This is a genomic window from Oceanobacillus sp. CAU 1775, from assembly GCF_054482815.1.
This window is the reverse complement of the sequence record NZ_JBTLRO010000007.1, coordinates 57,280-114,573: the sequence shown is the minus strand read 5'-3', so window position 1 is coordinate 114,573 and position 57,294 is coordinate 57,280. Positions and strand designations below refer to the sequence as shown.

At 35.4% G+C, this 57,294-nt stretch carries 62 protein-coding genes, 1 pseudogene and 1 other annotated feature (1 of these 64 only partly in view); of the genes and pseudogenes, 15 read left to right on the top strand and 48 right to left on the bottom strand.

Going from position 1 to position 57,294, the window contains the following annotated elements:
• From ACXYMZ_RS12925 to ACXYMZ_RS12915, 3 genes are all read right to left on the bottom strand, one after another.
• Positions 1-1,232: the 5' portion of a uracil/xanthine transporter gene (locus tag ACXYMZ_RS12925; protein WP_458948821.1), read on the bottom strand. The gene continues 121 nt to the left of window position 1, outside the view; 1,232 of the gene's 1,353 nt are visible here — the first part of the coding sequence; it begins with the start codon at positions 1,230-1,232; its stop codon lies off the left edge, out of view.
• 483 nt (positions 1,233-1,715) lie between these two features.
• Positions 1,716-2,237 (bottom strand): GNAT family N-acetyltransferase, encoded by a 522-nt coding sequence (locus tag ACXYMZ_RS12920; RefSeq protein ID WP_458948820.1) that lies wholly within the window; start codon positions 2,235-2,237, stop codon positions 1,716-1,718.
• 547 nt (positions 2,238-2,784) lie between these two features.
• Positions 2,785-3,087: a rhodanese-like domain-containing protein gene (locus ACXYMZ_RS12915; protein ID WP_458948819.1), complete on the bottom strand. Its 303-nt coding sequence runs from the start codon at positions 3,085-3,087 to the stop codon at positions 2,785-2,787.
• A 218-nt stretch (positions 3,088-3,305) separates the two neighbouring features.
• Here ACXYMZ_RS12915 and chrA point away from each other — a divergent pair, with 218 nt between their 5' ends.
• Positions 3,306-4,490: a chromate efflux transporter gene (gene chrA / locus ACXYMZ_RS12910; protein WP_458948818.1), complete on the top strand. Its 1,185-nt coding sequence runs from the start codon at positions 3,306-3,308 to the stop codon at positions 4,488-4,490.
• 78 nt (positions 4,491-4,568) lie between these two features.
• Here chrA and ACXYMZ_RS12905 read toward each other — a convergent pair whose 3' ends face one another.
• From ACXYMZ_RS12905 to ACXYMZ_RS12890, 4 genes are all read right to left on the bottom strand, one after another.
• Entirely contained in the window at positions 4,569-4,889 is a 321-nt protein-coding gene (locus tag ACXYMZ_RS12905) for a cupin domain-containing protein (RefSeq protein ID WP_458948817.1), read from the bottom strand.
• Between the two features lie 30 nt (positions 4,890-4,919).
• The gene (locus ACXYMZ_RS12900) at positions 4,920-5,288 is read right to left on the bottom strand and encodes an iron chaperone (protein ID WP_458948816.1); all 369 of its coding nucleotides are present in this window, start codon (positions 5,286-5,288) and stop codon (positions 4,920-4,922) included.
• A 143-nt stretch (positions 5,289-5,431) separates the two neighbouring features.
• Positions 5,432-6,283 (bottom strand): MBL fold metallo-hydrolase, encoded by an 852-nt coding sequence (locus ACXYMZ_RS12895; RefSeq protein WP_458948876.1) that lies wholly within the window; start codon positions 6,281-6,283, stop codon positions 5,432-5,434.
• Between the two features lie 148 nt (positions 6,284-6,431).
• Positions 6,432-7,295 carry a putative RNA methyltransferase gene (locus tag ACXYMZ_RS12890; RefSeq protein WP_458948815.1) on the bottom strand — a complete coding sequence of 288 codons (864 nt, stop codon included), beginning with the start codon at positions 7,293-7,295 and terminating at the stop codon, positions 6,432-6,434.
• A 156-nt stretch (positions 7,296-7,451) separates the two neighbouring features.
• Here ACXYMZ_RS12890 and ACXYMZ_RS12885 point away from each other — a divergent pair, with 156 nt between their 5' ends.
• Positions 7,452-7,901, top strand: a complete 450-nt coding sequence (locus ACXYMZ_RS12885; RefSeq protein ID WP_458948814.1) for an IclR family transcriptional regulator domain-containing protein — start codon at positions 7,452-7,454, stop codon at positions 7,899-7,901.
• A gap of 54 nt (positions 7,902-7,955) precedes the next feature.
• Here the strand turns inward: ACXYMZ_RS12885 and ACXYMZ_RS12880 are convergent, their stop codons facing one another.
• From ACXYMZ_RS12880 to ACXYMZ_RS12845, 8 genes are all read right to left on the bottom strand, one after another.
• Positions 7,956-8,600 carry a DsbA family oxidoreductase gene (locus ACXYMZ_RS12880; RefSeq protein ID WP_458948813.1) on the bottom strand — a complete coding sequence of 215 codons (645 nt, stop codon included), beginning with the start codon at positions 8,598-8,600 and terminating at the stop codon, positions 7,956-7,958.
• Entirely contained in the window at positions 8,600-8,767 is a 168-nt protein-coding gene (locus tag ACXYMZ_RS12875; protein ID WP_458948812.1) for a hypothetical protein, read from the bottom strand. The genes ACXYMZ_RS12880 and ACXYMZ_RS12875 overlap by 1 nt, the downstream gene beginning before the upstream one ends.
• A 164-nt stretch (positions 8,768-8,931) precedes the next feature.
• The gene (gene metG, locus ACXYMZ_RS12870) at positions 8,932-10,566 is read right to left on the bottom strand and encodes a methionine--tRNA ligase (protein WP_458948811.1); all 1,635 of its coding nucleotides are present in this window, start codon (positions 10,564-10,566) and stop codon (positions 8,932-8,934) included.
• A 46-nt stretch (positions 10,567-10,612) separates the two neighbouring features.
• Positions 10,613-10,853: a binding site (T-box leader), on the bottom strand.
• A gap of 47 nt (positions 10,854-10,900) precedes the next feature.
• Positions 10,901-11,398, bottom strand: coding sequence for a GNAT family N-acetyltransferase (locus ACXYMZ_RS12865; protein WP_458948810.1), 498 nt, complete (start codon positions 11,396-11,398; stop codon positions 10,901-10,903).
• Between the two features lie 26 nt (positions 11,399-11,424).
• The gene (locus ACXYMZ_RS12860) at positions 11,425-11,937 is read right to left on the bottom strand and encodes a GrpB family protein (RefSeq protein ID WP_458948809.1); all 513 of its coding nucleotides are present in this window, start codon (positions 11,935-11,937) and stop codon (positions 11,425-11,427) included.
• Positions 11,938-12,006: 69 nt separating this feature from the next.
• A complete protein-coding gene (locus tag ACXYMZ_RS12855) occupies positions 12,007-12,540 on the bottom strand; it encodes a GNAT family N-acetyltransferase (protein ID WP_458948808.1) in 534 nt (177 codons plus the stop codon).
• Positions 12,541-12,719: 179 nt separating this feature from the next.
• On the bottom strand, positions 12,720-12,923 hold the full coding sequence (locus ACXYMZ_RS12850; RefSeq protein ID WP_458948807.1) for a hypothetical protein: 204 nt from the start codon (positions 12,921-12,923) through the stop codon (positions 12,720-12,722).
• Positions 12,924-13,083: 160 nt separating this feature from the next.
• Positions 13,084-13,752 carry a hypothetical protein gene (locus ACXYMZ_RS12845; RefSeq protein ID WP_458948806.1) on the bottom strand — a complete coding sequence of 223 codons (669 nt, stop codon included), beginning with the start codon at positions 13,750-13,752 and terminating at the stop codon, positions 13,084-13,086.
• 158 nt (positions 13,753-13,910) lie between these two features.
• Here ACXYMZ_RS12845 and ACXYMZ_RS12840 point away from each other — a divergent pair, with 158 nt between their 5' ends.
• From ACXYMZ_RS12840 to ACXYMZ_RS12830, 3 genes are all read left to right on the top strand, one after another.
• The gene (locus ACXYMZ_RS12840; RefSeq protein WP_458948805.1) at positions 13,911-14,417 is read left to right on the top strand and encodes a hypothetical protein; all 507 of its coding nucleotides are present in this window, start codon (positions 13,911-13,913) and stop codon (positions 14,415-14,417) included.
• A gap of 574 nt (positions 14,418-14,991) precedes the next feature.
• On the top strand, positions 14,992-15,912 hold the full coding sequence (locus tag ACXYMZ_RS12835) for an ABC transporter ATP-binding protein (RefSeq protein ID WP_458948804.1): 921 nt from the start codon (positions 14,992-14,994) through the stop codon (positions 15,910-15,912).
• Positions 15,905-16,855 carry an ABC transporter permease gene (locus ACXYMZ_RS12830; RefSeq protein WP_458948803.1) on the top strand — a complete coding sequence of 317 codons (951 nt, stop codon included), beginning with the start codon at positions 15,905-15,907 and terminating at the stop codon, positions 16,853-16,855. The genes ACXYMZ_RS12835 and ACXYMZ_RS12830 overlap by 8 nt, the downstream gene beginning before the upstream one ends.
• Positions 16,856-16,938: 83 nt before the next feature.
• Here ACXYMZ_RS12830 and ACXYMZ_RS12825 read toward each other — a convergent pair whose 3' ends face one another.
• Together ACXYMZ_RS12825 and ACXYMZ_RS12820 are read right to left on the bottom strand one after the other, a co-directional pair.
• Positions 16,939-17,265 carry a nucleotidyltransferase domain-containing protein gene (locus tag ACXYMZ_RS12825; protein ID WP_458948802.1) on the bottom strand — a complete coding sequence of 109 codons (327 nt, stop codon included), beginning with the start codon at positions 17,263-17,265 and terminating at the stop codon, positions 16,939-16,941.
• A 78-nt stretch (positions 17,266-17,343) separates the two neighbouring features.
• A complete protein-coding gene (locus tag ACXYMZ_RS12820) occupies positions 17,344-17,841 on the bottom strand; it encodes a signal peptidase II (protein WP_458948801.1) in 498 nt (165 codons plus the stop codon).
• Between the two features lie 228 nt (positions 17,842-18,069).
• Between ACXYMZ_RS12820 and ACXYMZ_RS12815 the strand changes: the two genes are divergently transcribed.
• Entirely contained in the window at positions 18,070-19,278 is a 1,209-nt protein-coding gene (locus ACXYMZ_RS12815) for an MFS transporter (protein ID WP_458948800.1), read from the top strand.
• A gap of 23 nt (positions 19,279-19,301) precedes the next feature.
• On the opposite strand, the gene ACXYMZ_RS12810 is transcribed toward ACXYMZ_RS12815, so the two are convergent.
• The 3 genes from ACXYMZ_RS12810 to ACXYMZ_RS12800 form a co-directional block, all read right to left on the bottom strand.
• Positions 19,302-19,766: a hypothetical protein gene (locus ACXYMZ_RS12810; RefSeq protein ID WP_458948799.1), complete on the bottom strand. Its 465-nt coding sequence runs from the start codon at positions 19,764-19,766 to the stop codon at positions 19,302-19,304.
• Positions 19,767-19,814: 48 nt separating this feature from the next.
• Positions 19,815-20,375: a GNAT family N-acetyltransferase gene (locus ACXYMZ_RS12805; RefSeq protein ID WP_458948798.1), complete on the bottom strand. Its 561-nt coding sequence runs from the start codon at positions 20,373-20,375 to the stop codon at positions 19,815-19,817.
• Between the two features lie 83 nt (positions 20,376-20,458).
• Positions 20,459-20,950, bottom strand: coding sequence for a GbsR/MarR family transcriptional regulator (locus ACXYMZ_RS12800; protein WP_458948797.1), 492 nt, complete (start codon positions 20,948-20,950; stop codon positions 20,459-20,461).
• A gap of 305 nt (positions 20,951-21,255) precedes the next feature.
• Between ACXYMZ_RS12800 and ACXYMZ_RS12795 the strand changes: the two genes are divergently transcribed.
• From ACXYMZ_RS12795 to dacB, 5 genes are all read left to right on the top strand, one after another.
• Positions 21,256-22,455 carry a quaternary amine ABC transporter ATP-binding protein gene (locus tag ACXYMZ_RS12795; RefSeq protein WP_458948796.1) on the top strand — a complete coding sequence of 400 codons (1,200 nt, stop codon included), beginning with the start codon at positions 21,256-21,258 and terminating at the stop codon, positions 22,453-22,455.
• The gene (locus ACXYMZ_RS12790; RefSeq protein WP_458948795.1) at positions 22,448-23,308 is read left to right on the top strand and encodes an ABC transporter permease; all 861 of its coding nucleotides are present in this window, start codon (positions 22,448-22,450) and stop codon (positions 23,306-23,308) included. The genes ACXYMZ_RS12795 and ACXYMZ_RS12790 overlap by 8 nt, the downstream gene beginning before the upstream one ends.
• Before the next feature lie 73 nt (positions 23,309-23,381).
• Positions 23,382-24,275 carry a glycine betaine ABC transporter substrate-binding protein gene (locus ACXYMZ_RS12785; RefSeq protein WP_458948794.1) on the top strand — a complete coding sequence of 298 codons (894 nt, stop codon included), beginning with the start codon at positions 23,382-23,384 and terminating at the stop codon, positions 24,273-24,275.
• A 535-nt stretch (positions 24,276-24,810) separates the two neighbouring features.
• Positions 24,811-26,652, top strand: a complete 1,842-nt coding sequence (locus ACXYMZ_RS12780; protein WP_458948793.1) for a monovalent cation:proton antiporter family protein — start codon at positions 24,811-24,813, stop codon at positions 26,650-26,652.
• A gap of 126 nt (positions 26,653-26,778) precedes the next feature.
• The gene (gene dacB, locus ACXYMZ_RS12775) at positions 26,779-28,311 is read left to right on the top strand and encodes a D-alanyl-D-alanine carboxypeptidase/D-alanyl-D-alanine endopeptidase (RefSeq protein ID WP_458948792.1); all 1,533 of its coding nucleotides are present in this window, start codon (positions 26,779-26,781) and stop codon (positions 28,309-28,311) included.
• Between the two features lie 36 nt (positions 28,312-28,347).
• Here the strand turns inward: dacB and ACXYMZ_RS12770 are convergent, their stop codons facing one another.
• The 6 genes from ACXYMZ_RS12770 to ACXYMZ_RS12745 form a co-directional block, all read right to left on the bottom strand.
• On the bottom strand, positions 28,348-28,857 hold the full coding sequence (locus ACXYMZ_RS12770) for a YfiT family bacillithiol transferase (protein WP_458948791.1): 510 nt from the start codon (positions 28,855-28,857) through the stop codon (positions 28,348-28,350).
• A gap of 147 nt (positions 28,858-29,004) precedes the next feature.
• Positions 29,005-29,577, bottom strand: coding sequence for a hypothetical protein (locus ACXYMZ_RS12765; RefSeq protein ID WP_458948790.1), 573 nt, complete (start codon positions 29,575-29,577; stop codon positions 29,005-29,007).
• Positions 29,578-29,754: 177 nt separating this feature from the next.
• Positions 29,755-30,195: a DUF3887 domain-containing protein gene (locus ACXYMZ_RS12760; RefSeq protein WP_458948789.1), complete on the bottom strand. Its 441-nt coding sequence runs from the start codon at positions 30,193-30,195 to the stop codon at positions 29,755-29,757.
• A 16-nt stretch (positions 30,196-30,211) separates the two neighbouring features.
• Positions 30,212-31,561 carry an alpha/beta hydrolase gene (locus ACXYMZ_RS12755; protein WP_458948788.1) on the bottom strand — a complete coding sequence of 450 codons (1,350 nt, stop codon included), beginning with the start codon at positions 31,559-31,561 and terminating at the stop codon, positions 30,212-30,214.
• Between the two features lie 146 nt (positions 31,562-31,707).
• On the bottom strand, positions 31,708-32,367 hold the full coding sequence (locus ACXYMZ_RS12750) for a hypothetical protein (RefSeq protein WP_458948787.1): 660 nt from the start codon (positions 32,365-32,367) through the stop codon (positions 31,708-31,710).
• Between the two features lie 160 nt (positions 32,368-32,527).
• Positions 32,528-32,935, bottom strand: coding sequence for a hypothetical protein (locus ACXYMZ_RS12745; RefSeq protein WP_458948786.1), 408 nt, complete (start codon positions 32,933-32,935; stop codon positions 32,528-32,530).
• A gap of 324 nt (positions 32,936-33,259) precedes the next feature.
• On the opposite strand from ACXYMZ_RS12745, the gene ACXYMZ_RS12740 reads away from it, so the two are divergent.
• Positions 33,260-34,150 carry a DMT family transporter gene (locus ACXYMZ_RS12740; protein ID WP_458948785.1) on the top strand — a complete coding sequence of 297 codons (891 nt, stop codon included), beginning with the start codon at positions 33,260-33,262 and terminating at the stop codon, positions 34,148-34,150.
• Positions 34,151-34,216: 66 nt separating this feature from the next.
• Here ACXYMZ_RS12740 and ACXYMZ_RS12735 read toward each other — a convergent pair whose 3' ends face one another.
• The 19 genes from ACXYMZ_RS12735 to ACXYMZ_RS12645 all read right to left on the bottom strand — a co-directional run bounded on the left by ACXYMZ_RS12735 (position 34,217) and on the right by ACXYMZ_RS12645 (position 53,521).
• On the bottom strand, positions 34,217-35,266 hold the full coding sequence (locus ACXYMZ_RS12735; protein ID WP_458948784.1) for a GntG family PLP-dependent aldolase: 1,050 nt from the start codon (positions 35,264-35,266) through the stop codon (positions 34,217-34,219).
• Positions 35,259-36,170: a methylisocitrate lyase gene (gene prpB / locus ACXYMZ_RS12730; protein WP_458948783.1), complete on the bottom strand. Its 912-nt coding sequence runs from the start codon at positions 36,168-36,170 to the stop codon at positions 35,259-35,261. Before prpB ends, ACXYMZ_RS12735 begins: the two co-directional genes overlap by 8 nt.
• 14 nt (positions 36,171-36,184) lie before the next feature.
• Positions 36,185-37,606, bottom strand: a complete 1,422-nt coding sequence (locus tag ACXYMZ_RS12725) for a bifunctional 2-methylcitrate dehydratase/aconitate hydratase (RefSeq protein ID WP_458948782.1) — start codon at positions 37,604-37,606, stop codon at positions 36,185-36,187.
• Between the two features lie 14 nt (positions 37,607-37,620).
• Positions 37,621-39,036: an SLC13 family permease gene (locus ACXYMZ_RS12720; RefSeq protein WP_458948781.1), complete on the bottom strand. Its 1,416-nt coding sequence runs from the start codon at positions 39,034-39,036 to the stop codon at positions 37,621-37,623.
• 5 nt (positions 39,037-39,041) lie between these two features.
• A complete protein-coding gene (locus ACXYMZ_RS12715; protein WP_458948780.1) occupies positions 39,042-40,529 on the bottom strand; it encodes a tripartite tricarboxylate transporter permease in 1,488 nt (495 codons plus the stop codon).
• A 12-nt stretch (positions 40,530-40,541) separates the two neighbouring features.
• Positions 40,542-41,000, bottom strand: coding sequence for a tripartite tricarboxylate transporter TctB family protein (locus tag ACXYMZ_RS12710; RefSeq protein WP_458948779.1), 459 nt, complete (start codon positions 40,998-41,000; stop codon positions 40,542-40,544).
• Positions 41,001-41,096: 96 nt separating this feature from the next.
• Complete coding sequence (locus tag ACXYMZ_RS12705; RefSeq protein WP_458948778.1) at positions 41,097-42,140, bottom strand: Bug family tripartite tricarboxylate transporter substrate binding protein; 1,044 nt, start codon at positions 42,138-42,140, stop codon at positions 41,097-41,099.
• 238 nt (positions 42,141-42,378) lie between these two features.
• Complete coding sequence (locus ACXYMZ_RS12700; protein WP_458948777.1) at positions 42,379-43,065, bottom strand: response regulator; 687 nt, start codon at positions 43,063-43,065, stop codon at positions 42,379-42,381.
• On the bottom strand, positions 43,062-44,669 hold the full coding sequence (locus ACXYMZ_RS12695) for an ATP-binding protein (RefSeq protein ID WP_458948776.1): 1,608 nt from the start codon (positions 44,667-44,669) through the stop codon (positions 43,062-43,064). Before ACXYMZ_RS12695 ends, ACXYMZ_RS12700 begins: the two co-directional genes overlap by 4 nt.
• Before the next feature lie 231 nt (positions 44,670-44,900).
• Entirely contained in the window at positions 44,901-45,623 is a 723-nt protein-coding gene (locus ACXYMZ_RS12690) for a plasmid pRiA4b ORF-3 family protein (protein ID WP_458948775.1), read from the bottom strand.
• 21 nt (positions 45,624-45,644) lie between these two features.
• Positions 45,645-45,890, bottom strand: a complete 246-nt coding sequence (locus ACXYMZ_RS12685; RefSeq protein ID WP_458948774.1) for a glutaredoxin family protein — start codon at positions 45,888-45,890, stop codon at positions 45,645-45,647.
• A 109-nt stretch (positions 45,891-45,999) separates the two neighbouring features.
• Positions 46,000-49,092, bottom strand: a complete 3,093-nt coding sequence (locus ACXYMZ_RS12680; protein ID WP_458948773.1) for a GNAT family N-acetyltransferase — start codon at positions 49,090-49,092, stop codon at positions 46,000-46,002.
• A 438-nt stretch (positions 49,093-49,530) separates the two neighbouring features.
• Complete coding sequence (locus tag ACXYMZ_RS12675) at positions 49,531-50,412, bottom strand: aminoglycoside 6-adenylyltransferase (RefSeq protein WP_458948772.1); 882 nt, start codon at positions 50,410-50,412, stop codon at positions 49,531-49,533.
• 64 nt (positions 50,413-50,476) lie between these two features.
• Entirely contained in the window at positions 50,477-50,824 is a 348-nt protein-coding gene (locus ACXYMZ_RS12670) for a TIGR04104 family putative zinc finger protein (protein ID WP_458948771.1), read from the bottom strand.
• Between the two features lie 228 nt (positions 50,825-51,052).
• On the bottom strand, positions 51,053-51,451 hold the full coding sequence (locus tag ACXYMZ_RS12665; protein ID WP_458948770.1) for a cytidine deaminase: 399 nt from the start codon (positions 51,449-51,451) through the stop codon (positions 51,053-51,055).
• A gap of 154 nt (positions 51,452-51,605) precedes the next feature.
• Entirely contained in the window at positions 51,606-52,031 is a 426-nt protein-coding gene (locus ACXYMZ_RS12660) for a GNAT family N-acetyltransferase (protein WP_458948769.1), read from the bottom strand.
• A 47-nt stretch (positions 52,032-52,078) separates the two neighbouring features.
• Entirely contained in the window at positions 52,079-52,519 is a 441-nt protein-coding gene (locus ACXYMZ_RS12655) for an ASCH domain-containing protein (RefSeq protein ID WP_458948768.1), read from the bottom strand.
• Between the two features lie 38 nt (positions 52,520-52,557).
• Positions 52,558-53,100 carry a GNAT family N-acetyltransferase gene (locus ACXYMZ_RS12650; RefSeq protein ID WP_458948767.1) on the bottom strand — a complete coding sequence of 181 codons (543 nt, stop codon included), beginning with the start codon at positions 53,098-53,100 and terminating at the stop codon, positions 52,558-52,560.
• A gap of 67 nt (positions 53,101-53,167) precedes the next feature.
• Entirely contained in the window at positions 53,168-53,521 is a 354-nt protein-coding gene (locus ACXYMZ_RS12645; RefSeq protein ID WP_458948766.1) for a DUF6054 family protein, read from the bottom strand.
• Positions 53,522-53,753: 232 nt separating this feature from the next.
• On the opposite strand from ACXYMZ_RS12645, the gene ACXYMZ_RS12640 reads away from it, so the two are divergent.
• The gene (locus tag ACXYMZ_RS12640; protein WP_458948765.1) at positions 53,754-54,266 is read left to right on the top strand and encodes an RNA polymerase sigma factor; all 513 of its coding nucleotides are present in this window, start codon (positions 53,754-53,756) and stop codon (positions 54,264-54,266) included.
• Entirely contained in the window at positions 54,247-55,005 is a 759-nt protein-coding gene (gene lepB / locus ACXYMZ_RS12635; protein WP_458948764.1) for a signal peptidase I, read from the top strand. Before ACXYMZ_RS12640 ends, lepB begins: the two co-directional genes overlap by 20 nt.
• A gap of 89 nt (positions 55,006-55,094) precedes the next feature.
• On the opposite strand, the gene ACXYMZ_RS12630 is transcribed toward lepB, so the two are convergent.
• From ACXYMZ_RS12630 to ACXYMZ_RS12620, 3 genes and pseudogenes are all read right to left on the bottom strand, one after another.
• Positions 55,095-55,634, bottom strand: a complete 540-nt coding sequence (locus ACXYMZ_RS12630; protein ID WP_458948763.1) for a histidine phosphatase family protein — start codon at positions 55,632-55,634, stop codon at positions 55,095-55,097.
• Positions 55,635-55,715: 81 nt separating this feature from the next.
• Positions 55,716-55,982, bottom strand: a pseudogene (locus tag ACXYMZ_RS12625) (DnaJ family domain-containing protein); the annotation flags it as partial.
• 112 nt (positions 55,983-56,094) lie between these two features.
• Positions 56,095-56,916 carry a DUF2268 domain-containing putative Zn-dependent protease gene (locus tag ACXYMZ_RS12620; protein ID WP_458948762.1) on the bottom strand — a complete coding sequence of 274 codons (822 nt, stop codon included), beginning with the start codon at positions 56,914-56,916 and terminating at the stop codon, positions 56,095-56,097.
• Positions 56,917-57,077: 161 nt separating this feature from the next.
• Between ACXYMZ_RS12620 and ACXYMZ_RS12615 the strand changes: the two genes are divergently transcribed.
• Positions 57,078-57,293, top strand: a complete 216-nt coding sequence (locus tag ACXYMZ_RS12615) for a hypothetical protein (RefSeq protein ID WP_458948761.1) — start codon at positions 57,078-57,080, stop codon at positions 57,291-57,293.
• Position 57,294 lies beyond the last annotated feature (1 nt).

Here is a 57,294-nt window from a genome sequence, read left to right as displayed (position 1 = left end):
AATGGTTGTAAATAACTTGGGAGACTTGCGAATGATTCTGGTGGTAATGCCATCAATACTAGTCCAATAAATGCTGGCATTGCTGCGCGGTAAATATTTGTATTGTTGAACTTCGTTGCGCCAAACCAATCCCAAGCAGAACCGAATAGTGCTACATAAGATACAAATAGTACAGCACACCCGATGCTTAATGGTAATAGTGTAAAGAAATATCCAACTTGTGGAATAATACCTAGAATAAAGAACATTACCGAACCGAATATGAACGGCATACGCGAATAAATCTTAGTTTGTTGAATAAATCCAATCGATGATACGAATGGTGAATATGGGACAAGACTTAACAATCCCGATAGAATCGTCATTACACCAGTAATACTAAAAGAGTTGCGATAATGCTTACTAGTTGACGGTGTATCTGTATAAATAATATCCGTTCCTTTGATCGAACCGTATTGTTTCGATAAGTTAAGGATACCTGTAACTATAATTGTAAGGATAATACCAATGTTCCAAGCAGGCGCTCCAGCTGGGAAAAAGAATATATTCAGTGATGTTGAAACACCGCCGCCTAATTGACTTTCAGAGTCGAACAGAAGTGCAAATAGTGGCCAGCCTATAACAATACCAATCAACATGGCATATTGCGCAACTTTATTGGAAGCTTTAACTGTAAGAATTAAAACGAGTAGAGCTATTGAAATTGCTAAGATACTTGGACCAATCGCAATCGTTACATCTCCACTTTGTCCTCCAAATGGAATTCCAAGCATACCCTTCATAAAGTTGATACATAGTGAAACTCCAAATAAAAGCATGAATACACCCATTACGCTCGGGTTAAATAATTTTTCTAAGTAATAACCAAAACCAGTAACACCAACAAGGATTGTAAGAACTCCTGTAATCAGAACCCCTACTGCAATACTTCCCCCTACTTCAGCAAGTGGAATACCTTGTGCTGCTGCCATAGATGATAGTGCAATAATTACTCCCCACCATAATCCTGATGGACCATCCATAATCGGGCGTCCATGTCCTACAAAAACCTGGAGTAAACAGGCAATCCCACCTAGTATGAAGGAGAACTGCATCGTACTAACGATTTCAGCTTGCGAAAGATCATACGCCGCACCTATTGTGATTGGTACAACAACGGTGTTTACAAAGATATACATTAACCATTGCAGGCCACCGAGCCAATTATCCATGTTTTTAATTTCATTTTTCATTTAATCACTTCTTCCTTCTGCAATCGCCATAGTTTAATCATCTTTCAATAAATTAATAAAACTTGCATATTTACATAACATCTTACCATCATGGGAGTTTAAACAGAGGATGTTACAATGTTTTTGTGAATGTCCGAACATTAATAAACAAAATATAAATACTTAAAAAGCAAACCCAGTATTCTGTTTTTAGAAAACTTCATATATTGATTCTATTACCCAGCTCCCAATAAGTTAAACGTTCATAAGTAAATATTAGGATTTATTCCTTAATGGTGTTGTGCTTACTTAACTACTTTTCATTTTAAAGTAATAAGTAATCTTTGTCATTATCAATAAACGATAAAAAACAGTCATATTTTTATCCATTTTGATAGATTGTGCTAAGTTTTTCAAAAGAACAATACAATCTTTATCTATTTTTCCTATAATCAATCAAAGTATGCATCTTATTAAGTAATAGAAAGACAGAAGTGCTAGGATTCACTTCTGTATGGATAAATCTTTTTCATATAAAGAAAACGCATGATTAACGCCTATTTTAATAAAATTATTTTTAGTATAGAACGTATTTAAATTTTTATTATTTGCGATACAGTCTAATCTTAACTTCTTACTTCCATGCTTGTATAAGTGGTCTTCTATCCATTTCAACACTTCAGATCCGAAGCCACCGCCTATTTTGGTTGGATGTATCGCTAATTTATGTAAGTATACAGCTTCATCAGAGTTTTCTCCCCATAACCAAATATCCCAAGTGCTTTGCGACTTGAGAAGATTAAATGTAGCAATTAGTTGATTTTCATTAAGAATAATATACGTGTTACCTTTAGCTATTTCTTCACGAATTTCATCATCTTCTTCTTTCGTACTAATCGTTTCCCACTGTTTTTCTCCTTTAGAATGAAGCCATGAAGCTACCTTTCTTAACAATTGAAGAATATTATCCGCATCTTTTAATGTAGCTACTTCTACTTTATAATCTCGAATCGTTGATTGGTTCAATAGAGTCATCCTTTCTTTAGGCTTTCTTAATTATAGGTTTTGATTGAATTTCATTATAGTTAATTTGTGGAGAGACTCGCTTCGGAAATATACTTTCTAACCGTAATGGATGATGTTTAATTAAAAACTTTAACAGCACATTCATCAAAAAAGATTGACTTAAACTTTAATATGGTGTATAGTTAATCGAATGCAAGAAATACGAATCGCTTTTCTATCTCCTTGTGGTTTCATATATGGGGGATTTTTTATTTGAAATAGTAAAATAACTTAAACGACAACAAGTGAGAGTAAAGGAGCGGATATCTGAAAGGAAGTGAATTATATATATGTGTAACGATTTCAAGAAACATATTCATGTGTCTCATAAAAATGCAAATGTTTCATACAGTACAACTTGTCCAGATTGCTTTGGCAAAATCCTGAACCATCCTGAAATTTTAGATCAACTAAATTCTAAGAAATAAGGTGTATAGACAATGTCCGTATTCAACAGTTTAAAAGAAAGAGAGGTTCTAAATTGACCTCTCTTTTTTTGTTTTCTAAATTAATCCCTTACTTCTACTTCACCTTCCCAAGCTAACATACCACCTGTTACATTCGTTGTGTCATAGCCAAGTTCAGATAGGTAATCGCAAGCCTTTCCACTTCTACCACCCGAGCGACAAACAATATAATAATGCTCGTTTTTATCTAATTCTTCTAATCGAGTTGAAATCTCACCAAGTGGGATATGATCTGCTTCAGGAATAATTCCCTTCGCCACTTCATCATCTTCTCTAACATCTATAATATGTACTTTTTCTGTCGTTAACTTCTCTTCTAAATCTTTAGCTGTAATCTCGTTCATCATTTACCCTCCATAACTATTAATAAGCTGATTGTATTTTGTCTCTATACATAGTTATACCATCAATTTATTCAATGATACAAATTCCCAAGCTGTAGAAGATGAATTTATCCTTTATTATTAAGATACTGTTAAGTTAAACATTATAAATTGCATTAGGGATATCTTTCTTGTTATTGTTGCATATAGAAATAAATTATAGATAAAGGATGCCAACAATGAAAAGAAATTCGTTTAGAAATTGGTTAGAAATTTTCTTGGTCTCAAGTAGACTGGGATTAACCTCTTTTGGAGGTCCTGTTGCCCATTTAGGATATTTCCATGAAGAATACGTCCGAAGAAAAAAATGGATGGATGAGAAAAGTTATGGAGACTTAGTTGCCCTCGCTCAATTCCTACCTGGACCTGCGAGTAGTCAGGTTGGAATCGGAATTGGTATCGTCAGGGGCGGTGTAATCGGGGGAATTATTTCATTCCTTGGATTTACCATGCCCTCAGTTATCGCTCTTATTCTTTTTGCTTCTTTGTTTTCTACATTTGGATTGGAAGGCGCAGGTTGGATCCATGGTCTAAAAATTGTTGCTGTTGTTATTGTCGCCCACGCTATTCTAGGAATGGCAAAAAACTTTACACCTGATTTACAGCGAAAAGTTATTGCCTTATTTGCTTTAGTTGTTACGCTACTATTTCAAACTGCATTCACACAAATTGCCGCTATTCTAATAGCTGCGGTTGCAGGATTTCTTCTTTTCCGTAAACAACCAGCAAATGAAGAAAAACTTACAACTACTTTCCCACTTTCAAAGCGTTTTGGTTATATATGTCTAGCTATATTTTTTGGGTTTCTCATAGCCCTTCCAATTCTAAATGGCTTTACAACAAACCATTGGTTAGCATTATTCGATAGCTTTTATCGTGCAGGATCACTTGTATTCGGAGGCGGACACGTTGTCTTACCACTATTAGAACAAGAATTTGTCCCTACTGGATTTATCTCGGAGCAAGATTTCCTTGCGGGGTATGGAGCCGCACAAGCAGTTCCTGGTCCTTTATTCACGTTTGCAGCATATCTAGGAACGGTAATGAATGGTTGGCAAGGCGGGCTATTTGCTACATTTGCTATATTTCTCCCTGCTTTTCTACTAATTCTAGGAGCACTTCCATTTTGGGATGCGTTGCGAAGTAATCCAAAACTTAATGGAGCTTTACTTGGAGTTAACGCATCAGTTGTAGGAATTTTAATATCTGCCTTATACACACCAATTTGGACAAGTTCCATTCAGGTATCTGTAGACTTTGCACTTGCAGCAGTATTATTTAGTATGTTGGTTTATTTAAAACTGCCACCTTGGGTAATTGTTCTTTCTGGTGCAATTGGCGGTACAATTATTTCATATTTATAAAGAAGTTCACAATACAAAAGGCTATTCCAACAAGATGGAATAGCCTTTTGTATTAAATCAAATATTTGTTTTCTTATATTAATCTGTCATTTTAGTCATGGTTGCATAAATAGAGACATTTGCTTCACTCGTATTTGTAAAACCAATCTGCTCTTCTTCTCCGCAATAAATAACATCGCCTTTTTGAACAGGTAGCTCTTCCCCATCAATTAAAAATACACCATTTCCTTCAATAACATGCAAATACAATTCTCTTTCAGGATGATTATGTGATTTCATTACTTGGCCTGGTAGGAAATTGAGTAGAAATGCAGTACTTCTTTTATTACGAATAATATTTACTTTGGTAAAGCGTTCCTCGGAAAATTGTTGCGCATCAGAAATTAAGTATTTTTCCATTTCAATTCTCTCCCATCAATTTGCAATTTTTTATCTCCAAAAAGTTTGGCAATCTGCTTTATCCTGAATATTATATGTGATCATTTTATCAAGCAAAGAAAAATCCACTGGTTGACTCCACTTCATACGAACTAATTCCTTTGTATAATCGAAACCCGCTTCTTCAATCTCAGTAGAAAATCGATTAATTCCTGCTTGTTCAGGAGCAACTGCTAGATGCTGCTTAGAAACGCTAAAGCCAATAATATAAGTATCATGATCAGTAAACATTGGTTGATTCCATTTGATGACAGGTTCAAGTTCAGGGAATTTTTCCATCACCCAAAATAAAACCTCTTCGGTTCTCGTGCGATGCTCTGGGTGTTCAATTTTTGATAAGAAATCCGCAAAAACTTCCATAGTTATTCCTCCCGAAGTTAATTTTACTTAAATATATATTTATTATAACTATATATCAACGATTGGCTAAAACAAATAGAAACAGGCACTTCCTTGATTTAGGAAATACCTGTTTTACTTTCTTTTTCCGGGAATTTTATTGGTTAATGTTCACCATCTACAAAACGGCCATAATCTGGAATTGCTACTCGTTCAAAATCCATAGCTAATTGTTCTAAACCGTCGGAAAGCATTTCTGCTTGTAGTGGTTGGCCATGACCAGTAACGGCAACTCTTGGGTTTAATGCTGCTAATTTTTTTACCGAATCCCATGCTGCTTTCCAATCTGTAGTTAAATATCTTGGCGGTCCATTTATTTCTATTTGTTGTGTCATCACTTTATAGAGTGATTCCTGTTTTACTGTCACAAAAGCATCTCCTGCAATTAAAGTGCGATCCTTTTCTCTAAATAAAGATACATGGCCTGGAGAGTGTCCTGGGGTGTGGAGCCATTTCCATTCCGGCAGATGTGGAATACTTCCGTCGCTTGGCAACGCTTCAACATTACTTCCTAAATCTACAGGTTCATTTGGGAAGATTGGTGACATTTTCGCAACAAGTCCACCTTCTACTGAACCGTCTGGCTTAGGATAACTTTGTTTTCCTGTTAAGAATGGTAACTCCGCTTCGTGGGCATATACTTTTACGCCCCATTTCTTAACTAATTCAACGACAGATCCAACATGATCAAAGTGTCCATGCGTTAGAATAATCGCCTTTGGTTTACTGTTTTCACCAAATCGTTCCTCTACAGCCTTTAAAATTTCTTCGGCTGATTCAGGCATTCCAGCATCTATTAATACCCAATCATCCGCTTTATCTCCCACAACACAAATATTTACAATTTGGTTTGTGTAACAGTATAAATCTGGAAGCACCTCTAAGCCCATACCACTATTAACAGAGAACATCGGTAAAAATTCATTCTCCATCGAATCATCCATCTCATTCTCAATATCTTTCCTCACAATAAATCCCTCCTAACTATTCCAAAATGTTCCCACCACATTATTATCCGAAACATATAGAAATATATACGCAAAGTGAAACATGGGGACGGTTCTCGTGTTGCACCGAGTGCAACACGAGAACCGTCCCCATGTTTCATTTCATTCCAATTAAAATATCTAGGTCGATTGTGATTTCAAATTTATCTCGGTTTAATAATTCTTCAATAACCTCTTGTTTAGCGTTCCAGCCGAGAGGTGACATATGTACTAAATTTTTTAGTTCGTTTTTTGTTAGTTGCCTCTTGTCATTTACTTTTTCAATATGGACGGTTTGAAAATGAGTTTTAAAAAGTGAAATGATTTCTTCATTTCCATAAGATTCATTCTCCGTATTATCAAAAATTGCTTGCCTGAATTCCTTTAGATAATTTGTTCCAGGAACAACTTTGATCATCAAACCGTCACTATCTAAAACCCTTTTAAATTCTTGATAATTAGCTGGGGATAAAATATTTAAAATAACTTGAATCGCCTCATCTGCTACTGGTATGTTCGCTAAATCACCTACAAACCAAATTGCATCCTTATATTTGCTTGCAGCCATACGAATTCCCTCTTTGGAAATATCGATGCCTATACCTGTTAATCGTTCTGACCCATTTTTCTGTAAGATTCTGTTGAGGTGTGAACCTTCGCCAGACCCTGCGTCGAGTACCAACGCACGCTCTTGTATATTTAATTTCTTTTTCATGACTTCAGAAATTCGCTCATGTAATACGTCATATAAATTACTCTCTATAATTATGTCATGTCTTGCTGTAAACAGTTCTTTATTATATTGCGTATTTCCCGCGCGATTTAACATATTTACATATCCCTGTTTCGCAAAGTCAAAAGTATGATTCTTTGTACACACCATACTCTTATCACTATTTATCCTTATTTCACTTTCACAAAGTGGGCATCTAAAACTTCCTTCAAATGTTCGTACGAGCTCTGTAGGTTTTTTCTTATTCATTTATTCAACCGTCCCTTCCTACTTCTTCATTGATTATACTCTATTTTTAATCCGAGTTTTTGAGCCTTTTCCTAAAATTGTTTCATCTAATGAAACTTTATCTTTATATTTTGTAGAGAATGGGTATAACACATATACTACAACAGAGGTGATCACGTGGCACAAAATCAAGTCTCAACGTTACGCAAAGGCCTACTTGTATTAAAGTTGGTGAAAAATTCGCAGAGAATTACTTTGACAGAATTAACGAAATACTTCTTTAATCGACATATTCTTCAGACTGTTTCCGACAAAACTTCTGGTAATGGCTGGGTATCTCTACATTCTTTATATCAGATTGCACAGGATATACAAATGAGCACTTATCTAGGAAAAATAGATGATACTGATCTTGTCATGACTCAAGTTTTACACGCTCCTTTTAAAGAATCTGCAAAAGATGAAATAGGAAATCGCTCTAAGGTACACCTCTCTGCATTAGGTAAAGTAATTTTAGCTCATTTAAATAAGAAAAACTTAAATATGCTTTTAGAGAGGCGGTTATGCTTTCCCTGTCAAAAGGAGATATCTACAAAGTTCAAATCTTATAGTCTCCTATGCAATTAAAAAATGGTTTCGAACAACTTTTATAGTCGTTCGAAACCATTTTTTTTTACTAAATTAACTACCTACTTCTTCTTCCCTTACTTGCTTAAGAACTTGTTTAAACTGCTCCACTGGCTGTGCACCTGAAACAGCATATTTATTGTTAAATACATAGAAAGGTACGCCTTGAACACCAACTTGACCAGCTTCTTGGATATCCGTGTTTACCTTATCCGTAAAGGACTGATTTTGTGTACTTTGAAGAACTGCTTCCTTATCAAGACCGATTTCTTCAGACAAACGGCCGATTGTTTCCGGATCACTTAACAATTCACCTTCTGAGAAATGTGCTTTATAAAATTTCTCAAAGAACTCATTGCCCTTCCCTTGCTCTTTTGCATATTGGAAAGCATGGTGTGCTGGAATTGTGCTTGAGAACTTAGCTTTGTCATAATCAATAACTAAGCCAGTGTTCTTTGCCATGTTTACAACGTTATCAAACATACCGTCAACTTGCTCTTTCGGAATACCTTTTAGTTCAGCAAACGTTTCATAATAGTTTTTTTCTGGATCATGCTGAGCATCTGGTGAAAGTAGGAAACTCTTATATTCAATTTCTACCTCATCCGCATGTTCAAACTCAGCTAAAGCTTTATCTAAATGTGCTTCACCAATATAGCAGAATGGGCACATAAAATCAGACCAAATTGTAATTTTCATTATTTTTTCTCCTTCTCATTGTTTGCTAGGCCACATATTCCTGTTTCCATATCACAGACCATTGCATCCGATTCCGCAAAATCAAAACCTTTTAGTTCTTGAAGTGGTTTTAATTCGAAAAGCGGTTTTTCTTTTGTTGTTTTCTCATTCACTACTTGTTTAGTCATTAATACACAGCCTCCTTATTTGTCATTAAACATCTACGACCACTTGATATACATCTACTTAAGAGTAATACCTGATTCATTCTATTTCTATTATACGGGAAGACCCCTGCTTATTAACAGTAATGCGCTCACAGGATTTACGTCTCATTTAAAGCTTCGAGTTATTAGTGATCTTGATTTAACTTTTCTATCTCCTCGTCGATTTGCTTTACATCAATTCGCTCATATAGTGGCTCAATATTTGAAATAAATGTAGGTAGTGTAACCACTGGATTCCAGTCATTTAATTCGTGATGAAGCATTGCTGCAACTTTTTCAGTAGCAAAAGGCAGAAATGGTCGCAAAAGCTGCGCTACATTTAAAATGATATATACAGCATTCGTTAGGGTTTCTTTTGCATGCGGTAGGTCTTCCTTTACATAAAGCCAAGGCTTTCGTTCGTCAAAATATCGATTTGCCTCGCGTATAAACTCAAAAACAATTTCTAATGCTCTCTTGATATTCCCTTCTTCAATTTGCTGGCCAACTTTATGATATAAATCTTGAACAGTGCGTCCGATACCTTCATCAATGGGAAGCTCTTCTACCTTTCCTTCAAAAGATTTCTCGATGAATTTTAATGTTCGATTCACAAAGTTTGCGTAAGCGCCAAGTAACTCACCGTTATGACTATAAATAAATTCCCTCCATGAAAAATCTGCATCCCGATTTTCTGGAGCATTCATGATAAGAAAATAACGAATCGAATCTGGATGATATGTTTCTAATAAATCTGGCGCCCAAACTGCCCAGTTCTCTCTCGTTGAAATTTTCCTTTTTTCTAATGTCATATATTCATTAGATACGATATGTTTTGGCAATCCATCAATTTCTAATCCCATTAATATTGCTGGCCAAATAACAGTATGAAATGGAATATTATCTTTTCCATGGATATAGTAAGGAATGGCGTCACTATTCCACCATGGGCCGATATCCTTTTTGTTAATTTTTCCCCATTCCTTACTAGCCGTATAGTATCCTGCGACAGCTTCAATCCACACGTATATCTTTTTGCCTTCAAACCCTGCAACTGGCACCTCTATGCCATTTGGTAAATCACGTGTAACTGCTCTATCTTGAATTCCTTCTTCTATATACCTTTTCGTTAATTGAATTGCATTATCTCTCCAACGTTTATCTTCATCAGCTGATGCTACATAACTTTCCAATTTACTTTGAAAAGCACTAAAAGAAAAATAAAAATGCTCCGTTTCGCGGATTACTGGTTCTTCCCCACAAATCTTACATTTCTTCTCTAACAAGTCTAGTGGATCTAGAATTTTAGAACAATGATCACATTGATCTCCACGAGCCTTCAACCCACAATTTGGGCATGCTCCTTCAACAAAGCGATCTGGTAAAAATTGTTCATCCTTCAAACAGTATGCTTGTTCAATATTTTTCTTATATAAATATCCGTTCTCAAGCAATTGTAAAAATATCTTTTGCACCGTTTCGTGATGATGGTTTGCATCTGTTCTTGTATAAAAATCATAAGAGAATCCTAACTTTGTAAAGGTGTCTACAAATTCTTCGTGATATTTATCTGCTATAGCCTTCACTGTTGTATTTTCTTGATTTGCGCGAATTGAAATTGGCGTTCCATTACTATCGCTACCAGAAACATATAGAACTTCTTCTCCTTTTTGGCGATAATACCTTGCAATCACATCTCCAGGTAATAATGCTGCTAGATGCCCTACATGAAGGGATCCATTTGCATATGGCCATGCTCCACCTATAAAAATATTACTCATTTGACATTCCTCCTAAAATAAAAAAAACGCCCTAATCGAATGAATCGATTAGGACGAGTATTGTCGTGTTACCACCTAAGTTTACAAATAGCTCACACTATCTGCCTCTGCCAGTACGTGTTCATACTGTCGCTGTTGTAACGAGTGCACATCTCGTCGTAGCCTACTATTAGTTCGGTACGAAAGCTCTTTAGGCCATTTTCGAATAAGGTTCATTTGCTTCATTTCCACCATCAGAAGCTCTCTATCAAATTAGACTTATCTACTTTCCTCTTCAACGCTTATTATGAAATTTAATTTATACTATCATCTATTTATACTATATGCAATTAAATCAGATTAGTTTGCTCATGTAATACTCATCTACATACTTATCATCAATATATAATGATTTCCTTTTTGTTCCTTCAACTTCATAGCCTACTTTTTTGTATAAATTAATTCCTGCTTCATTTTCAATAATCACTGTGAGCTCTAAACGATGAATATCATGATTAGAAGCCCATTCTTCTAATTTTTGAAATAAAGCTGTTCCAATACCTTTTCCTCGATGTTCATCAGAAATTCCTATCACAATATATACGTTATGTTTATTCCTTCTAGCTTTTCCACCGATGGCAAATAAATAGCCAACTAATTCATTCTTATTTTCTGCGACAAATATATTGGAGTTCGCTTCTCTCTGCAGGCTTTCAATCATCTTTAATTGTTTTTCAGGAGACAACTCTCTTTCTCCTGCTTCCCAGAGCATATATTGGGAACTTGCATCGACATGTTGGATAAGGTTAGCTAGTTTATCTGCATCGCTGTTTTTTGCTTCTCGAATAATCATTTTGTATTCCCTCGTTTATTCATGTTTTAATTACTGAACCACTCTATAGCTTCTCTCTCGATTTCTTGAACTAATGCATCCTTCCCGTTGATATACGAAGCCATATCATTTGGAAATTGGGTTGCTAGCTTTACCTTGAGCTCCCCATAACTATTACGCACATTTGGGTGAGCACGTAAATAGTCACGAAAAGCTAGGTGTCTTAAAATATTATAACTACCGTATTGAAAAACATGGACATGATGCGTACGTTCCTCTTTCCCCTTACGGAAATATTTCCGACCAGTAATTCCATACTCACCCATTGGTTCATAATCGATTATCTGCATTTGTTCATTAAATTGATCTACTTTACTAATATCATTAACAACTGGCATTATATCAATGATAGGCTTTGCTTGTAGTCCTGACACAGATGTACTTCCGATATGATGAATAGCGATTAAATTTTCTTTGAAAATCTCTCTTAATATAGCTGCTTCTTCTTCAAACTGGGAAGGCCACTCACTATTATAGGAGGTTACTTTTACTATCCTCAATTAAACACCTACTTTTATGAAATTGTACGAATCGATTTTAAATCTTTAAAGCTCCGATACTAAAAATATTTACTTTCTATTTTTTAGTTTGTTATAGGTACCCGCTACATCATCCCAGACATAAATAAGTTCATTCAATACTTCTCCACCTATCTTAATTTGAACTTCTTCAACTAAAGTAGCGCCATAATACTCGTAAAAATGCTTCGTTTTGTTATCGTCGAGTACTTCTACAAATACTTTTTCGCAGCCTAGATGTACGAAATGACGGAATAGTTCTGCTAACAGCTGTCTACCTATCCCTTTCCCCTGATACTCTTCAAGGAGGTAGATTGAAGTGAGATCACTTGAGTTTTCTATTTTGTTTTCCTGTCTCTTCGCTGCCGTTCCAAATCCTATAATTTGCCCTTCAGTATTCTCGGCAACCAGAATATACTGTTCTTTATCAGCAAGATTTTTTTGCCATAATTTTTCTCGTTGTTCATAGCTAAGGTTGTCTAAGAAAGACTGGGGAATAATCCCTTTATATGTAGTTCGCCAGCTGTCTACATGAACTTTTGCAATAGCCTTCGCATCATTTATTGTTGGTTTTCTGATTTTCAAATCAACACCTCCAAAGTCTATAATTTTTAGCTATTATACATGTAAACCTATTACCTTCTCAATGAGAGAATGAATATCTCCCAATATTTTTCATAATAGCGCTTTCATCATAACCAAAAAAACCTGCCTAGAGAAATTCTTCTCAAAGCAAGTTTTCATTTTATTATAAAAGTTTTAAATTAGTATCCATAATTCCAGTCAATTGTATCGTCACACCATACTACTTTAATGATAGAACCAAACTGTACGACTTTCTCATCAATTTTACATTCTGCTTGAGTTGTATTTAATTGAGTAGCTAGTTCTTCATAAGTGTCATGTGTTACATTTTCCAAAACTCTGACGGTACGGTCCTTGTTAATTAATAGCGCTGTTCCTGTCATTATTAGCACCTTCCTAGAGGGAGTATTTTCTTCTTACTTTGATTATAAGCCTTAACAGGGATAAAGGAAGGTTTTTGTGATATGTTTCACAAATCGTTCAAAGTTTTGTCTATAAATCTGTAACAATTAACAGGATGTCTAATGACTTTTAAAAATTTTCTTATCCAATACTATCCCACCAAGTCGTCTCCATATCAATCAACCAGTGATTTCTAAGCGTCAGAGCGCGCTCCAATGCCGCTATTATCCCTGCTGTAAATAGTGTTGAGTTCAACCAATTTGGTAAAGAGATAGGAGATTCAAAGGTTCCAATATTTTCGTAGATAATTGGGAAGCTCGTAATGACTTCTAATAATTGTGGCAGACCAACTACAATGGAAGTAAGCAATATAATCACTGCTAGTAATCCAATAAATCTGCTTATATTCGGATATTTTGCATCAAACCTCATACGAAGTCCTTCTGTAGATGCACTGTCAGGATATAGCTGATGCTCTGTTTTTTCATTCGTCACGTAATGCATCCGTGTTAACCCGAAAGTACTTACTCCTACTTCTATAACCCCATCTGGAACAGGGAAAATTGCAGGAAGCTTTGAAGTAGCTGCATGCTTCCCATCACGATACAAATCAGCTTTTGATTCCTCACTGAAGTAATTTACATCCACAGCATATGTATGAATTTCTCCATCCTCTTCTCGTAATCTAGCATAAAATAGGGAACGAGAAAGCAGATGATAAAAGCGATATTCTTTTAGAGCGTGACCATCTCCAGCCTTAACTTTATTAATAGTTCGTTGACGCTTCCAACGGCGAAAAAATCCTAACATGGCGTTCACCTACTTCTATTAAAGTTCTTTCCTACTTTACGAGTGAAGAGTTGAAATGGTTTCATTAATATAATTCATCATGAATGACAGTGAATTTTTAAATCACCACTACATTTAAAATACATATTGTAATACTAAAAGCAGGAGGAGACACTGAAATGAGTAAAATAAATTTCCATTCCTTTCGTGGTCGAATCACACAAATAGAAGATATGATAGGCGATCCAAATGATACACAATTTGGTTGCTTAAAGTTTATTACCGTTGAAAATAATGAAGGTTTGATCGTAAACTTTATTGCCGGACCAGATACTTACTTTTACAATCACGAAATAGTTTCTATTGGTGACTGGATCACAGGGTATTATGATGGCGATGTGCCAGTCATTCTTATTTATCCGCCACAATATAAAGCTCTAGTTATTGTAAAGGAAAGTCCTTATGAAAATGCGAAGGTAGATTATTTTGATGAACAATTACTTAGTAGCGACGGTAGCTTACGTTTAAATATTTCTTCTCAGACCCCGATTTACCTTACAAATGCCCAACCGTTTACTGCGTCTCTATCAAATCGTAATTTAATCGTCAGTTACGGACCTACTACAAAAAGCATTCCAGCACAAACTACCCCATATGAAGTCATCGTGTTCTGTCGCGAGACATAATCTTTTAAAGTCTTTTACGATCTTTTTGTTTCTTTTTTGATGTGTGTAATAAGCTTTTAAAGAATATATTATTCAGATCCGTATGCATTCAGTTTCTATCGGCTGATAAAAACTGCTTCTGGAGTTTTATCGGCCGATAAAAGCATTCTATCAGTCGATAAAAATTGTTTCCCGAAGTTTGGTGACCGATAAAAGCGTTCTATCGGTCAATAAAAATTGCTTCCCGAAATTTGGTGACCGATAAAAGCGTTCTATCGGTCAATAAAAATTGTTTCCTGAAGTTTGGTGGCCGATAAAGGCATTCTATCGGTCACTCAAAATTGTTTCCCGAAGTTTGGTGGCCGATAGATAGGCTCTATCGGTCAACAAAAACCATCTCGAGACTTTTACTGGCCGATAGTAAAGCTCCATTAAGATCCCTTTTAATCAATGAAAAGTCAATCAAATAACTATACAAAATCCTCCTGATATACCACATAACTCGTGAGGATAATTATTCAATTTCCCAAAAATATGAAACTTCTTCCAAAGGTTTCTCGTATGTACAAGACAGAAAGATTTAGGAGGGAAATGAATGACAGAAGCTGCCATGCAATTAAAGAATGTGAGCAAACGTATTGGCAAGAAAGAAATCATTAAAGATTTGTCTTTCACGATCAATAAAGGGGAAGTATTTGGACTTATTGGGCCTAATGGCGCCGGGAAAACAACTACCATTCGAATGATGGTTGGACTTATGAGTATTACTGAAGGTGACGTACATATTCTCGGTAATAGTATAAAATCTAATTTTAAAGAAGCAGTTCGTGAAGTCGGAGCGATTGTAGAAAATCCTGAACTCTACCCATTTTTAACAGGAGCCCAGAACTTGCAACAGTATGCAAGGATGATTCCTGGAATTACGCAAGCAGACATTGATGAAGCGGTAAGTCTAGTTGGTCTTGAAAAAGCATTGAAGGAAAAGGTTGGACGCTATTCACTTGGAATGCGCCAAAGAATTGGAATTGCACAAGCGTTGTTACATAAACCATCAGTTCTAATCCTTGATGAACCAACAAATGGACTTGATCCTGCTGGCATTAGAGAAATCAGGCAATATATTCGTAGATTAGCAACAGAACAAGGTGTTGCTGTAATTATCTCTAGCCATCTTTTAGCGGAAATTGAATTAATGTGTGACCGAATTGGCGTTATTAAAAATGGTGAACTCGTAGCGATTCAAGATGTAAAAGATAATGTTACTGCTGGAGAAACTGCGCTCGTTCAGGTAGAAATGGAAGCAACACCAGTGGATAAAGCATTGGAAATCGTGCAAACGAAGACTCCTGCCACTGTTGTAAATGAGAAGCTGAGTTTCCAAATTGAAAAAGAAAATATCCCAGTTTTGATTCAATCACTAGTTGAACAAAACATTCTAATTTATAGCGTTAGTGCTACGAAAGCAACGCTCGAGGATAAATTCTTTGATTTGATTGGAGAGAATGTCATTGAATAATTTTATAAAACTCATTCAAAACGAACTCATTAAAATATATCGTCTAAAATCAACTATCGCTATGTACGTACTCTTAACCGTCATTATTCTAGGAGCAGCAATTATTGTAAAAACTTATGGAGAATTTACAACCTATGAAGAAGATACTTGGAGACAAACTCTTGAAGAGGAAAATGCTGTTTTAATAGAAGAAAACATTGAAATGCCTGGATTTGAAGCTTATAATTCAGAAATAATCGAAAGAAATAATTATTACCTTGAAAACGATATTAAACCCGTAAGCTATGGTGCTTGGCAATTTGTGATGGAAAATCAAATGTTACTTTCACTTGTTAGCCTATTCACCATTATTGTTGCGGCTGGTATTATCGCGAATGAATTTCGCTGGGGTACAATTAAGTTACTACTTATTCGACCAATATCACGCACAAAAATATTAGCAGCTAAATACTGTTCCGTACTCATTTTTTCATTCGTAACAGCGTTTGTTGTCTTGGCATTGTCTTGGTTAATCGGCGGACTATTACTCGGATTTGATGGTATGAATCCTCATCTTGCACTTTACAAAGAAAGTGGGATTGAATACGTTTCTATTATCGGTGAAATTATGACTGGTTATGGATTTAGTCTCGTAAACTTGCTCATGATGGCTACCTTCGCCTTTATGATTTCAGCAGCATTCAGAAACAGCGCACTTGCAATTGGGTTAGCTATCTTCCTTATGTTTGCTGGAAACCAAATTGTCTTTTTCTTCATGGAACGTGATTGGGCAAAATATATCTTATTTGCTAACACAGACCTATCACAATACTTTAACGGTAACACACCAATGATTGAAGGAATGACACTTGGATTTTCTGTCACCATGTTGCTTGTTTATTATGTAATATTTATGGCATTAGCTTGGGCTTTCTTCACAAAACGTGATGTAGCTGGGCAATAAAAAAGACGAAAAGGGTTTCGCTTTATGTGAAATCCTTTTCGTCTTATTATTTATCCAGTTTAATTCTAGTTTTATTACAAACTTCAATCCCATCGTAAAGCCTCTTTTTGCTCATACAAAGTGACCCCATCTTTTTTTATATTTTTTATCATTTCCTTCTTCAATCGTCTATCCATAAATACAACATCAACTTTTAGGTATGTGGGGATTTCTTGAATCGTATTTTCTATTAAGTTTTGTTCACTATGCGAAAGAGGAACTGTATAGATGGCTAAATCAATATCGGAATTTATTTTAAAGTCACCTCGAGCCCGAGATCCATATAAAATCACTTTTTCAATATCCGAATTAGTGGGACAATAACTTAACAAGCTTTTCAAGAATCGGTGAGGTAGATTAATATCCGCCATTTAGAAACCTCCTCGTGTACGTTCCAATGTAATATTTATTGCTCAATGTTTTGAGTATAAAATAGACTTGTCATCTCGTCACTTACCCTCTTCTATATCATATTCGTTTTCCTCTATTGGCGGCCCATCCTTAGATTTCGATCTTTTACTTCTCACCCACTCAATAAGCAAATAAACCAACAATATTAATATCCCGAGTTCTAACGCATGGTCCGCAATATTAAGAATTCCTCCAGAACGTACAATAAAATCAGTCACTTCTCCAAAAATCATTCGGTCGACCCCATTACCAATTGCTCCCCCTACAAGAAGTCCTAATCCAATGTCCATGAATCCACCGCGCCATTCGTCAGATTTTCGGATGTAAAAGACAAATATAACAAAGAAAATAGCGACTACCCCAAAGACTCTTGCATAACCTGGGAAAAATCCTCCAGCCATTCCACTATTCTCAATATAAGTAAATTCCATTCCAAGCCATGTAAATCTTTCATACATTTCAACGTTCGTCCGAATATATATTTTAGTTACTTGGTCTATGATTATCGTTACGATTGCAATTATATAAAATAACATGTAATCCAACTTTCCCTACATTTTTCACTCGATATTATTATTCTATCATCTTTCAAAATCTATAGGTATTTGTAAGTCGTTAGAAGCTTATTCATCACTATAAATGTCTATTTTGTTAACAAAGTATTTATATTTTCGTTTTGAGACGATTTGATATTGCAAGTACGTGAAAAAAGGAGTAAAATTCTCTTGTTCTAATGGTACGTTGAAGTATAGGAGAAATGAAAAATGAAAAAGAAAAAAGATAGGATGCTCGCCATCTTATTAGCAAATATATTCTTTGTGTTTTTGGGGATTGGTTTAGTTATCCCTGTATTACCAACGATTATGAATGAACTTGATGTTAGTGGGACGGTTGTTGGTTATCTAACAGCAGCATTCGCATTAGCACAATTAATCTTTTCACCGTTTGCTGGAAAAGCAGTTGATAAATATGGTCGTAAAATCATGATCGTGATTGGACTATTTATCTTCAGTTTTTCCGAATTTTTATTTGGTTTGGGAAACACAATTGAAGTATTATTTATCTCTAGAATCCTTGGAGGGGTGAGTGGCGCATTCATTATGCCTGCTGTAACTGCATTTATTGCTGATATTACAACATTAAAAGAGCGACCAAAAGCGCTAGGCTATATGTCTGCAACTATTAGTACCGGTTTCATTATTGGACCTGGAATTGGTGGTTTCTTAGCAGAAATCGGCACGAGAGTCCCTTTTTTCTCAGCTGCAGCTTGTGGATTGATTGTAGCTGTCCTTTCAATTATTACATTAAAGGAACCAAAAGTTAAAAAAGATGATATGCCAGATCTTGCAGAAGAAATCGGAAAAAGCGGAATTAGAAAAGTTTTTGTACCCATGTTCTTTATTGCTTTTGTGGTGATTTTCATTTCATCATTTGGGCTCGCTGCATTTGATTCCTTTTTTAGCCTGTTTACGAATCATAAATTCGGATTTACACCTTCAGATATAGCGATTGCGATTACTGGAGGAGCAATTATTGGGGCTATTTTCCAAGTTTTATTATTTGACCCTTTAACAAGATGGATGGGTGAAATCAATATTATTCGCTGGTCCCTAGTTGTATCAGCTATATTGGTCTTCGCTATGACACTAGCTAATTCCTATTGGACAGTAATGGCAGTAACTTTTACCGTTTTCATTGGATTTGATTTAATTCGCCCAGCCGTCACAACCTATTTATCAAAAATTGCTGGAAAAGATCAGGGGTTTGTTGGCGGAATGAACTCGTTCTTTACTTCTTTAGCCAACGTATTCGGACCCGTTCTTGGTGGAATTCTTTATGATGTCGATATTAATTACCCATTTTATTTTAGTGCCGTTGTAATAGCTATTTGTCTTGCTTTTACTATGTATTGGAAAATGCCCAAGTTTGGTGAGGAAGTTGTTTATCCGATTAAAGAAACCAGTGGAATTTAAACTCCACTGGTTTTTTCTTCTTTTTATATTACATTTCCTTTTTTCATTTCTTCCTTATCTTTCCCCATACCTATCGCCATCCCTATAACCATTCCAAGCGGCAGGCCAATTGCAACATTATCAAAAAAGATTAGCCCAACTAATAGACCAAAACTGATTCCAAGCGACATATAAACTCCCATATGATAACCCTTAGGGATTAACTTATGTTCTTTTTGCAAATGGGAGGAAATTTCCTCCGTTATTTTAAAATGTTCTTTTATATCTTGTTTTGTCAACGAATCGATTTTTTCATGGATTGAGGTTAATTGTTTTTCCATCTTGTCGGTTAATTCCTGACATCGATGACAATCTTCCGAGAATTTTTCCAATCTAATGACGAACCTTGAATACCTATCAAGTTCCAATTTGGCAACCGTCTTTTCATCCGTAGCATCCCTGATTTCTTCAATGATTTGCTCTAGCCTTTCGAAACGATTTGTTTCCATGGCGTTTCCTCCCCTTATTGGAGTCTAAATTTGAAATCAATCAAAGATTTATTTTGTTTTAGCATAGACGCAAGTATTAATAATTGCTTTCTTATCAGGAGACAATGCGTTATTTTTCAATATTCCTTCAAGCTTAAAGTTCAATCTTTCTGGTACTGCTCTACTTTTTATATTTCTCTCATCACATCTAATTTCTATTCTATTCGCATCTAGTACATCAAATGCGAAATTTGTAATCCCTTCAACAGCTTCAGTCACATACCCTTTACCACTATAGCGGCTATCAATCCAATAACCAATCTCAAATCTACGTACATTCCAGTCCATTCGATGTAGCCCAGAGGTAAGAATATATACACCTGTTTCTCGGTCATAACAATGCAATCTCAAGTTTTCTCTTTTTAGAAAAGCAATAGCTGCATTGCGGACATTAATTTCAGTCTCTTCTAAAGTTTGTTCGCTTTGTGCAAATGCCATCCAAGGCTTTAATTCCTTGATAGAAGCCATCATTGCTTCATGGATTGCTTTTCCGTCACCAGGCTTAGGCGCACGAATGATTAGTCTTTCAGTTGTAAATTCTTCTGGAAATTCAATGAGTAACGGGTTCATTTCGTTCGGCTTCCCTTCAAGTGTTTATTAAAATAATATCATAAAATTCACCGAATGAAAGAAAGATTTAGAAAAATTATTGCCTATTTCACTTCTTGTTTTACGCGATTAAATGCTGATTCCAATTCTTCATGAAAATGAATGATCTGCTCTAGTTTACTAAAGTACTGCAGACGTTCTTCATTATCCTTCTTCTCGTCCCAATTTTGTCCAGCCTCATCTTTAAGTTGTTCTAATAATTCTCTTTGTCGACTCGTCATACTTACCCATTTATGAAAGTAGAAGTCAAAAAATGATTTTAAAAGTTGGGTGTTCGCAATATATAAATCTTTTCGCTCCCCTTTTCTCCAAACCTGAGAAACGAGATTCAATTCGGATAAACTTCTAATATTTGTGCTCATTGCCGTTTTACTTTTTCCAAGGGCTTGACTCATCTCATCTAATGTCAGTGGCTTATCTTCTAAATACATATATGCAAATAACCGTGATTCTAATGTAGATAAACCAAACATTTCAACGGTCTTCGAAAATACCGTAACAATCGCTTCACTATTCGTTTCATGATTAATATTCATAAAAACCTCCTAAAATGCCTTATATTAAGGATATACTATAACCAAAAAAATAAAAACCTTCTCTTTCCAAGCATTTGGAAGGAAATCCGAGGAATCTTCTAAGAATAACGAATGAACTCCGTAAAGTATAAACTTTTTATACAATATGAACAGAATGAGCAGTTTTTGCCGTTTGAGTCAAAAAATTTAAAGTTATATACTGAGATGGTGATTGTTTTAATTCAGGTAAAAAATATTACCGAAGATTAAAATGAGTTTGAGCGGACAAACTAGTAACAAGGAAATCGAAGTGAAGAGGTGTAAGAATGCCAATTATTGAGGCAAAGAATTTAACGAAAATTTTCGGTAAAAATGTAAAGCAAGGACAAAGTCTTTTAAATGAAGGACTTGGTAAGGAAGAAATATTAAGAAAAACTGGTACAACCGTTGGGGTAAACCGGGCAAGCTTTTCTGTTGAGGAAGGCGAGATTTTTGTAATCATGGGACTCTCAGGTAGTGGTAAATCGACTTTGGTCCGATTAATTAACCGCTTGATTGAACCGACGGAAGGTAATATCTTCATTGATGGGGAAGACCTCGCAACAATGAATAAAGAGAACCTAAGAGAAGTTCGACGTAAAAAACTTAGTATGGTTTTCCAAAACTTCGGCTTATTTCCACACCGTACCGTTCTTGAAAATGCAGCGTTCGGTTTAGAAATCCAAAAAATAGACAAAGCAGAAAGAGAAAAACGTGCAACAGAAGCTCTTGAACTTGTTGGTTTAGGTGATTACCTACAACAGCGTCCCGGCCAATTATCTGGTGGAATGCAGCAAAGAGTTGGGTTAGCACGCGCACTTACAAATGATCCAAAAGTGCTTCTCATGGATGAAGCGTTCTCTGCACTTGATCCCCTTATTCGTAAAGAAATGCAAGATGAACTTATCGAACTTCAAGGGAAGATGAAGAAAACAATCCTATTCATTACACATGATTTAGATGAAGCATTACGTCTTGGAGATAGAATTGCTTTAATGAAAGATGGAAACATCGTTCAAATAGGTACACCTGAAGAAATTCTTGTAAATCCTGCGAATGATTATGTAGAAAGATTCGTTGAAGATGTTGATAAATCGAAAGTTCTAACTGCTGAACACATTATGAAACGTCCAGAAACGGTTCAAATCGAGAACCATGGTCCACGTGTTGCTTTAGAAAGAATGCGTGAAGAAGGTCTCTCAAGTATTCTGGTAACGGATAAAAATAGACAATTACAAGGCTATGTTTTTGCAGATGATTTACTAACGGCTAGAAAAGAAGATATTAGTGATCTAAAACAAATTCTTAGAACTGATATCCCAACTGTTGAGAGAGATACTGCTCTACAAGATATCTTCTCCATTATTTATGATTCTCAAACACCTGTTGCAGTTGTTGAGGAAGGTAGATTGGTCGGGATCATTGTTCGTGGAGCCGTAATTGCTGCACTTGCAGGGGAAGCAGAGGTGACACAGAATAATGCTTAATTCAATTTTAGATGTTGTTCCTGAAATCCCAGTAGCACAATGGACAAGAGATGGTGTCAGTTGGATTACCGATACATTTTCCATTCTTTTTGATCCAATCAAAGAACATTTCGGAAATTTCATGGATTTTGTTTCCGAAGATATTTTAATGAATATTCCACCACTCATTACGATTCTCGCAGTAGCTCTTATTGCTTTCTTTATCACTGGTAAAAAGTTAGGACTCGCGGTCTTTTCTATTGTAGGACTATGGTTTATCTATAACCAGGGTTATTGGGATCATTTAATGAACACAGTAACACTCGTACTTGTCGCAAGTTTACTATCTATTATCATTGGAGTTCCAATTGGAATTCTCATGTCGAAGAGTAAAGTTGCTGAAGTAATAATTACACCAGTCCTAGACTTTATGCAGACAATGCCAGCATTCGTATACTTAATACCTGCTGTTGCATTCTTTGGAATTGGAATGGTTCCTGGGGTGTTTGCTTCTATTATTTTTGCAACACCACCTACCGTACGTTTTACAAACTTAGGTATACGCCAGGTATCAAGAGAGCTCGTTGAGGCTTCTGATGCATTTGGTAGTACTGGTTCACAAAAATTATTTAAAGTCGAATTACCAATGGCAAGACCAACGATTATGGCAGGGATTAACCAAACGGTAATGCTTGCACTATCAATGGTAGTAATTGCTTCAATGATTGGTGCACGTGGACTTGGTAGAGAAGTTCTTTCTGCCCTTCAACGTTCAGAAGTTGGGCTAGGTTTTGTTTCTGGTGTAGCAATTGTAATCTTAGCTATCATCATTGACAGAATGACACAAAACTTAAGTAAAGAAAAAACTAATTAATTAGTTGGTATCTTTTCAATATGAAAAGTTTCCATATATAGCAACAAAATAAGTAAAAAGGGAGTTTTTTAGTATGAAGTTTAATTTAAAACGTCTAGGCCTTATTTCAGGTTTATCGTTAGCATTATTTGCAGCAGGTTGTGGCGCAGCAGATGAGGACACTGGTACAGAATCTGGTGACACATCTACTGAAGCTGGAGCAATTGAATTATCTTACGTTCAGTGGGATACAGAAGTAGCTTCAACACATGTTATTGGTAAAGTGTTTGAAGACTTAGGATACGATGTAACTTTAACACCACTAGATAACGCAATCATGTGGGAGGCAGTAGCAACAAGTGAAGTAGATGGAATGGTTGCTGCTTGGTTACCTGGAACACACGGTGCACAATTTGATGAGTACGGTGATCAAATGATCGATTTAGGACCTAACTTAGAAGGTGCTAAAATTGGTTTAGTTGTTCCATCTTATATGGATGTTAACTCGATTGCTGATTTAACAGATGAAGCTGACCAAACAATTACAGGTATCGAACCTGGTGCTGGTGTTGTAGCTGCTTCAGAACGTACATTAGATGAGTACGACAACATGGCTGACTGGGAAGTTCAAACTTCTTCAAGTGGTGCAATGACAACAGAACTTGGTTCAGCTATTGACAGTGAAGAAGACATTATTGTAACTGGTTGGACTCCACACTGGAAGTTCCAAGAGTATGACCTGAAATATTTAGAAGATCCTGAAGGTACATTCGGTGATGCAGAAACAATCAACACAATGGTTCGTGAAGGCTTAGAAGAAGACGATCCTGTTGCATACCAACTTCTTGATAACTTCAACTGGACAACAGATGATATCGAAGCGGTAATGCTTGATATTACAGAAGGAGCTTCACCAGAAGAAGCTGCCGCTAATTGGGTTGAAGCAAACCAAGATAGAGTTGACGAGTGGACAGAAGGACTAGAATAAGTAGATATTTTAAAAAGAGCTGATGCCTTGTAGGTGTTGGCTCTTTTTTTGTGCGGTTTTGCAGCTGGCTCTTGTGATGGTTTCGTGAATTTGTGAACTTGGGCTAGTTAATTGTGAACATTGGATAACTCTATTATGAACTTCGGCGACTTCCGTGTGAACATGGGCGACTTCCCAGTGAACTTGGGCGTTTCACCAAAATAACTCCCATAAAACACATCAACGCCTACCGCTAGCTTAGTTTTGAGAGGAGAAGTCAGAGTAATGGTGCGGTGAATTGTGAACTTCGGGATTTTTTGTGACAACTTCGGGAAATTCTGTGTCTACTTCGGGATTTTGTATGGCGACTTCGGGATATTATGTGTCCACTTCGGGATTTCCGCTAAAATGAGCTTTTACAGTATGAAATCTAAACTTCTAAATTTTAATATTTAACCCCTAGACAAAAGCCTTAATCTATTGTTTAATAGTGCTTTACAACTTTAAGACAGATGAAGTTAATTTAACAGAAATTTTGAAGATGGGAAGGGTAAATATGGATCATGGAGCAACTTCAATCATTTCCTTAATGATTGTCACAGGTGTAGCATTTTTTATTCCGATTTTATTGCAGCGATTAAAATTGAAAATTATTCCAATAGTTGTAGCAGAAATTATTGCTGGGATTATTATTGGGAAGAGTGGCTTAGACCTCATTGACGTCGATAATGCCTGGCTTGCATTACTATCCAGTCTTGGACTTATCTATTTAATGTTCTTGAGTGGATTGGAAATTGATTTCAACTCCTTTCGTGTCAAGAAACGAAATAACGCTGGAAAAACAAAAGAAGTAAATCCATTCGTCATCTCGACTATTATTTTTACTTTTATGTTGGCTCTTGCGTATGCATTATCCTTAGTTCTCGTAAACTTTGGAATGATAGATGATCCATATTTCATGACAATTATCTTATCAACGATTTCTTTAGGTGTAGTCGTCCCAGTATTAAAAGAAAGAAAAGTGCTAAATACGAAATTAGGACAGACAGTATTACTTATCGCAGTTATTTCAGACTTTGTTACAATGATACTATTTGCGTATTATCTTGCATTTAAAAATGGAGATACTACGATTGTTTGGTGGATTGCATTATTACTCTTACTCGTATTTCTTCTATATATATTGCTTAATTTTTACCGAAAAAAGAGCAATCTTGCACTTGATGCATTGAAAAAAGGAACAGCACAAATCGGTACACGTGGTATTTTTGCATTGATTTTGTTATTCGTTGCTCTGTCAGAAACGATGGGTGTTGAAAACATTCTTGGTGCATTCTTAGCTGGGGTCGTTGTATCACTCCTATCACCTGACCGAGAATTTGTCCGTCAACTAGATAGTTTTGGTTATGGTTTTTTAATTCCGATTTTCTTTGTTATGGTCGGGGTCGAATTTGACTTTGCTTCCTTGCTTGAGAATCGCAGTATATTACTGTTAATACCAATCGTATTAATTTTTCTCTTTATCACTCGTAATGTTCCCACACTACTTCTTAAGCGCTGGTTTTCTTGGGATGAAGTATTAAGTTCAGGGATGTTACTTACATCAACGTTAAGCCTTGCGATTGTTGCGGCAACTGTTTCTCTACAAATGGGAATTATCTCAGAGGGAATGAATAGTGCCATCGTTCTAGTCGCGATTTTGACTTGTTTTACTTCACCGATATTATATGCAAGAATTGCTCCGAAAGCTGTGGAACGTGAAAAACGACTTGCGATTATTGGTGCTAATCGCGCTGCACTTCGGGCAAGTCTTAACTTCCAAAAGAGTAATTATCAGGTTAGTATTTATTCGGAAAAGCAAGGTAAGATTGAAATCGAACCAGGCAATGAATTTCCAATTATAGAGCTACATTCGTTAACATTGGAGACATTAATTGAAAAAGATATTTTCCAATCCTTTGATGAAATAATCGTCGTAACGAGTAACGATGCATTTAATGCTGAAATTGCAGACTACGCAGCGGACATAGGTTTTGAAAATATAATCGTAAGAATTGAAGACCCGAAACTAAACAAAGCTTATAGTGATAAGGGAATAGTGGTATATTCAAATTCCTTTGCTGGTGAAATGATTTTGAAGGCTTTAGTCCACAGTCCAAGTCTTGTTAGGTTATTAACTGATAATGATGAAATTATCCGTGAGTTTGTTTTAGATGGAATGAAGTATGATAATCTTCCATTGCGAAAACTTCCTTTCTTAGGCGACACACTTATTTTGTCAATTTATAGAGGGGAACGTGCAATTACTCCTAATGGGGATACAATCCTACAAAGTGGAGATCGCTTGGTCATTAGCGGCAGTGAAGAATCAATGGAAATAGTTGGAGAGTATTTGTAATAAAGAATCTGAGGGTGAAGAAAAGCTATATTTCTTCACCCTCTTTTTAATGGAAAGTTATTATAATTCGCTGGTCTCAAGGATATAATTCTATAATGGCTATTTTTATCATGAGGATGTGAATGGATGAATTCAAAAACTGCTATTAGACTACTTATTCTTTTCCTTTTAATTGGATTTGTGATGTTTTTTACTTCTTTCGTAGAAGATGAGCCACTAGTATTGGAAGCTTCCAATGAGAAAGATCCAAATAGTATCACCGAAAATACATCTTCTCTAGAGGATAAAATTTATACTATTTTAGAAAAAGAAGAACTTAACGGCGCCATTGTTGGTATAACTGTGAAAGATGCTCAACATGGTGAGTTAATATTTTCTCATAATAATGATATCCGACTTCACCCTGCTTCCAACATGAAGTTACTAACTGGGATTGCTGCTTTAGAAACTCTAGGACCTGAATATCGTTTTCGGACGGAGATTTTAACAGATGGAAAGGTAGTTGGGAATACGTTAAGTGGAAATCTTTATATAAAAGGAAAAGGTGATCCAACACTTTTAAAAACTGCCTTGAAAAAAATAGCTAGTGACCTGAAAGCTCAAGGCATTCAAGTCATCCAAGGTAATTTAATTGCTGATGATGAATGGTATGATGATGTCCGTCTTTCTCAAGATTTGAACTGGTCTGACGAATCCTTTTATACTGGAGCACAAATTACTGCACTGACACTTTCTCCAAATGAAGATTATGATGCTGGAACGGTGATTGTTGAAGTCGCACCAACTGACTCTACCAATGGAAAAGCCCATATTCGAACAATACCTAAAACGGATTATGTCACAATAATTAATCGTACAGAGCTTGTAGGTATTGGGGAGGCGAAGGATATTTCTATTGAACGTGAGCATGGGACAAATAACATCATTGTTGAAGGTCAGATGCCAAAAGACGGTTCATTGTCGCGATCTTTGGTTTCCGTTTGGGAGCCTACAGGATATGCACTTTCGGTTTTTAGGGATGCTTTGACTGAAGAGGGAATTCAATTTACTGCAGATTCACAAGATGTTTTTCATACCACTCCAAAAACAGCTGAGCTACTTGCTATAAGAGAATCTGCTCCACTGTCTGATTTACTCCTACCATTTATGAAGTTAAGTAACAATGGAATTGGAGAAGTTTTGACAAAAGAAATGGGAAAACAAATAAATATGGAAGGTTCTTGGGAACAAGGGTTATTGGTTATAGAGGATGTCTTAGCAGAACTAGGAGTTAGGCGAGAAGATATTCTGCTCCGTGATGGTTCTGGAATGTCACATAAAACATTGATTTCCACAGATAATATCGCAGAGTTATTATTTCAAGTGCAGGAGAAAGATTGGTTCGATGTATTTAAAACTTCACTACCTGTTGCAGGTGAAGAGGAAAGATTAATTGGCGGGACCTTGCGCCATCGATTAACTACACCTCCAACACAAGGAAACGCATTTGCAAAAACGGGTATGATTACGGGCGTCTCTACTTTATCAGGATATTTGAATACGAAGAATGGAGAAGAACTTATATTTTCTGTTTTGATAAATAATCATTTAGAATCTAGCAATCGAATGCAAGAAATGATAGATGAACTTGTGATAGTTCTTGTTGAGAACGACAAATAGATAGTGGCTTATCATTTTTCGATAAGCCACTTTTCATTACTTATTTAGTGCAATTTTAATATGTGCCAAATGATGTTCTTGATGCCATGATAACTTGGCAACCTTTTTCGCAACTTTGATTTCACCATTTATTTCATGTGTGAACTTCCGATCCAGCTGCTCTTCTGTCAATGTTTTTCCTAAAGCTACAATTCGCTCGTTAATTCCTTCTAGAATTTTAATCGAACTTTCAACAGGTAGCTCTGTATCAGGCTCTGTCGCCCATTTATCTTGAATAAAATTAGGTGCAGTAGGATTTTCATCTGTTAAAGCAAGCTTCAGTCGTTGGAACATGTTGATTTGAGAATCTGCAATATGATGCACTAGTTGGCGTACATTCCAGCTTCCCTCACGATATGTTTTGTTTAATTGTTCGTCCGTTAAAGAATCGACTGTTTCTCTTAATCGTGTTGAATATGTTTTAATTTTATCAAGATACCCTTGAATATCATTTAATGTTACAATTTCAGGAACTTGTATATCCCCTATTGGAAACTTAACATCCATTTCACATGACACTCCTTATTATTGATTTACTTCTAGTCTACCATAGAAAATTAGTTAAGGATTAGCCATTGCTCGTTTGAAAGCTTTGTGAACTTCAGGATTATTTGTGTCTACTTCAGCATTTTCTGTTACAGCTTCAGCATTCGCTCAAAAAGACGCCATTCCTGTTAGCTCTCCAACCAAATTCCTGCCGGTAGAATCATTATAATCTCTCATTTTCCCTTGATAGACTAACTCCATTCCTTCTATATTCCGAAAATCATCAGGTGTAACTAACGACAGTGGCATATCTAGGTGAATCCTGCCACTTTGATTCAGCACAGATGCAACAAACTGAGAGCAGAAAAACGCATTTTTTCTATCTAACTCCCAATTAATCATTATCGCAAATAATCCGATCAAGTTATAACGGTACTTATCTTTTTCAGCTTCAATTTTTTTAATATATTGCTTCATTGTATTGTATTCATCTGGTGAAATTGTCATTCGTAAAATTGCACAGCTCGCATTTTGAAAAATCCAATCACTTGTATCTTCTCGCACAAAACCTCCAACAAAAGGATTACAAGGATCCTTTCTCCCGAAACTGTATACCTCTCGAAGGTCTTCGTCAAAGGCGATTGATGCATGATTGTATGGTTTTTTTGTATATGCTTTAATTGTTTTTGTAAATAACGTTCCTGTGTCAGTTAATAAGATAAATACTTTTTTGTTCGACATCATCCATCTCCCCTTAGCTACTATTTATCATAAAGAATTGTAGCTGGGTTGATAATGAGCCCAAGTATTATTTCTATATAAGACCGGAGATGTATTAAGCCATTTAAAAATGCCTAAATGAGATTATCTCACTTAGGCACTTCGTCTATTCACTAAAATCCTCTTACTTTGTCAAAATCAAATCACATAAAATCCTGCGATCTGCTGCTCGTCATCAAAAGATATTTGAAAAGTGACGTCAGCATCGTTGAAGATTCCTGTGATCAGAATAACGTCATACTCTTCCACTTCTTCCACCCGATTAAATTCCTTGTCTATAAAACCACCAAGCTGTTCATTTAGAGAAATCCAAGTTTCCTCTAATTCAGATGCAGAAAACTGCTCAGACATTGTTTCGTCAAATTTAGCTGTAGCTTCCTGATATTCTCCAGCATTTAATTGTTCAATGAACGCCTCCGCAAGTTGAATGATCTCTTCATTTTCAGCGGTTTCTTCTCCTGATGACTCCTCGATTGTAGTTTCATCCACATCTTCGCTAGTTTCATCCGTTTGATTACATCCAGCTAAAATTAGGAATGAACTTATTATAAGTAGTATAAAAATATTCATCTTTTTCATTTTTAAATCCCCCAAACTATCTTTGATTTAAAATCCATAAGCCGATATCTTCAATAACATTAGCTTCAACTTGAGCAGGTATCTCATATTCTCCAACTGTTCCCTTATTTGGCCCTTCATAATCAACAAAAAAGTGATTTAATCCTGGATAGCTTCTAAGTGTTGCTTGCTCATGGTCCAGCAAAAGCTCCTCCCATAGGAGATAATCCTTTTCAAAATATACTTGAAAATCATCCTCACCTTGTAAAATGAATATAGGTTTATCAATTTCTGAAAGGAGTGTTTCCACTGGATACTCATCCATCTCTTTTAGATAATAGCCGTCGATACCGAACACCGTCATTTCCTTTGCTTCTTCATCTGTAATACCTTGTAATTGCCGGGCTTTTTCAACCTCTGCTTCGACAAATGCCAACTGTCTTTCTTTTTCCGATTCATCTCGCACAAAAGCTTCAATTGCTTGTAGGTTCTGATCATAAACAACTTCCCATAGTGGTCTTGGAGTGCCTGCTAGAATAATTAATCCTGCATAGTTACCACCTTGAAGGTCAATCCGTGGTGCAAGCATTCCACCTAAACTATGCCCAATGATAAATACATTCTCATCATCAATGCGAGCATCCTCTTTCAACAACTCTGTAGCAATAATCGTATCCTCAATCGTTTCTTCATAAACCGTCAAATCATTTGAAGCTCGGCTCATTTTCTCTCCATAAATAAAAGTTCTCTTATCATATCGGATCGAAGCAATCCCTTGTTCAGCTAATCCCCAAGCAATATCACGAAAGGCTTTATAACTAAATACTGACTCATCTCTATCACTTGGCCCAGAGCCATGAACAAGTACAACTGCTGGAAGGTTTTCTTGATTCTCCTTCGGCAGCGTCATTACACCCTCCAATTCATATTCTGTTCCTTCTCCTACTAAAATTTCCTCTTCCATAATTGAATCTGGCATTGGAAAATTGACTTCAGCGTCTGATAAATGTAAACCAACTAACCTCTGATCCTCATTAAAAATCATACGTATTTTCACGTTCGTGTTAGTGAAATTAAGATAGCCTTCGACAACCTCTAGATTATCACCACGTCTTGAAATTTCTAGTGTGTCAGTCCCTTGAAACTCACCTACAACTTCCTTATGTCTTTCCCAAGTATCCTCAAGTTCACTTAATGGTAATGTTGTTTGTAATTCATCCTCAAACCAATCTCCATAAACAACTTCATATTCACCAGCTACTAAGGAGTCTATTACTTCATGCGCAGCTTCTTCAGTAGTAGCTATCGGATCGTCAGTTGAACAACCAACCACAAAAATGAAAATGCCGAAAAACATGAAAATCTTTATTGCCTGCTTCCTATTCATAAAGAATCCTCCAACTCAGTAAATAGTCTATATTCCATACGATTTATCCTTGGAGAAGTTTCAGACTAATTTAAGTAAAAAACAAAGACCCCATCCATAGAAAGATGAGATCAATTAATTTTTACTTATTAAAAAGAATCATAAATTTATTCCTCTGTAATTTGAATTTCCCCATTTTTATCAATCGACACATGTTGTCCATCAGTTAATGTAAATTCAAGTGGATGCGCTTCTGACTTTTTACTAGAAAATTCCCACTCCCATGCAGGCGGTACAAGAACGACGAAGTGATCGTCTCTGCCAATATAATTCAAGCTTTCAACATCAACTTCTGCTCCTTGCTGCAATGGAAGACCAAGATCCTGTAGTTCATCGCCAACCTCTTCCATATGAGAAGTCGTAATGCCAATCTCACTTACATCATAAAAAGCTTCCTTTGTTAAATCGCCCAGTAAATCTCGATTTCTACGACCAATCAGCTCTACTAAATTACCAGCTGGATCTTCAAAATACATGGAATCTGCTGCAAGATTCCTATGAAATACTTCTGTTTTCCCTCTAAACGTAAGAAGTTTCGTTCTTTCTTGAATCCAGTGCTTCATAATAGAAAATTGGTTTCCTGGGATATTAATAGCATAGTGATAGGAAGCTGCTTCCTCTGACGCTTTAAACATAAGGTTGGTGTCACCAATTTTTACTGTGAATTTTTCATCTGTTGCTTCTATGATGTCTAACCCTAATACATTAGCATAAAATCTTCGCATTGCTTTTAACTTATTTGTGTAAAAAACAACTGACTTGAACATAAATTCACCTCATACAAATTTAACTAATTCGGCTTAAAGCCTCCACTTCTAATTATAGCATGTTTATTAGAAGGTACGATGCTTTATACGTCTAATCAATAGAAATCAAAAAACGAAGCCCATTAGTGAGGTCTTCGTTCAATAAAATAAAGAAACGCTATTATTTCGTACTGAAATAATTAACAAGTGAAATATAAAAAGGGTAAATAATTAGAGTACCTATTAATGCCCAGCTAATTATTGAATTAGTTGGCATGACTCCAGCGATTGTCGGGAATGCCTTTGTAAACACATAAACAAATAAAGCAAAATAAGGAACCCAAAGAATTGTTGTCCAACGTTTAATTTTTTTATCGCCAAACCATTTCTTTGTCGGAAAAAGCATGGTAATTCCTGCACCTAAAACAATCACTAGAAACGTAATGATTGTCATCGTGTTAACAATCGTTGCTTGTTCATCCGTTAAGTTTCCAATGCTTGATACATTCAGCATAAACTCAATAGGAACGAATAATATTAATGCATACATGATGCTAATAAAGTTTAACTTCAAAAAATCCACTTTCAAAATGCCCCTTCCTACAGACACATGACACCCAATATATACTTTACCTTCTATTATTACATGAAAAGCTAGTTTTTTTAAGCAATAAAGGCACTCTATTTTATACTCTTTTATTAAGTTACCTATTTAGACACATTAAGACATTCCTACATTCACAATCAAAGTGGTAAGAGAAGAGGAACTCACCGATCATTTCTTTATCAAAGAATAACGAAAAGAAATACCATCACTATTCTTTTTACTAACTTTGTTCTATAATCATACGTATTGTAAATCATGATTTTACGAGATGTTGTTTTCGAGAGATACATAGTAGGAGAGACATAAATGAAACAATATATTGGAGATGGATTGCTACTTATTACAGCAATTGTCTGGGGTAGTGGGTTTGTCGTGACAGCTATTGCTTTAGAATATTTAACAGCTTATCAAGTAATGGCGGGGAGATTTATTTTAGCTGCAATTATTCTTTCACTTTTATTTAGAAAAAGATTTAGAACATTTACTAATTCTGTCGTTTGGAAAGGCGCAATTCTCGGGACAATTCTATATATCGGGTTTGCCCTTCAAACGGTAGGATTAGAATACACCACACCTTCAAAGAATGCCTTTCTAACAGCTGTTAATGTTATTATTGTACCTATTATCGCTTACCTTGTTTATAAAAGAAAAGTTAATCGATTTGAAGTAATGGGATCTATTATCGCCATCATTGGTATTGGTTTTCTCTCATTAGAGGGGTCCATGACAATAAATATCGGGGATTTGCTTACACTAGCCTGCGCTGTTGCTTTTGCATTTGATATCTTCTATACAAATCATTTTGTAAAAAAGGAGGATGCCATCTCCTTAACTATCGTGCAATTTCTTACAGCAGCGGTGATCGGAGTCGGAGCGATTTTTGTTCGAGGTGACTTTGTTTCCATTACAACATTGAATTCTGAAGCAATATACGCGATTATCTACTTGGCAGTATTTTCTACAGCGATTGCCTATGTATGCCAAAACATTGCTTTCGTCTATACGACTGCAACGAAAGGTGCAATTATCCTTTCCTTAGAAGCATTTTTCGGTATGATTCTATCTGTACTCATCCTACATGAAGTACTTACTGGCCGGATGATTGTCGGTGCGGTACTGATTATGGTAGCTATTTTGGTAACTGTGTTAAAGCCTACATGGAAAAGAGTAAAGATAGAAGAAAGATACGTGGAATGAAGCTAATTTTAAAGCCTCATGATATTAGAAATTAATATTCTAATTCATGAGGCTAATATATTCTCTCTAAGCGGGGCTAATCTCATTAATGTATTCATTAAAGATCGTGGCCGCTTTACGGATTTGCAACTCATTGATTCCACGATAAACAGTCATTCGTAAGATATTATTATCTATAGCTTTGACTCTAAGCCCACGCTCAGCTAAATCTTTTTCTATTGATTGGGCTGAATATTGTTCTTTCGTAATGAGGATTTTTACTATATTCGTTTGAACAGATTCATGATCAACCGATATAAATGAATTTGATTTTATTTTCTTAGCAAGCTGTTGGGCATTTTGATGGTCTTTAAGAATATCTGTTTCAGGATTTTGTAATGCAACAATTCCTGCTGCAGCTATAATACCAGCTTGTCTCATCGCCCCACCCAATAACTTCCTTGTACTCCTAGCCTTTTTGATAAACTCCGTGCTACCACAAAGCACTGACCCAACAGGAGCACCTAATCCTTTCGACAAACAAAACATCATTGCATCCACTGGCGAGCATAAGTCCTTCACAGGTAAATCCAATGCGACTGAAGCATTAAAAATTCGAGCACCATCTAAATAAATTGGTACGGTGCTTTTCTTCGCGACTGCATAAATTTTATTAACACACACCTCTGATAAACAAGTTCCACCGTGGAAGTTATTTGTATTTTCTATGCAAATTACTTTGATATCCTCGGTTTCGAGTATTTTTTCAATACTATTAGCATTAGGATTTCCGTAGCTATCTTCTTCATAAAATACTGGTACCAGTCCATATAAGTCTTCTATAAATAATGCTAATTCACTACGAAAGATATGACTATTCTTACTGAGAAGAATTTTATCTTCCCTTTTACACATTGTCACTAAACCAATATAATTGGCCATTGTACCACTATTACAAAAGAGGGCATCTTCTTTTCCTGTATATTTGCTGGCTAATTCTTCTAAAGCACGAACGGTCGGATCCTCTCCTTGAGAATTATTGTTCGTTCGTGCATCATCACCAACTTCTGCTCTGTACATTGCTTTGCGCATTTCTTCAGTTGGCTGTGTCAATGTATCACTTCTTAAATCAATCATAATAATCTTTAACAGCCGTTTTTGCGATGTTATTATCCAAGTTTTCATAGTCATAATAATGAATCGTTTCATATAGTTCTTTTCGAGATTGCATATCTTGCAAAGATTCTTTTTGTGTACCTTTATTCATTATTTCGCTAAATACACGTTCATATGCTTTTGCAGCGACGCGTAGTGAAGTAACAGGATAAATAACCATACTGTAACCAAATTTTTCAAATTCTTCTGCTGTATAATATGGGGTTTTTCCAAACTCAGTCATATTTGCTAGTAATGGAGCATTTACTTCCTTTTTAAACGCTAAAAACTCATCCTCTTTCGTTAATGCTTCTGAAAAAATAATATCCGCACCAGCCTCAACATAACTTTTAGCACGTTTAATTGCTGATTCAATTCCTTCTACACTTAATGCATCTGTTCTAGCTACAACAACTAACGTCGGTGAAGTTTTCTTTATTGCAATGATTTTTTGTACCATTTCTTCAGTAGATACTAATTGCTTACCATCTAAATGACCACATTTTTTGGGAAGCTTTTGGTCTTCAATTTGCACTGCCGCAACGTTATTTTCATACATCTCAAGTGCTGTTCGGACAGTATTTAAAACGCCGCCGTAACCAGTGTCTATATCTACTAAAACAGGAAGATTTGTAGCACGGATTAGTTCTTGTGCTCTATCCGCTATTTCGTTGGAATATATTACACCTAAGTCAGGTAGTCCTTTACTCGCTGTATATGCTGCTCCCGATAAGTATAATGCCTTAAATCCTACTTGCTTTGCAACAAGTGCAGCCATTCCATCATGTGCACCAGGCATTTTTAATATATCATCAGCTTTTACCATATCCAAAAATCTTTTTGCAAGCTCTTCTTGTGAATCATGTTGTTGTATAAACCAGCTCATTGTCCTTCACCTCACTAAATAATCATTTTTTCCATAAATGCACTAACGCTTAGTGCTTTCAGCTTATCTAAATCGATTGAAGCATTATATATTTCTTCTGCTTGCTTGGAAGGGAAGCGCGTTTTTAAGTTCTCTTTAAATTTATTTTCCAATTTCGGAATACCTTCCTCACGACGAAAACGGTGGCCAAGTGGATATTGCCTTTCAATTACTTCCGTTTTTGTTCCATCATCAAAGAAAACTTGAATCGCATTGGCAATCGAACGTTTTTCAGGATCTAAATAGTCCTCGGAATACTGTTTATTTTCCACGACTTCCATCTTATCTCTTAATAAGTCGATGAGTGGGTTTGCAGCTACCTCATCTTCATAATGATCAGCGACAATATCACCAAATAATAAACCAACTGCTGTAATATATTGAAGACTGTGGTCCCTATCTGCTGGGTTATGCAATGGTCCCTTTTTATCAATGATACGAATTGCAGACTCATGTGTTGTGATTAGTATTTTATCAATGGAATTTATTTTATCCTTTACTTCATCATGTAAAATCACTGCACATTCGGCAGCTGTTTGTCCATGAAATTCTGCTGGGTATGAGATTTTAAATAATATATTTTCCATCACATAAGAATTAAGTGGCTGTGCTAATGTTAGTTCCTTTCCACCAAATAAAACATCTTGAAATCCATAAGTAGGTGCTGATAGTGCAGTTGCATAGCCCATCTCGCCTTTTATCGCCATAAATGCCAAACGAACAGCTCTACTTGTTGCATCCCCTGCAGCCCAAGACTTTCTTGAACCTGTGTTTGGAAATTGTCTATATGTACGGAGACTCGAGTTATCAATCCAAGCATTAGAAAGTGCATTAATAATTTCCTGCTTTGACCCACCCAACATATGTGTAACGACTGCTGTTGTCGCAATCTTTACGAACAGTACATGATCAAGTCCTTCGCGATTTAAACTGTTTTCTAACGCTAATACTCCTTGAATTTCATGCGCCTTAACCATTGCTACTAATACATCCTCCATAAGTAGAGGCTCTTTACCTCCCGAAATATTTTTACGACTAACATAATCAGCAACTGCTAAAATTCCACCTAAATTATCAGAAGGATGTCCCCATTCCGCCGCCAACCACGTGTCATTGAAATCTAACCAACGAATTACTGTACCAATGTTAAATGCAGCCTGTACTGGATCTAATTCATATTGCGTCCCTGGTACTCTACTTCCGTTAGGTACATAAGTTCCTGGAACAATCGGGCCTAAATGCTTGGTACAGTCAGGGTAACGCATTGCTAGAAAACCACAACCCAATGTATCTATCAAAACGTTCTTGGACGTTTCCATCGCTTCCTGACTCTCTATTTTCCCTTCTACTACATAGTCTGCAATTTCTACTAATAATGAGTCTGTTTTTTGTGCCATGTTTAAATTCTCCTCTACCAATAATATAATGCTGACAAAATAGCAATAACCATAAATACAAAACTAAATAATATCCCGATAATATATTGTTCCTTTTTAGATAAAACACCTGTTTCATATGCTAGATACGTAGTTGTTGTATGAATAGGAAGCACCATCATACTCCCGACAATTAAAATTATTAAGAATGCTAATTGGATGGTTGGTAGACCTATTAATTCTGAGTAGGAAATTACTATTGGAAAAATAACTACTAGAGCTGCAGAAGGTACGATAAAACAAAATCTCAGAATAAATGTAATCCCCGCGATAATTACTACTTTATAAATACTTCCAGCATCTTCTGGAATAAATGTAATTAATAAATTTGCAATCGCTTCAGCAGTCCCATTTTTCATTAACAACATTCCTAAAGAAAAGGAAGCTCCTAGCATTAAGAAATTTTCCCAGTCATAACTTCGAACGACTTTATTTGTAATTAAGCCCATTTTAGGAAGTGAATATATTACCAGTAAAAGCATAGGTGGTAAAATGAGTGGAACTTTATTTTCATCAACTACAATCCAAACAACAATCATCATTAAAAAGCTAAGCAAAGTTATCCAAAATTTAAGCGTAAGTTTCTTTTCATTAATTTCAATTTTATTCGCATTTATGTTTACGACTTCACTAAAAGTAGTACTTGGATGTATAAACTTCAAATACCTCCAAATAAAAAATACTATTAATATAGAACCTAGCCACAATGGTGGTGCAAGCATTATTATCCATTCTAACCAACTTAAGTGTGCCACTTGATAATCTTTTAATAGTTGGTGTGCTAGAATCGGAAATCCACCACCTGTAAATATAACTAGAGTAGCATTTTGATTCACCATACCGATTAGAAATATACTATACTTATGAAAAATACTTTTCTCTTCATAACCATAAAATTGGTTTAAGCGTTGTACTAGAGGTTGCATCATTTTAAATCTCGCAACTGCGGAAGGTAACAAAATTGGCATGATTAATATTAAAATAGGTAACCCAATTATGATATAAAAAGGGCCACCTCTACTCACTTTAATAAGAAGTCTCGCAAAAACTTGATCTACTTCTACCTCAACCAATGCCTTGCTTATCAACGATAAAACAAGGATAAAATATAGTGCTGGAGTTAAAAAGCCTGTGAATGCTTCTTCAACCGATTCCGCAAGTCCAAACAAAATCATTAAGGAAATAATTAAGATACTACTTGCAGCGGTTGGTATTGGTCCAACAATCCATAGATAAACAGCTATAAACAATAACAATAATGTTAGCTGTTGTTCTACCGTAAATTGATCAAGAAAAGGCACTCTTACTATCACTGTGATAATGATGAGAATTACCAAAAAGGAAATAATGTTGTAACGTAATAATGTTTTACCTTTTAGCTGCTTCAACACTTTTATTATCCTTTTCTCTTACGCAATAGCCCTAAGAGTGGGAAGACAAATGATAGTAGAGCAACAATGAGTAACGATAGTGAAATTGGGTTTGTTACAAATATCATTAAATCACCATTTGAAATTGTTAAAGATTGTCTAAACGATTGCTCCAACATTCCTCCAAGAATAAAAGCTAAAATAAATGGCGGTGCGGGAAAAGCAAATAGTCTCATAATAAATCCAATGGCACCAAATAGCAGTAACATATACAAATCGAATGTATTAAAACTAACCGCATAAACACCAATCATACTAAATACAATCACGAGTGATATTAGCAATGGTCTAGGAATCTTTAATATTTTTGCGAAGTAAGGAATTAACGGTAAGTTTAAAATAAGTAAGAAGATATTACCGATATACATACTTGCGATAACTCCCCAGAAAATTTCAGGTCGTTCTGTCATTAACATTGGACCTGGTTGAACACCCATAACCAAAAATGCACCTAGCATAACAGCCGTTGTACCTGATCCTGGTATACCTAGACTTAATAATGGAACAAAGGCACCGCTTGTTGCAGCATTATTTGCAGTTTCTGGACCAGTTAATCCTTTTATCGAACCCTTTCCAAACTCTTCCGGGTTCTTCGAAATTTTCTTCTCTGTGATATAAGCGATAAATGAAGCAATTGTAGCTCCAGCTCCAGGTAATACCCCTATAATGAAACCAAGAATTGATTGTCTAGACATTGGCCCAGTCATCTCTTTAAAATCTTGCTTTGTAAGCTTTAGACTACCAATATCATGTGTTTTTCCAATTGATGGGTCCTTACGTTTTAATACCAATGCACATACTTCCGCAATGGCGAATAACCCTAACGCTATTACTAAAAAGTCCAATCCACCAAGAAGGTTCATACTACCAAATGTATATCTCGGTGTACCTGTCTGCGCATCGATACCAATAGTAACTACCATGAATCCAACTACTGCTGATATTAACGCTTTAATTGTTGATCCTTCAGATAAACTTGCTATTGCCGTTAAACCTAAAAACATTAAAGCAAAATAGGCTGGTGGTCCAAATGAGATTGCTACACTTGAAAGTGCAGGAGCTAACAACATTAATAAAATTACACTGACCGTTCCACCAATAAACGAAGCAATCGCTGCGATCGCAAGTGCTTTTCCCGCTTTCCCCTGCTGTGCCATGGGGTAACCATCAAATGCAGTTGCTACTGTACCTGAAACACCTGGTGCATTAAGTAAAATCGATGATGTAGAACCACCAAAGATTGCCCCGTAGTATACTCCAGCCATCATAATTAATGCGATACTTGGTTCCATTCCGAAAGTCATCGGAATCATAACTGCTATAGCACTAATTGGTCCCAGACCAGGCAACATTCCAATTATAGTTCCAACAAAAACACCTATCATTACAAATAGAATTGCTTCAAAACTAAGCGCTGTCTGAAATCCTGTAATTATTCCATCTAGTGACCCCATCGATTCCCCTCCTTAAAAAGGCAAGATTCCACTCGGTAAGCTCATCTGTAATAACTCAGAGAGCATTAAGTATAAAAGTACTGGAAACATAATAGATACAATTCCATTTGTTACATGCTTTTTATATCCTAAAAACCACGAACAAAAATAGACAAATATAGCTGTTACTATGACAAAACCAAGTATTTCCAATAGCATGATGTAAAATAGAATAAACAATGCCACACCGAGTAACATGCCAACTTCTTTCTTAGGAATATCTCGTTTTTCTTTTTGCTCTTTCGTTTCGGAATCCTTTGAGAAGAATAATAGAATAGATAGAAAGATTAATAGATAACCAAGACCTTTAGGTATAACGTCTGCATCTATTTGCGTATATGGGTACGAAGGTATTTGAAAAGCTAATACTAAATAAATTGCACCTATTGCTAACAGTACAAGACTGACTTTCTGGTTTACAGTTTTAAACATATGCTCCCTCCTTTATTTACAGATCGGAAAGTTATTAAATGGTTATGTAGTAATTGAAGTCAATGACAATTGTCATTGACTTCAAAAAGATATGTTTTAGTTTCCTAGTCCCAGTTCGTCGAGAATGCTTCCAAGAACTTCTTTTTGTTCATCTAAGAATGTACTATATTCTTCGCTATTCATGTACATTTCGTCCCAGCCGAATTGATTACGAATTTCTCCAAAAGCATCGGAATCACTTAACTCTTTAAATTTCGCTTCGTAGTATGCAAGAGCTTCAGGCTCCATATTAGGTGGTCCGAAGAAGCCTCTCCAGTTAATAAATGTTTCGTCGATTCCCTGCTCAATCATCGTTGGGAAATCTTCTAACACTTCTCCTTCCAATCTCTCCTCTGAAGTTACGCCTAACACTTTGATATTACCCGCTCTTACCTGTTCTACTGTTTCAGCTACACCCGTTGAGTAGACATCTACACTACCATTTAATAATTGTGTTAATCCCCCACCATCTTGAGCAGAAACATATTTAATTTTTGTGATATCAACACCTGCTTTTTGAGCAAAAATAACAAACTGCATGTGATCCATACTTCCTGGAGATGAAGCTCCAACTACAGTAATACTATCTGGATCTTCTTTCATTGCATCAAATAAATCATTCATTGAATCCCATTCTGCATCCGCACTCACCGCAAAGGCTGCGTAATCTGCAATAACGTTAGCTATAGGAGTAAAATCTTCGTGCCCATGTTCAGATTGACCATTCAATGGAATAAAAAGAATTGGTGAAGATGAAACAAACAGTTTATATGGATTACCTTCAAACCCGGCTATATAATTCCATGCCACCGCTCCTCCTCCACCTTCTTGGTTTACAACACCAATATTTTGATCAATAATTCCTTCTTCTGTGAAGACTTGTGCAGCCATTCTAGCTGTTGTATCCCAACCGCCGCCTGCTCCCGCTGGTGCGACTATTTCAATTGCTTCTTCAGGTTCCCAGTCTTCTGCAGATGCAGAGACTTCTTCTGCTGGTTCAGAGCCTCCATCATCTGTTTCTTCAGATGTATCATCATCTGACCCACAAGCGACTACGAACAACAACATTCCCAAAATAATAAATAATAGAAATTTCTTCATGTTTCTCCCCCTCATTAAATTTTTATTAGATACAAGATGTATATTGTTTTCAATATAATCTAACTCTTCTGTCGTGTAAACGTTTGCAATATAATGAGCAATAAATTTCTTTTAACCATTTTGGTCATATTGTTCACAGAATTATTAAACTAGTTAAAAAGGTACATATTGATTAGATATGTATGAAGGAATTAATTTATAACAAGCAAAAAGACCATCTAATGAAAGATGATCTCCTTTATTTTCTATTATTTTTAACATATATTCTTTCTGGTCTACCAATCGTCCCATATTCCAAATCGGCAATTATTTCCCCCTGTGCAATTAGAAATTCTAGATATCTTCTTGCAGTTGTTCTTGAAGCACCTATCTTTTCACCTAATTGTTCGGCCGTTACTCCTTCATGAATTTCTTGCATCATTTCATTTACTTTTTCTAAAGTTAGAGGGTCGATTCCCTTTGGAGTTGGCTTTAGAACTTTATCCGCCTTCTCACTTGCAACACCAAAATAATTGTCTAACACCTGCTGTTCTATATTACTTTTATTAATGAATTTACTCTGTAAATCCCTGTAACGCAAAACAGTTTCTACTAGCCTTTCTTTTATAACTGGCTTTATGATATAGTCAAAAACTCCGCTACGAATAACTTTACCTACAATGTCACTTTCTGAAGCTGCCGAAATGACAATAAAATCTATATTCGGTTGCTTAATTCTCATTTTATTTATAATCTCAACACCTAACATATCTGGTAGATATAAATCAAGTAGAACGAGATCAACTTTATTGTTTTCGACTAGTTCTAGTGCATCTTTTCCCGTTAAAGCTTTTCCTACAAAATTCACATAATCTAAATCAGTTAGAAATCTTTGATGAATATCTGCTAACCGGTAATCATCTTCAACAATAAGAATTTGAATCACAGGTCGTTCACACCCTTCCATTCAGATGATTTATATTTAGGTATATAAACAGAAAATACGACACCACCAGTTGAAAGATTTTGTATAGTAATTTGTCCATTTAAATCTTCCAGTGTATCTTTCACAATGGATAAACCATATCCTCTTTCTCTATGGCCTTTCGTTGAAAAGCCTCTACGAAAAATTTGTTTAACTCTTTCTTTTGGAATACTTTGACCGTTATTCGAGATTTCAATTATAATATCATTTCCTAAATCAGTTGCAGAGAATATAACATTCCCTTCGCTTTGTCCTTGAACAGCTTCAATTGCATTATCTAATAAGTTTCCGATAATCGTGATTAATTGTGTAGGTTGGATATGCTCAGGTACTTTATCCAAATAACAGTTTGGCTCTATCAATAAATCAATTTTATTCTCTGATGCGAATCCAATTTTCCCTAATAGAATTGCTTGTACGGTTAAGTCTTTAATTTGATTAAAAAGAATTCTATTTTGATTCTTTGTAATTTCTGATTCTGTTTGAATTAATTCAATCGCTTCATGGAAGTTACCCAGTTGTAGCAAACCAGAGATTACGTATAGTTTATTCGTATATTCATGTGTCTGTGCTCGTAAATCCTCTGAATACTTTCTAACCTCTGATAGAGTGTTAACAAGTTCCTTTAATTCAGTTTTGTCTCGAAAACTAACAACGACGCCAATTATTTCGTTGCCTCTCATCATCGTTGTTGAATTTAAAATTACATCTCTATTATTAACAACTGTTTCTATATTTTTTAAACTATCGGGCTCATCTAAAATTCTCTTACTATCCATTTCTGAAAACACATGATTAATATATAAGTTCTCTTCATCGGTGATATTCGCTAACTTTTTTGCTGCATTATTTATTAAGGAAACCTCTCCATCCGTATTTACAGCGATAATTCCTTCATGTACAGATGAGAGAATTGCGTTACGTTCTCTATAAAGATTCGCAATCTCATATGGTTCGAGCCCCATTGTGTCTTTTCTTATATTACGTGATAACATTACACCAACAAGTGTCCCAATAATTAAAACAATTAATGAAGTTTCCGTAATCTTTAATAGTCGGCTGTATATCATTGACTGGATGTCATCCATCATAAACCCTACAGAAACTATCCCTAATATTTCTCCATCAACTCCAAAGATTGGAGCTTTCCCTCTTAATGATGGACCTAGACTACCCACCGCCTCTGAAATATAAGATTGGCCATGAATAAGTGCTTGGTCATTATCTCCTCCAACCATTTTCTCGCCAATCTTACTTGGGTCGGGGTGGGAATAACGAATGCTATTTTTATTACCTACCACAATAAATTCCGCGCCTGAAAACCGTTTAATTTCCTCAACCAATGGTTGAATAACTAACTCAGGTCGTTCTGAATAAAATGCATTTATTACTGTCGGCAGCCTAGCAACTATTTTTGCCGTTTCTAATGCTTTCCCACCAATTTCATTTTTTGTATCACTAAATTCATAATATGAGAATACACTTCCTAACATGACTGTTATAGTCACTACCAACCCAGTAATTAATGCTAGGATTTTCGTTTGTAAGGGGACTCTTCCTTTCATTTAACCAAGCCCTTTCAGAGCATCCTATAAAATTGCTAGATGCATGGATGATAATTATAATAATCAAGTTATATTTATTAATCATACCACGTTTTCTGTTTTTTGTGATTATTTTAAATTGAAGTTCCAATGTATTTTTTGTTAAAGGTGGTAAGTGACAATCCAGTGTTAGGAATATTTAAATAAAAAAACAGATTAGGCAAAGTGTCGCTTCGCTCTAATCTGTCCTCTTTATTTAACATACTTATCTTCTATCACAGCATAGTTTTTATGGTTTATTTTATCCCACTGTGTTTTTTTATATTGGTTATGCTTTAATATCTTGTTAATAAATTCAAAATCATATGCTTGATAGCGCTGCTCCTCTGCCCATGCAACTGTAGATTTATGGTCTGGGTGATTTTTGTCTTTATATACCTTCAAGAATTCATTATATCCATGCATTCCACCAACATCTTCTGGTGGAGCGTCTCCTCCACCATCCAATAATCTTGGATAACCAAAATAATAATCTTCTACAATATCTTCAAGGGTTATTTCGATCTCCCAATCATCCCCATAATCATAGCGATAATTAAGCTTTTTATACTTTTCCAGGTATTTATCAATCTTTATCGTTTGAGGTTGTCTCACCTTTATTTTAAGACGTTCAATTCTTTTTTCGCCAAACTTTTTAAATTCTGCTGGCATGGTTTCTAAGTCTTTTTCTAGTAATGATATATCTGTATTTTTATATTCATAAAAAGCTTGCTCATCATTTGTGACGGATAAATTTTCAGTCTCGCTTAAATCAAACTCATACAAATGAACATCAGAAATACTACTACGGAAATTCGTTACAATTTGAATGGTTTGATGCAACCTTTTGAAAGTACCATCGGCTGGCATAACTACTTTTCTCCAGATACGAGGATTAGAGTTTGGAAATTCAATATTGACAATATAAGCTTTCATGAAAAGTTGCTCCTTTATCTTTCAATTTTCTCTTACTTGCATCTCTTTTAAAAACGCAACCGGATCATATCCTGAGATCCAAACTCCATTAATATTTGTTTGTGGAACTGTTAACTTTTTCGTTGCCCCAATTAACTTGGCTCTTTTGATTGGATGTAAATCTACGTTCACTTCTTCGAATAAAACATCGGAAGTAATTAAGAAGTCTTTTACCATCAAACATACAGAGCAGAATGAAGATGTATAAACAGTTATTTTATTTTCCATCTCACACCTTCTCCCTACTTGTCTTATCAAGATATTTTAAAAGTCCGATGAAGCAATTAAGTTCTGTCTTTTGCGTTGCTTATATTGTCTCACAAAGGTAAGTTGTTTTCTATTCAAAACGAATCTCTTGCAGATCATGTTGTGCCAAATCATGAATCACTTTATTATTAAACAAGTAAAAATTCGGTGTCGTAAACTTGCTTGACCCTGATGCCATTGTTAGTTGCTCCGAGATCGCTGTCATTAACACTTCTGTATTCACATAAGCTGCGCGCTCTGCGTTTACCGTATTAGCTATAACTTGGATATGATTCTTCTGTTTGTCACTTCCAACGATAAAGTTACGAGCAACCTCTACATCATTTTCATCTTTCCCTGCAACAACCTTTGTCCACTCGCCTGACTGATCTTGGATATTCAACCAATTTTCACTGATTTCTTCTGCTGGCTTAAAGAATGTTGTTGTTTGCCAATCCTTCCCGTTAAAGAATGTACCAGTAGATTGTTCAATTTCAGATACATGACATAGGATCGGAGCCCCAGGAAGTAGAAGGAAATATTGATGGTACGTAAAGCCTTTCAGTTTATCATTTTCTAAAATAGTTGTCGTGAGTTTTATCCCGTTCCAGTTATTCCCTTTATTATCTGCCAGTTTAACAAATCCAGCAGTCGTTTTTTCCTTTGCTATGGAATGCGTTCTAGTTTCTGATAACCTACTTGATAAACCACCAGACCAAGGATTCCACCATAGCTTTGGTTCTAAATTTGGAAACGATGTATCTAGCCATTCCTGGCCTTTATAAGTCAAAGAGTGTAATGCTGGGTAAAAGTCTGGCGCAGTCTTTAATTCGATGACACCATTATTTACTTTCCAAACATCTAGCCCTGCTTCTTGAACAACATCCTCTAAAATAGTCGTGTCCGTTTGCCCAATTACCAGTGTTTCACGTTCTTGAACAGTAGCGTCTAGCTGAGCCTTTAGTTTAATCGTTGATATAAGTGATGCGTCGCCAAGATCTACTTCTGTCTTCCACTCCGTTTTTTCCTCCTCGCGATTAAACGCTTGTCCTGCCACTTCATCTGTATTCGATGGAAGTGACAATTTCAGTTCTCCATGTAAATAGTGAGATTTATAATCAGTGACCTGAGCCAATAACTTATCACCTTTTACAAACGGATTCTGGTTATCTAGTGAAAGACGTAAATGGTTCACTCGTTTTTCTTTCTCATCGAGAGTAGCTTGTGTTGCAAATTCTCTAAAGCTATCAACATCATGGAATGCTCCTATCGAGAAAAAGATCGCATTCGTTTTTCTAGAGCTATGTGCATCAATTTTCCCTAGGTCATGTTCAAAATAGTTAAACCATGAACCAAAGTGGATATTATCCGCTTTATTCCAGGCAATACCTACTGGATTCTGCTTATTATTGATAAATATCCAGTTCTCGCTGAGTTTCTTGTCATTCCAATAGTCGTAAGAGTTACCAATCGAATCATTTAACTCTAGAATTTGATTACGATAAGGAAGGATTGCTTGTTCCAAATAAAGATAGATAGGCTGATTTACCCAAACTGGATTAGCTGTTTGTTCTCCGCTACTATTCTCTACTTCATAATAACTTTCCACAAGACCCTCACTGTAAAGCTTCATAATCATATGGAGCTTTAGGTCAGGAAACGCATCAAGTTGATAGGTTACTTTGGCACCAATATAACCCGTATCTTCGAAAAAAGCTTTTTCCTGCCATTTTGCCCTCGTCAGTTCTTCCGAATAGGGCTTTCCAATTTTTGGCGTCATCATCTCGAGCTGACTTTCTTTTTTCTTACGCCCCATTTGAATCTCGTTTCCCTGTTTTGTTAACTCAGCAAAATATTGACCATTATATAATTGAATACTTTTCTCATTTTCACCGTAGAATTTCGAGCCTATTCCCCTTAATGGGATACCAATTTGTTTTGTGAAATGTATAATCTCACCATTTTCTTTTCTTGCTTTGATATTCAGCTTTGCATCGTAGTACCCGAACCCATGAACAGTAAATGGTATTGCTATTGATTGTTTTTCTTTTGCTGTTAGTTCAATTTGAAGCTTTGGATTCTCCATTTTTAATAGATCCGATGCAGGAAATTCCATTTCGAATTGAACACTTCCCGAGAAATTATTCATCACATCTAGATAAAATGTAGATTCCTTCCCATTGAATGATAAATCTTCTATTATCGTTGCTGAGACCTGTGCTGGGAACTTTGGAAGTACGCCTACTTTAAAGGAAGCATGTTTTCCATTAATTTTAATATCTGTTTGTACACTTGGATGTGTCCGATCAATATTCTGTTCTTCATCAATTTGCCCAACAAAAAATGTACCTTCCACATTGGCCCAATCTTTAACCTCCACAGCTTCAGCAAATGAAAACTCAATATTCTTATCGTTTTTTCCTGAAAATTCAATGTAAAGAGGTTTTCCTGTTTTATTTTTGACCTTATAGTTAATCTTGTAATCCTCTCCAAAAACCAATTGGTGCTCGGGAATTGTTGCTGAAATATAGTAGTCTTCGGTTTCAATCAGTCGAATCCCCCTACTAGTTCGTTCAAATTCAACTCGAAGCATCTTATCTGCTTTTTCCCAACTATATTCATAGAAATGAAAATCGTTTTCTACTCTACCATCAGGTTTTACTTCGATTTTACGAGTACTGTCTGCATACCAGTCTGCTTCCTTAAAGAAATCTTGGAAAGCTTCTGTTTGGAAGACAGTTGGCATGAAATTCATTAAGTGTGTCGTATCGTCCCGGTCTTCCCAGAAAAATCCACACTTTTTATATAACGGAACTGCTTTCGTATTCCCTGGCCATGTGTACAAATCCAAACGTGGCCACTGTAAATCAATTGTCTCTTCTAATGCTGTTAGCAATAACTTTTTACCAATCTTTTTACCATGATAATCATCTCTCACATTTAAGAGCGGAATATATAATGCTCCAGCGTCTTCACGGTATTCGCTCAAACCGCAATATCCAACAACCGTATCTGCTTCTAATGCTAGATAAGTATGAATATTGGTTGAGCTCGCTTCCCGACACAAAATTGTTTCTTCCGTGTCGACTGTATTCGCTCCACCCCAGCCTTCACGGCTATGATTCCACATATCTGCCACTCTAGCAGCATAACTTTCATCGTACTTTACAATTTTAATCTCCAAAATAACATCCCCTTATCTTTGTACACAAAAAAGAACCATTCATCCTGTGAATGATTCTTTTATTTAGACAAAATAAAAATCACTAAAAAAAGGCATTAAAAAACCACAGAATGATACATATAACATCCCATGGAAAAATTAGACATATAAATGAATAATTAATTTAATCCAAAGGTTGTATATGACACCTTATTAAATTTTGTTAACTTTCTACTTTGCTTGATCATGGCGTCCAACCTCCCTTTAATTTTCTGAATTTTAATTACACTAGTAGTATACTGAAAACATTTACTTTTGTAAACAGGGAACGTGAAAAGGATCTAATTTATGCTAGAATAATTTGATAGCTTTTTTATTATGGCGGTTTTTTAATTAATCTCTTCTAAAAGTAAAAGCACACGTGTCTGCTAATGAGATGTGTGCTTTTGAATTTATTATTCAATAAATACTTTGAGAATCAGTTGGTAATTGTCTAACATGCTGAAGATAATTTTTTATACTTTCATTATCGCTCATTGGATAGGTAAATGATAACCGTTTTCCAATTTCTTTTGCTAACATTCTAAATAACTCACATGCTATGAAAAGAGAATCCCAAATATTTTCGTAATTGTCGTCAGCATACGTATTTTTATACATTTTCCAATAGGATGCAGGTAGGTATTGTTTAAAATACTTTCCCATCTTCCCAGCCGACACTCGAAATTCATGGTTCATCCCTATCCACCATGAAACCATCTTGTCTAACTGAACTCTAACAACTAATTCAAACGTTTGTTTTACATAGGGTAGTTCATCACGCCATATTCCTTTTCCTATGTTTTGTAATGACCACCAAAATTCATTGCAACAGTATGAGAAATGCGCTTCGGAAGGTTTCTTTACCCAGTAATCTTTATCTGAAGGTTGAGGGGTGCTTGGAAAAATATTGTCCTTATCGAGTAATGGGATAGTTAACTTTTCCTTTGTATAGTTTTGAGTCATTGCTTCTTTTGTTTCGATATGTAAATCTATTCGATTACCATCTGTGAAGAGCATAAGATACCCATAAGAATTATCAAAGTTTGTTTCCATCCCTATATCTTTATCATTTTTATTAGGCTCTTGTATCATAAGCAAATTTCCGAAAGCATTAATCCACTTCTTGTCTTTTATAAAGGAGCCCGTTTCTTTAACCACGTAAACAATATCATAATCCTGAAAAATATCTTTGGGAACATTAGGGTTTGTTCTTGAACCGTTCATATATACAGCTCGAATACGCTGATCTTTTTGGGCGATGCCAACTATTAAGTCATACATTTCCTTTTCGGTTCTCAAGTGATGACCTCCTCAGATGGGTTTTTTAATTTAATTAAAATCACGAATTAACTTATCCGGAAAATCACCCTTTACCCTTTATCTGATAATTTACATGGTATTTCGAATGATATTTATAAATGAAAGGTATGAATGTATAAACAAGAGCCAATAAAAGTAAATGTACAGAAAAAAATATAACAAAATAAAGTATCATTCCAACAGTATCAACAAATTTAAGCGCAAAAAATACGCTAAAAGCCCCAATCGAAGTAAAAATAAGTCCATCTATTATTCTTGATTCTAGAGTAATAACATGTTCCGTTTCACATTGTCTACAAGCCACTCTTGGCTTTTGTTTTCTTCGTCTCCAAACAGACTTATACACATCAATCCATTTAAGTTTAATATGGCATTTTTCACACGCTTGCAATTTAATTCCTCCCTTCATTTTATTTCTGTAATTATATGCTAACATAATATCGTGAAAGTTAATCCAGTCTTTACAAAAAGGAAAGTGAAAATTGAACTAAACTTTCTCGAATTTCATCGTATATAGTATTTAGTTTAGAATGGAGAATACATATTTCTATTAATAATGAATGTTACTTTGATCAATAAAAAAAGTCGGTTCCTCTACTCGGAATCGACTTTTCTATTCTTACATTTCTAAATCTGTAAAAGCATAAGGTAATAATTCTTTTAAACTTAATTCTAAGATTTCTTTTTTCTCATTTGTTAAGTAGACTGGCATATCGGGTGAACAGAACTCCGCTAAAACTTGCCTGCAAATACTACATGGTGGAAGGAAATCTTCCGTATCCCCTGCGACGGCTATCGCCTGAAAGTCACCTTTTTTATATCCTTTTGTTATTGCGGTAAAAATAGCTGTTCTTTCCGCACAATTTGTTGCGCCAAGTGAGACGTTTTCTACATTTACTCCATTAATTACAGTGCCGTCCTTAAGTAATAACGCTGCTCCGACAGGGAATTTTGAATATGGTATATATGCTTGCGCTTTCACGTTTCGTGCACTTTCCATTAACAGTTCTTTGTTCATAGGATCACCCTTTTTCTAAGAATGAACTTTCAAAGTTCTCTAAAGTCAATATATTATTGACAGGAATACCAATTTTATATAGGAATTAGCCTTTTGTCAATATGATAACGATTGGCGTAATTCTATTTACCTCACCAATAAAATAACTAACTTACTATAGCGCTTTATAAAATCCAGTCGCACTTCCTTCGAATCCTCTTCTAACATAATACTGATGGGAGTCATCTCTTTCACTTCGGTTTCCGCTATTCAATACCAAACGATTTGCTCCGTGTTCTCTTGCCCATTCTTCAGCTTTCCCGATTAATTTTTCACCAATTCCTTGTTTTCTATGGTTAGAATCTACAACGAAAGCGACAATTCGTACATAGTTCTCGTTTTTTTCATAATGGTATCCCAAAATCATTCCAATCATCCCGACAAGTACCCCCTCTTTCTCAGCTACCAGGGTATTATAGTAGGAGCTGGAATTTATCTTTGAAAAGCGATGTTCCATTTCCTCTGTAGTTGTTGGATAACCTAACTCACCCATTAAAACTGCTAACTGGCTGATATCCTTTTGGACAGCTTTTCTAATCAATGTTTTCTCCTCCAAAATAAACTTTTGATAATAATAGATTAACTTTTCTATTTCGGAAATACTTTTTTAAATCTTTCACATACAACTAACATGTTCGGATAGAATTCTTTACCATATTCTTTTAATGATTCCGTAAAGAACTTTTCATGGGCATCCCACCAGTAGCGATAATCGCCTTCACCTTCTGCCAGAGCGAATTCTTCAGTAACTTCATTCATTGGAACAACTTCAACAGATTCAATTTGAATAACTGCAACCGGTTCATTTTTGCCATTTAGAACAATTGAATATTCACCAGCTTGTGGTAAAGCTTCTTTTTCTAGCTCGTAAAAAACATAGCCAGAAGTTGTCGCTGTTTTCTTTCCCTCGACAACTAAATCAGCAAGCCAATCAGATGATACCCCAAATTGAAATGCATCTTTAAATTCGGTTCCTTGCCTTTGGTTTGCTATGCAGAATTTATTCCAATATTGCTGTATTTTATCCATAAAATCACCCTTTAGCATTACTAGAATTTGCTATCATATTATAATTCTGATTCAAATTCTTCTTTCAACAATCCATAGTAAGTTAAATCGTAAAATTGATCATAGCGAGCAACATGCTGCTTCAAAGTCCCTTCGTATTTCAGACCAATTTTCTCCATAATTCTCCAAGATCCAGGATTCGAAGTAAAAGATGCTGCAAATACCTTATTTAATTTGAGGTGATTAAAACCATAAGCCAATAATGATCTAGCAGCTTCCGTTCCATAACCTTTACCCCAGTACGGTTTTCCAATCAAATATGCTAGCTCTCCTCTTTTATAAGGTAAGGATAAATTCAAGTTAATAAGCCCAATTAATTGTTGGGAGTCTTTCTCGGTTATCGCAAACATAATTATTTTATTATTTTTTTCAGCTTGATGGATGCTTTCAATAAATTGGACAGCAGAACCTTTAGGGTAGGGATGAGGAATATTCAAGGTTGATTTAGCAACTTCGTAATCACTAGCCAACTCTTCAATTCTATCCGCATCAGCAATAGTTACTGGTCTTAATAATAATCTCTCTGTCTCTAGCCTTTTCATTATGTCCCTCCTATTTTTTAATATCTATAAACACTAAATCTCCTCGTCATTTATAACGATTACATCATCATTGAGATTCTTTAATAATATCTGTCGCTTTCGGCGCCAATACATTCTTTACTAGAGTTATAAAATCCCTACTTGTCCCCCAACTTAATTGTAGGAGACCTGATCCGCCTCCCGTAGAAATACACTTCACAATAGTTATTTCATTTATATTATCAATTGTCACTGTTAGAGATGCATTGCTATTTGTTCTCAGAAAGAATTTATCAAAAACCATAACAAACATTTCGAGATTGTTATCTCCTATTCTTTTATGGTCGTTAAAAACTAAATAGGGTTTTATTTTATTATCTGAGAGTATCTTTTGAACTGCGTTAGATGGTTGTATATCTAATGTAAATTCTAGATACTTCATTGTTTATCCTCCTTAAATAGTTTTTAATAGACTTTAATCCTCTACATATCACATACGCACTAGAAATTTTTAAGTTTCAATAGCACAAAATATGCACTTATTAAATAGTTAATCTGACCTGCATCAAGATAATGAAAAATATTAATATTTACTTAAAAATATATAAATATGAAAATGTGTGACGTATCAATTTTTATTTGTGTCTAATGATTAGAAGGGTGGTGGTGAAGGAATGATTGAATCGTGGTTTGAAAAATATGCTGAACCAATTTACAAATATATTTTATTTATAGTGAAAGATCATCAATTAGCAGAAGACTTAACACAAGAAACCTTCATAAAAGCATATATGAAGGCTCACCAATTTAAAGGGAAATCAGAATTAAAGACTTGGTTATATCGTATCGCATATACAACTACGATGAGTTACTTTAGAAAGAAGCACCCATTAACAATATTATTTGATACACCAATTAAGGAGAACTTGAAAGGAAAAAGTGCAGAGCAAAGCTTCTTGGAACAACAAGATTTAGAGGAGTTATATCAAGCTATTTCTTCATTAAAATTCAATTATAGGCAAGTAATTATTCTTCGCAAAGTTCAACAATTATCTACTAAAGAAACTGGAATTGTCCTTCATTGGAGTGAAAGCAAAGTAAAAATGACGCTTTTAAGGGCACTTGAAAAACTACAAGTAGTTTTAGATGAACAAGGAGGAATGAGTTATGAAAAATTTAAAAGATAACGAGTTTAAAAGATTGAACAATGCTGTCTCATTAAGTAATGAATCCAAGGATAAAATAAAGGAGAATATTTTAAATGGAAAAGTGAAACGGCATAATAACTTTGTCCCGAAGCTGCTAAGTGCATTCATTACTATTATTGCTATTGGTCTTGTCTTCTTACTAATTATAGATCCATTAACTGATTCCAAAGAAATCTCACTAGGAGAATTAATAGATAATACAACACCAGAAGCATTACCAAAAGTGGAAGTATCAGATAATCTATATACAATCGAGTGGCTATCTGATTCTATGGACAGAGGGAATCATGATTTAAAAACAAACATTCATGGAGAACTCGTTATTTCGAGGGACATTGAAACAATTGAACGAGGAAATATTCTATATTATCATTTTGATGAAGATAAGCATATTGGCCGAGTAGTTGGATTGCCAGGGGAAACAGTAGAAATTCGAGAAGGCCAGGTTTATATAGATAACAAAGCATTAAATACTTTTTATGGGATTGCAACAAGTCTAGGCTTAAATAAAGAAGAATATTTCGATAGAGTTACTTCTGAAAATGTAGATATCAAAGGAATGGAAGCGTACTTTAACACTTCTATGGAACCAATAAAAGTAGAAGAGAATACCTATTTTGTCTTAGTTGACATGTGGTGGCGAGGCACAGATAGCAGGGATATCGGCTTGATTTCTTTTAATCAAATAGAAGGGATGATAATAGGTTATGAGAAGTAAACTATTATCTAAAACAATTTTATAAGCACTACAGATAAGAACTTTCATATGTCAGAAAGTTCTTATCTATTTGTGTCTACTTTGCAACCTTACTTCCATATCCTTTGAGTGGTCACATTATTAATCTCTTTTTCCAATAAGAACACATCCGGGTTACCAAGCTTTTTCCATTCATCAAATCCAAAATCGTCATCGAAGTGCTTGAGAAGCAGGGACATAATATTCCCATGTGTAACAATTACTGTATTCTGAGTTTTTCTAGAAAAAGCATCATTCACTACATCAACTATACGAGTCATCGCTTCTTGACTAGACTCTCCACCTTCAAATTTCAGTTCCAAATCTTTAAATGTACTTCTTAGGTTATCCTGCCAATCAAGAAGGTTCTCGCTACTAAGGATTCGTTCGGATAATTTCTTATTAATTTCTATTTCAAGATCCCTCTTTTGTGCAAATGGATGTATAGAATCTACCGCTCGTTTATAAGGACTCGAAATAATCCGATCAACTTTATATTTAGAAAGGAACTCTGATAGTTTTAATGCTTGCTCACGACCATTTTCAGTTAACTTTGCTTCAGGTGGTTGACCCTCAGCCTCACAATGCCTAACAAGATAGATCTTTTTCATTGGATAACCTCCTATTCATTATGAAACATGGGGACGGTTCTCTTGTTGCACCCGTTGCAACAGGAGAACCGTCCCCATGTTTCACTGCCAGCTTTTTTTCGTTTGTTCTAGGTTGGATTTGGTGAGGGGGCCTTTTTGCATTGGTGCGGGGCAAATGCGATTATATTCTTTAATTTTCATGTTTATCTCTGCTATATCATTTTCTGTTTTTGCTGAGTCCAATAATCCAGCGATTTCTTTTTGGAGCTTTAACCACGGAGGTAAGTATCCTGCATCCTTGGCTATCTTTTGAAAGTGTTGAAAGGTATCTTTCTTTATGTAATCCTTTGGAAGCGGTTCGCCCTTTCCTGGTAAGTTCTTTTAATATTCATAGTTGTTTTTCTTTAACATATCTCCAATAAGATCATTGTATGGTTTATCCATTCATAGCCCACCTGTCTCATGTAATGTGAAGCAAATACTAAACTGTTGTTTCTTTCAATCGATAATTCTCAATAAAAGCCGAAGCTTCCACTTCAAATAAATCATTAATATTTCCTATAGGATTACTTTTTACATACGCGGCTACCATATTATATGCAAAAGAGTAACCTGCGAATGTTGGAATTCCTTGACTAGCGTCCCCAAAACAAAGTCTTCCTTTCACTTGATCATCCACTGTCTTCATGTGTTCCTTGCATACTTTCCAATAATTTTTCTCTGTTTCTTTGGTAAAGCTGTCCTTCCACCAACGTTTATCAGGGTATAAAGAAAGACTAAAATACTCCGCTATGCCCTCCATTTTGTACCATTCTTCCAGTGTAAAGTTTTCTAAATTAAGGTCATAGATCGGATTCCTAATTAAGGCATGATGCGACTCATGGGCAATTAAATATTGTAAAAAATCTGAGTCCGGACGTGCTGGAATTGCAATAATAATATTTTCTAGTCCGTTCGTGAATCCATTTGTCCATATCGCATTATCTAAGTTTTCAAACCAAGGGAATTTTAAAGCAGGCACGATTGTGATATGTAAGTTCTGAAAATTAATCTGAGATTCAATATCAGTAAATGTTTTTTCTATAAGTTTCTGTATTTCATCTTCATTCCAATTAAATGCAAGAATTTCTTCAGATGATAGATGCTCAAACTTTTGCAATTGGAAACGCCCGACAACTTGTCTCCATTCTGTCATCCAAGTATTTTCACTAACTAGAAAACTTAGTTCTTCTTCTAGAAAGTCATCCAAGCGATGTTGGTTATCTAATAATCGCTGTGGTGTCAGCTGTTTTACTTGAAGCATTTTTTCACCCCTCTATTCATTGCTCATCCATTTCTTTATAGATAAGAATTATTATTTCTGATAAAGTGTATTTAATATATATACCAAGATAGTTCTTATAGTTCAATATTACTCCAGTTTTCAGAAAATAGAAACAGTAAAAACTTAAAGGAGTAGATCATATGCCAAACATTATTGATGATATTACAAAAGTAATTTCTAATGCTTATAAAACAAAGCAACCGATTGAATTCATACGTAATAAATATTCGCTAGATGAAAAAACATCCTATGCTGTTCAGGATGCTTTTATTAAAAATAAATGCGAAGAAGAAAACGAAACAATAGCCGGTTATAAAGTTAGTATGACAAGTGCAGAAACATCTGTACTTATATGAT

Excerpts from the sequence above, each read along its gene's own strand:
- ACXYMZ_RS12915 (WP_458948819.1), bottom strand. The coding sequence starts at position 3,087 with ATGAACGAGATTACAGCTAAAGATTTAGAAGAGAAGTTAACGACAGAA.
- chrA (WP_458948818.1), top strand. The coding sequence starts at position 3,306 with ATGAAAAGAAATTCGTTTAGAAATTGGTTAGAAATTTTCTTGGTCTCA.
- ACXYMZ_RS12905 (WP_458948817.1), bottom strand. The coding sequence starts at position 4,889 with ATGGAAAAATACTTAATTTCTGATGCGCAACAATTTTCCGAGGAACGC.
- ACXYMZ_RS12900 (WP_458948816.1), bottom strand. The coding sequence starts at position 5,288 with ATGGAAGTTTTTGCGGATTTCTTATCAAAAATTGAACACCCAGAGCAT.
- ACXYMZ_RS12890 (WP_458948815.1), bottom strand. The coding sequence starts at position 7,295 with ATGAATAAGAAAAAACCTACAGAGCTCGTACGAACATTTGAAGGAAGT.
- ACXYMZ_RS12880 (WP_458948813.1), bottom strand. The coding sequence starts at position 8,600 with ATGAAAATTACAATTTGGTCTGATTTTATGTGCCCATTCTGCTATATT.
- ACXYMZ_RS12875 (WP_458948812.1), bottom strand. The coding sequence starts at position 8,767 with ATGACTAAACAAGTAGTGAATGAGAAAACAACAAAAGAAAAACCGCTT.
- metG (WP_458948811.1), bottom strand. The coding sequence starts at position 10,566 with ATGAGTAATATTTTTATAGGTGGAGCATGGCCATATGCAAATGGATCC.
- ACXYMZ_RS12865 (WP_458948810.1), bottom strand. The coding sequence starts at position 11,398 with ATGATTATTCGAGAAGCAAAAAACAGCGATGCAGATAAACTAGCTAAC.
- ACXYMZ_RS12850 (WP_458948807.1), bottom strand. The coding sequence starts at position 12,923 with ATGACAGGAACAGCGCTATTAATTAACAAGGACCGTACCGTCAGAGTT.
- ACXYMZ_RS12845 (WP_458948806.1), bottom strand. The coding sequence starts at position 13,752 with ATGTTAGGATTTTTTCGCCGTTGGAAGCGTCAACGAACTATTAATAAA.
- ACXYMZ_RS12840 (WP_458948805.1), top strand. The coding sequence starts at position 13,911 with ATGAGTAAAATAAATTTCCATTCCTTTCGTGGTCGAATCACACAAATA.
- ACXYMZ_RS12835 (WP_458948804.1), top strand. The coding sequence starts at position 14,992 with ATGACAGAAGCTGCCATGCAATTAAAGAATGTGAGCAAACGTATTGGC.
- ACXYMZ_RS12825 (WP_458948802.1), bottom strand. The coding sequence starts at position 17,265 with ATGGCGGATATTAATCTACCTCACCGATTCTTGAAAAGCTTGTTAAGT.
- ACXYMZ_RS12820 (WP_458948801.1), bottom strand. The coding sequence starts at position 17,841 with ATGTTATTTTATATAATTGCAATCGTAACGATAATCATAGACCAAGTA.
- ACXYMZ_RS12815 (WP_458948800.1), top strand. The coding sequence starts at position 18,070 with ATGAAAAAGAAAAAAGATAGGATGCTCGCCATCTTATTAGCAAATATA.
- ACXYMZ_RS12810 (WP_458948799.1), bottom strand. The coding sequence starts at position 19,766 with ATGGAAACAAATCGTTTCGAAAGGCTAGAGCAAATCATTGAAGAAATC.
- ACXYMZ_RS12805 (WP_458948798.1), bottom strand. The coding sequence starts at position 20,375 with ATGAACCCGTTACTCATTGAATTTCCAGAAGAATTTACAACTGAAAGA.
- ACXYMZ_RS12800 (WP_458948797.1), bottom strand. The coding sequence starts at position 20,950 with ATGAATATTAATCATGAAACGAATAGTGAAGCGATTGTTACGGTATTT.
- ACXYMZ_RS12795 (WP_458948796.1), top strand. The coding sequence starts at position 21,256 with ATGCCAATTATTGAGGCAAAGAATTTAACGAAAATTTTCGGTAAAAAT.
- ACXYMZ_RS12790 (WP_458948795.1), top strand. The coding sequence starts at position 22,448 with ATGCTTAATTCAATTTTAGATGTTGTTCCTGAAATCCCAGTAGCACAA.
- ACXYMZ_RS12785 (WP_458948794.1), top strand. The coding sequence starts at position 23,382 with ATGAAGTTTAATTTAAAACGTCTAGGCCTTATTTCAGGTTTATCGTTA.
- ACXYMZ_RS12780 (WP_458948793.1), top strand. The coding sequence starts at position 24,811 with ATGGATCATGGAGCAACTTCAATCATTTCCTTAATGATTGTCACAGGT.
- dacB (WP_458948792.1), top strand. The coding sequence starts at position 26,779 with ATGAATTCAAAAACTGCTATTAGACTACTTATTCTTTTCCTTTTAATT.
- ACXYMZ_RS12770 (WP_458948791.1), bottom strand. The coding sequence starts at position 28,857 with ATGGATGTTAAGTTTCCAATAGGGGATATACAAGTTCCTGAAATTGTA.
- ACXYMZ_RS12765 (WP_458948790.1), bottom strand. The coding sequence starts at position 29,577 with ATGTCGAACAAAAAAGTATTTATCTTATTAACTGACACAGGAACGTTA.
- ACXYMZ_RS12760 (WP_458948789.1), bottom strand. The coding sequence starts at position 30,195 with ATGAAAAAGATGAATATTTTTATACTACTTATAATAAGTTCATTCCTA.
- ACXYMZ_RS12755 (WP_458948788.1), bottom strand. The coding sequence starts at position 31,561 with ATGAATAGGAAGCAGGCAATAAAGATTTTCATGTTTTTCGGCATTTTC.
- ACXYMZ_RS12750 (WP_458948787.1), bottom strand. The coding sequence starts at position 32,367 with ATGTTCAAGTCAGTTGTTTTTTACACAAATAAGTTAAAAGCAATGCGA.
- ACXYMZ_RS12740 (WP_458948785.1), top strand. The coding sequence starts at position 33,260 with ATGAAACAATATATTGGAGATGGATTGCTACTTATTACAGCAATTGTC.
- ACXYMZ_RS12735 (WP_458948784.1), bottom strand. The coding sequence starts at position 35,266 with ATGATTGATTTAAGAAGTGATACATTGACACAGCCAACTGAAGAAATG.
- prpB (WP_458948783.1), bottom strand. The coding sequence starts at position 36,170 with ATGAGCTGGTTTATACAACAACATGATTCACAAGAAGAGCTTGCAAAA.
- ACXYMZ_RS12725 (WP_458948782.1), bottom strand. The coding sequence starts at position 37,606 with ATGGCACAAAAAACAGACTCATTATTAGTAGAAATTGCAGACTATGTA.
- ACXYMZ_RS12715 (WP_458948780.1), bottom strand. The coding sequence starts at position 40,529 with ATGGGGTCACTAGATGGAATAATTACAGGATTTCAGACAGCGCTTAGT.
- ACXYMZ_RS12710 (WP_458948779.1), bottom strand. The coding sequence starts at position 41,000 with ATGTTTAAAACTGTAAACCAGAAAGTCAGTCTTGTACTGTTAGCAATA.
- ACXYMZ_RS12705 (WP_458948778.1), bottom strand. The coding sequence starts at position 42,140 with ATGAAGAAATTTCTATTATTTATTATTTTGGGAATGTTGTTGTTCGTA.
- ACXYMZ_RS12695 (WP_458948776.1), bottom strand. The coding sequence starts at position 44,669 with ATGAAAGGAAGAGTCCCCTTACAAACGAAAATCCTAGCATTAATTACT.
- ACXYMZ_RS12690 (WP_458948775.1), bottom strand. The coding sequence starts at position 45,623 with ATGAAAGCTTATATTGTCAATATTGAATTTCCAAACTCTAATCCTCGT.
- ACXYMZ_RS12685 (WP_458948774.1), bottom strand. The coding sequence starts at position 45,890 with ATGGAAAATAAAATAACTGTTTATACATCTTCATTCTGCTCTGTATGT.
- ACXYMZ_RS12665 (WP_458948770.1), bottom strand. The coding sequence starts at position 51,451 with ATGAACAAAGAACTGTTAATGGAAAGTGCACGAAACGTGAAAGCGCAA.
- ACXYMZ_RS12655 (WP_458948768.1), bottom strand. The coding sequence starts at position 52,519 with ATGGATAAAATACAGCAATATTGGAATAAATTCTGCATAGCAAACCAA.
- ACXYMZ_RS12650 (WP_458948767.1), bottom strand. The coding sequence starts at position 53,100 with ATGAAAAGGCTAGAGACAGAGAGATTATTATTAAGACCAGTAACTATT.
- ACXYMZ_RS12645 (WP_458948766.1), bottom strand. The coding sequence starts at position 53,521 with ATGAAGTATCTAGAATTTACATTAGATATACAACCATCTAACGCAGTT.
- ACXYMZ_RS12640 (WP_458948765.1), top strand. The coding sequence starts at position 53,754 with ATGATTGAATCGTGGTTTGAAAAATATGCTGAACCAATTTACAAATAT.
- lepB (WP_458948764.1), top strand. The coding sequence starts at position 54,247 with ATGAAAAATTTAAAAGATAACGAGTTTAAAAGATTGAACAATGCTGTC.
- ACXYMZ_RS12630 (WP_458948763.1), bottom strand. The coding sequence starts at position 55,634 with ATGAAAAAGATCTATCTTGTTAGGCATTGTGAGGCTGAGGGTCAACCA.
- ACXYMZ_RS12620 (WP_458948762.1), bottom strand. The coding sequence starts at position 56,916 with ATGCTTCAAGTAAAACAGCTGACACCACAGCGATTATTAGATAACCAA.
- ACXYMZ_RS12615 (WP_458948761.1), top strand. The coding sequence starts at position 57,078 with ATGCCAAACATTATTGATGATATTACAAAAGTAATTTCTAATGCTTAT.